The 56,521-nt window shown below is 62.8% G+C and carries 53 protein-coding genes and 1 tRNA gene (2 of these 54 only partly in view); 22 read left to right on the top strand and 32 right to left on the bottom strand.

All coding sequences use genetic code 11. The annotated features are described in order from the left end of the window. Both JJJ17_RS08415 and hemE read right to left on the bottom strand, forming a co-directional pair. Positions 1-316 carry the beginning of a DMT family transporter gene (locus tag JJJ17_RS08415; RefSeq protein ID WP_200685374.1) on the bottom strand. 557 nt of this gene lie to the left of the window's left edge, so only the first 316 of its 873 coding nucleotides appear in the window; the start codon lies at positions 314-316; its stop codon lies beyond the left edge, outside the window. Further along, entirely contained in the window at positions 313-1,341 is a 1,029-nt protein-coding gene (hemE, locus tag JJJ17_RS08410; RefSeq protein ID WP_200685372.1) for a uroporphyrinogen decarboxylase, read from the bottom strand. The genes JJJ17_RS08415 and hemE overlap by 4 nt, the downstream gene beginning before the upstream one ends. Positions 1,342-1,415: 74 nt before the next feature. Here hemE and hemC point away from each other — a divergent pair, with 74 nt between their 5' ends. Next, positions 1,416-2,357, top strand: a complete 942-nt coding sequence (gene hemC / locus JJJ17_RS08405; RefSeq protein WP_200685370.1) for a hydroxymethylbilane synthase — start codon at positions 1,416-1,418, stop codon at positions 2,355-2,357. A gap of 45 nt (positions 2,358-2,402) precedes the next feature. Here hemC and lexA read toward each other — a convergent pair whose 3' ends face one another. The 7 genes from lexA to JJJ17_RS08370 form a co-directional block, all read right to left on the bottom strand. After that, complete coding sequence (gene lexA, locus JJJ17_RS08400) at positions 2,403-3,119, bottom strand: transcriptional repressor LexA (protein ID WP_200685368.1); 717 nt, start codon at positions 3,117-3,119, stop codon at positions 2,403-2,405. 92 nt (positions 3,120-3,211) lie between these two features. Continuing rightward, a complete protein-coding gene (locus JJJ17_RS08395; RefSeq protein ID WP_200685366.1) occupies positions 3,212-4,393 on the bottom strand; it encodes a molybdopterin molybdotransferase MoeA in 1,182 nt (393 codons plus the stop codon). Continuing rightward, the gene (moaC, locus tag JJJ17_RS08390; RefSeq protein WP_200685364.1) at positions 4,390-4,863 is read right to left on the bottom strand and encodes a cyclic pyranopterin monophosphate synthase MoaC; all 474 of its coding nucleotides are present in this window, start codon (positions 4,861-4,863) and stop codon (positions 4,390-4,392) included. The genes JJJ17_RS08395 and moaC overlap by 4 nt, the downstream gene beginning before the upstream one ends. Next, entirely contained in the window at positions 4,860-5,663 is an 804-nt protein-coding gene (trpC, locus tag JJJ17_RS08385; protein WP_200685362.1) for an indole-3-glycerol phosphate synthase TrpC, read from the bottom strand. Before trpC ends, moaC begins: the two co-directional genes overlap by 4 nt. Before the next feature lie 72 nt (positions 5,664-5,735). Beyond that, positions 5,736-6,374 (bottom strand): uracil-DNA glycosylase, encoded by a 639-nt coding sequence (locus JJJ17_RS08380; RefSeq protein ID WP_325168790.1) that lies wholly within the window; start codon positions 6,372-6,374, stop codon positions 5,736-5,738. Next, positions 6,371-7,399 (bottom strand): anthranilate phosphoribosyltransferase, encoded by a 1,029-nt coding sequence (gene trpD, locus JJJ17_RS08375; RefSeq protein ID WP_200685360.1) that lies wholly within the window; start codon positions 7,397-7,399, stop codon positions 6,371-6,373. The genes JJJ17_RS08380 and trpD overlap by 4 nt, the downstream gene beginning before the upstream one ends. Beyond that, positions 7,396-7,986 (bottom strand): anthranilate synthase component II, encoded by a 591-nt coding sequence (locus JJJ17_RS08370; protein ID WP_200685358.1) that lies wholly within the window; start codon positions 7,984-7,986, stop codon positions 7,396-7,398. The genes trpD and JJJ17_RS08370 overlap by 4 nt, the downstream gene beginning before the upstream one ends. A 117-nt stretch (positions 7,987-8,103) precedes the next feature. On the opposite strand from JJJ17_RS08370, the gene JJJ17_RS08365 reads away from it, so the two are divergent. From JJJ17_RS08365 to trpE, 4 genes are all read left to right on the top strand, one after another. Beyond that, positions 8,104-8,994, top strand: a complete 891-nt coding sequence (locus JJJ17_RS08365) for a hypothetical protein (protein ID WP_200685356.1) — start codon at positions 8,104-8,106, stop codon at positions 8,992-8,994. 1 nt (position 8,995) lies between these two features. After that, entirely contained in the window at positions 8,996-10,171 is a 1,176-nt protein-coding gene (locus tag JJJ17_RS08360) for an aminotransferase (protein ID WP_200685354.1), read from the top strand. Between the two features lie 66 nt (positions 10,172-10,237). Continuing rightward, positions 10,238-12,205 carry a peptidylprolyl isomerase gene (locus tag JJJ17_RS08355; protein WP_234463984.1) on the top strand — a complete coding sequence of 656 codons (1,968 nt, stop codon included), beginning with the start codon at positions 10,238-10,240 and terminating at the stop codon, positions 12,203-12,205. Further along, entirely contained in the window at positions 12,205-13,710 is a 1,506-nt protein-coding gene (gene trpE, locus JJJ17_RS08350; RefSeq protein ID WP_200685352.1) for an anthranilate synthase component I, read from the top strand. The genes JJJ17_RS08355 and trpE overlap by 1 nt, the downstream gene beginning before the upstream one ends. 101 nt (positions 13,711-13,811) lie before the next feature. Here the strand turns inward: trpE and JJJ17_RS08345 are convergent, their stop codons facing one another. The 4 genes from JJJ17_RS08345 to fabI form a co-directional block, all read right to left on the bottom strand. Then, positions 13,812-14,573 (bottom strand): PRC-barrel domain-containing protein, encoded by a 762-nt coding sequence (locus JJJ17_RS08345; protein WP_200685350.1) that lies wholly within the window; start codon positions 14,571-14,573, stop codon positions 13,812-13,814. Positions 14,574-14,694: 121 nt separating this feature from the next. Continuing rightward, positions 14,695-15,183: a xanthine phosphoribosyltransferase gene (gpt, locus tag JJJ17_RS08340; RefSeq protein ID WP_200685348.1), complete on the bottom strand. Its 489-nt coding sequence runs from the start codon at positions 15,181-15,183 to the stop codon at positions 14,695-14,697. A gap of 20 nt (positions 15,184-15,203) precedes the next feature. After that, positions 15,204-15,818, bottom strand: coding sequence for a LysE family translocator (locus JJJ17_RS08335; protein WP_234463983.1), 615 nt, complete (start codon positions 15,816-15,818; stop codon positions 15,204-15,206). Positions 15,819-15,839: 21 nt separating this feature from the next. Then, positions 15,840-16,667, bottom strand: a complete 828-nt coding sequence (gene fabI, locus JJJ17_RS08330; RefSeq protein ID WP_200685346.1) for an enoyl-ACP reductase FabI — start codon at positions 16,665-16,667, stop codon at positions 15,840-15,842. An 81-nt stretch (positions 16,668-16,748) separates the two neighbouring features. Between fabI and pdxH the strand changes: the two genes are divergently transcribed. From pdxH to JJJ17_RS08310, 4 genes are all read left to right on the top strand, one after another. Further along, the gene (gene pdxH / locus JJJ17_RS08325; protein WP_200685344.1) at positions 16,749-17,363 is read left to right on the top strand and encodes a pyridoxamine 5'-phosphate oxidase; all 615 of its coding nucleotides are present in this window, start codon (positions 16,749-16,751) and stop codon (positions 17,361-17,363) included. A 149-nt stretch (positions 17,364-17,512) separates the two neighbouring features. Continuing rightward, a complete protein-coding gene (locus tag JJJ17_RS08320) occupies positions 17,513-18,118 on the top strand; it encodes a cold-shock protein (protein WP_200685342.1) in 606 nt (201 codons plus the stop codon). Positions 18,119-18,236: 118 nt separating this feature from the next. Beyond that, complete coding sequence (locus JJJ17_RS20535; protein ID WP_325168788.1) at positions 18,237-18,620, top strand: DUF192 domain-containing protein; 384 nt, start codon at positions 18,237-18,239, stop codon at positions 18,618-18,620. A gap of 90 nt (positions 18,621-18,710) precedes the next feature. Continuing rightward, positions 18,711-19,415 (top strand): class I SAM-dependent methyltransferase, encoded by a 705-nt coding sequence (locus JJJ17_RS08310; protein WP_200685340.1) that lies wholly within the window; start codon positions 18,711-18,713, stop codon positions 19,413-19,415. Here the strand turns inward: JJJ17_RS08310 and tpiA are convergent, their stop codons facing one another. The 3 genes from tpiA to JJJ17_RS08295 form a co-directional block, all read right to left on the bottom strand. Next, on the bottom strand, positions 19,416-20,159 hold the full coding sequence (gene tpiA, locus JJJ17_RS08305; protein WP_200685338.1) for a triose-phosphate isomerase: 744 nt from the start codon (positions 20,157-20,159) through the stop codon (positions 19,416-19,418). A 105-nt stretch (positions 20,160-20,264) separates the two neighbouring features. Further along, positions 20,265-20,633 carry a HesB/IscA family protein gene (locus tag JJJ17_RS08300; RefSeq protein WP_200685336.1) on the bottom strand — a complete coding sequence of 123 codons (369 nt, stop codon included), beginning with the start codon at positions 20,631-20,633 and terminating at the stop codon, positions 20,265-20,267. A 110-nt stretch (positions 20,634-20,743) separates the two neighbouring features. Continuing rightward, positions 20,744-21,097 carry an SUF system Fe-S cluster assembly protein gene (locus JJJ17_RS08295; protein ID WP_200685334.1) on the bottom strand — a complete coding sequence of 118 codons (354 nt, stop codon included), beginning with the start codon at positions 21,095-21,097 and terminating at the stop codon, positions 20,744-20,746. 79 nt (positions 21,098-21,176) lie between these two features. Here JJJ17_RS08295 and JJJ17_RS08290 point away from each other — a divergent pair, with 79 nt between their 5' ends. Together JJJ17_RS08290 and tgt are read left to right on the top strand one after the other, a co-directional pair. Continuing rightward, positions 21,177-21,512, top strand: coding sequence for a DMT family transporter (locus JJJ17_RS08290; protein WP_200685332.1), 336 nt, complete (start codon positions 21,177-21,179; stop codon positions 21,510-21,512). Between the two features lie 78 nt (positions 21,513-21,590). Next, entirely contained in the window at positions 21,591-22,721 is a 1,131-nt protein-coding gene (gene tgt, locus JJJ17_RS08285; RefSeq protein WP_200685330.1) for a tRNA guanosine(34) transglycosylase Tgt, read from the top strand. Between the two features lie 84 nt (positions 22,722-22,805). Here the strand turns inward: tgt and JJJ17_RS08280 are convergent, their stop codons facing one another. Beyond that, positions 22,806-23,414, bottom strand: coding sequence for an outer membrane protein (locus JJJ17_RS08280; RefSeq protein WP_200685328.1), 609 nt, complete (start codon positions 23,412-23,414; stop codon positions 22,806-22,808). 477 nt (positions 23,415-23,891) lie between these two features. Between JJJ17_RS08280 and JJJ17_RS08275 the strand changes: the two genes are divergently transcribed. Then, positions 23,892-26,081 (top strand): TonB-dependent siderophore receptor, encoded by a 2,190-nt coding sequence (locus tag JJJ17_RS08275; protein ID WP_200685326.1) that lies wholly within the window; start codon positions 23,892-23,894, stop codon positions 26,079-26,081. 111 nt (positions 26,082-26,192) lie between these two features. After that, positions 26,193-26,269: transfer RNA gene (locus tag JJJ17_RS08270), tRNA-Pro, on the top strand. Positions 26,270-26,834: 565 nt separating this feature from the next. Here the strand turns inward: JJJ17_RS08270 and JJJ17_RS08265 are convergent. From JJJ17_RS08265 to JJJ17_RS08235, 7 genes are all read right to left on the bottom strand, one after another. Next, on the bottom strand, positions 26,835-29,021 hold the full coding sequence (locus tag JJJ17_RS08265; protein WP_200685324.1) for a 3-hydroxyacyl-CoA dehydrogenase NAD-binding domain-containing protein: 2,187 nt from the start codon (positions 29,019-29,021) through the stop codon (positions 26,835-26,837). Continuing rightward, positions 29,018-29,488, bottom strand: a complete 471-nt coding sequence (locus JJJ17_RS08260) for a cupin domain-containing protein (RefSeq protein WP_200685322.1) — start codon at positions 29,486-29,488, stop codon at positions 29,018-29,020. The genes JJJ17_RS08265 and JJJ17_RS08260 overlap by 4 nt, the downstream gene beginning before the upstream one ends. Further along, on the bottom strand, positions 29,488-30,699 hold the full coding sequence (locus JJJ17_RS08255; RefSeq protein ID WP_200685320.1) for an acetyl-CoA C-acetyltransferase: 1,212 nt from the start codon (positions 30,697-30,699) through the stop codon (positions 29,488-29,490). Before JJJ17_RS08255 ends, JJJ17_RS08260 begins: the two co-directional genes overlap by 1 nt. Further along, positions 30,696-31,337, bottom strand: a complete 642-nt coding sequence (locus JJJ17_RS08250; RefSeq protein ID WP_200685318.1) for a glutathione S-transferase family protein — start codon at positions 31,335-31,337, stop codon at positions 30,696-30,698. Before JJJ17_RS08250 ends, JJJ17_RS08255 begins: the two co-directional genes overlap by 4 nt. Positions 31,338-31,589: 252 nt before the next feature. Beyond that, on the bottom strand, positions 31,590-33,362 hold the full coding sequence (locus tag JJJ17_RS08245; RefSeq protein WP_200685316.1) for an acyl-CoA dehydrogenase C-terminal domain-containing protein: 1,773 nt from the start codon (positions 33,360-33,362) through the stop codon (positions 31,590-31,592). 3 nt (positions 33,363-33,365) lie between these two features. Further along, positions 33,366-33,764 carry a MerR family transcriptional regulator gene (locus JJJ17_RS08240; RefSeq protein ID WP_200685314.1) on the bottom strand — a complete coding sequence of 133 codons (399 nt, stop codon included), beginning with the start codon at positions 33,762-33,764 and terminating at the stop codon, positions 33,366-33,368. Positions 33,765-33,885: 121 nt separating this feature from the next. Then, the gene (locus JJJ17_RS08235) at positions 33,886-34,266 is read right to left on the bottom strand and encodes a MerR family transcriptional regulator (RefSeq protein WP_200685312.1); all 381 of its coding nucleotides are present in this window, start codon (positions 34,264-34,266) and stop codon (positions 33,886-33,888) included. A 186-nt stretch (positions 34,267-34,452) separates the two neighbouring features. Here JJJ17_RS08235 and JJJ17_RS08230 point away from each other — a divergent pair, with 186 nt between their 5' ends. From JJJ17_RS08230 to JJJ17_RS08220, 3 genes are read left to right on the top strand one after another with little or no spacing between them, the layout of a single operon-like run. After that, positions 34,453-34,896 (top strand): PaaI family thioesterase, encoded by a 444-nt coding sequence (locus JJJ17_RS08230; protein WP_200685310.1) that lies wholly within the window; start codon positions 34,453-34,455, stop codon positions 34,894-34,896. 6 nt (positions 34,897-34,902) lie between these two features. Beyond that, positions 34,903-35,409 carry a PaaI family thioesterase gene (locus tag JJJ17_RS08225; RefSeq protein WP_200685308.1) on the top strand — a complete coding sequence of 169 codons (507 nt, stop codon included), beginning with the start codon at positions 34,903-34,905 and terminating at the stop codon, positions 35,407-35,409. A 1-nt stretch (position 35,410) separates the two neighbouring features. Further along, positions 35,411-36,739, top strand: coding sequence for an MATE family efflux transporter (locus JJJ17_RS08220; RefSeq protein ID WP_200685306.1), 1,329 nt, complete (start codon positions 35,411-35,413; stop codon positions 36,737-36,739). Here JJJ17_RS08220 and JJJ17_RS08215 read toward each other — a convergent pair. From JJJ17_RS08215 to JJJ17_RS08200, 4 genes are read right to left on the bottom strand one after another with little or no spacing between them, the layout of a single operon-like run. Continuing rightward, positions 36,736-37,572 carry a metal ABC transporter permease gene (locus JJJ17_RS08215; protein WP_325168787.1) on the bottom strand — a complete coding sequence of 279 codons (837 nt, stop codon included), beginning with the start codon at positions 37,570-37,572 and terminating at the stop codon, positions 36,736-36,738. The two genes, JJJ17_RS08220 and JJJ17_RS08215, sit on opposite strands and share 4 nt — an antisense overlap. After that, positions 37,569-38,432: a metal ABC transporter permease gene (locus JJJ17_RS08210; RefSeq protein ID WP_200685305.1), complete on the bottom strand. Its 864-nt coding sequence runs from the start codon at positions 38,430-38,432 to the stop codon at positions 37,569-37,571. Before JJJ17_RS08210 ends, JJJ17_RS08215 begins: the two co-directional genes overlap by 4 nt. Continuing rightward, entirely contained in the window at positions 38,429-39,331 is a 903-nt protein-coding gene (locus tag JJJ17_RS08205) for a manganese/iron ABC transporter ATP-binding protein (protein ID WP_200685304.1), read from the bottom strand. Before JJJ17_RS08205 ends, JJJ17_RS08210 begins: the two co-directional genes overlap by 4 nt. Positions 39,332-39,343: 12 nt before the next feature. Further along, entirely contained in the window at positions 39,344-40,261 is a 918-nt protein-coding gene (locus JJJ17_RS08200) for a metal ABC transporter substrate-binding protein (protein WP_200685303.1), read from the bottom strand. 687 nt (positions 40,262-40,948) lie between these two features. Here JJJ17_RS08200 and JJJ17_RS08195 point away from each other — a divergent pair. Further along, positions 40,949-41,806 (top strand): Hint domain-containing protein, encoded by an 858-nt coding sequence (locus JJJ17_RS08195; protein WP_200685302.1) that lies wholly within the window; start codon positions 40,949-40,951, stop codon positions 41,804-41,806. A gap of 353 nt (positions 41,807-42,159) precedes the next feature. Here the strand turns inward: JJJ17_RS08195 and JJJ17_RS08190 are convergent, their stop codons facing one another. Further along, positions 42,160-42,915, bottom strand: a complete 756-nt coding sequence (locus JJJ17_RS08190) for an SDR family NAD(P)-dependent oxidoreductase (protein ID WP_200685301.1) — start codon at positions 42,913-42,915, stop codon at positions 42,160-42,162. Between the two features lie 170 nt (positions 42,916-43,085). Between JJJ17_RS08190 and JJJ17_RS08185 the strand changes: the two genes are divergently transcribed. Then, entirely contained in the window at positions 43,086-43,961 is an 876-nt protein-coding gene (locus tag JJJ17_RS08185; RefSeq protein ID WP_200685300.1) for an AraC family transcriptional regulator, read from the top strand. A gap of 107 nt (positions 43,962-44,068) precedes the next feature. Here JJJ17_RS08185 and JJJ17_RS08180 read toward each other — a convergent pair whose 3' ends face one another. Together JJJ17_RS08180 and aceB are read right to left on the bottom strand one after the other, a co-directional pair. After that, the gene (locus JJJ17_RS08180; RefSeq protein ID WP_200685299.1) at positions 44,069-45,679 is read right to left on the bottom strand and encodes an isocitrate lyase; all 1,611 of its coding nucleotides are present in this window, start codon (positions 45,677-45,679) and stop codon (positions 44,069-44,071) included. 85 nt (positions 45,680-45,764) lie between these two features. After that, entirely contained in the window at positions 45,765-47,387 is a 1,623-nt protein-coding gene (aceB, locus tag JJJ17_RS08175) for a malate synthase A (RefSeq protein WP_200685298.1), read from the bottom strand. 166 nt (positions 47,388-47,553) lie between these two features. Between aceB and JJJ17_RS08170 the strand changes: the two genes are divergently transcribed. Then, the gene (locus tag JJJ17_RS08170) at positions 47,554-48,990 is read left to right on the top strand and encodes a helix-turn-helix domain-containing protein (protein ID WP_200685296.1); all 1,437 of its coding nucleotides are present in this window, start codon (positions 47,554-47,556) and stop codon (positions 48,988-48,990) included. Positions 48,991-49,099: 109 nt separating this feature from the next. Here JJJ17_RS08170 and JJJ17_RS20365 read toward each other — a convergent pair whose 3' ends face one another. Then, complete coding sequence (locus JJJ17_RS20365; protein WP_234463982.1) at positions 49,100-52,648, bottom strand: BapA/Bap/LapF family prefix-like domain-containing protein; 3,549 nt, start codon at positions 52,646-52,648, stop codon at positions 49,100-49,102. Positions 52,649-52,838: 190 nt separating this feature from the next. Here JJJ17_RS20365 and JJJ17_RS08160 point away from each other — a divergent pair, with 190 nt between their 5' ends. The 3 genes from JJJ17_RS08160 to JJJ17_RS08150 all read left to right on the top strand — a co-directional run. Next, positions 52,839-54,971: a hybrid sensor histidine kinase/response regulator gene (locus JJJ17_RS08160; protein ID WP_200685294.1), complete on the top strand. Its 2,133-nt coding sequence runs from the start codon at positions 52,839-52,841 to the stop codon at positions 54,969-54,971. 157 nt (positions 54,972-55,128) lie between these two features. Beyond that, entirely contained in the window at positions 55,129-55,794 is a 666-nt protein-coding gene (locus tag JJJ17_RS08155) for a response regulator transcription factor (protein WP_325168786.1), read from the top strand. 48 nt (positions 55,795-55,842) lie between these two features. Further along, positions 55,843-56,521, top strand: the 5' portion of a protein-coding gene (locus JJJ17_RS08150) for a glycosyltransferase (RefSeq protein WP_200685292.1). 545 nt of this gene lie beyond the right edge of the window; 679 of the gene's 1,224 nt are visible here — the first part of the coding sequence; its start codon is at positions 55,843-55,845; the stop codon falls past the right edge of the window.

Raw genomic sequence — 56,521 nt, 5'->3', positions numbered from 1 at the left:
GCGTCACCGGCTCGGTCTTCATCAGCGCGGTGGCGACGCCGAAACTTTGTCCGCGCATAGTGATCAGCATGAAGGCGGTAGCGGCGATCTGCGCCGCTGCGCCGATAGCGGTGTAGCCCAGAACGGTGGCGTCGGGTCGTGGCACCGGCAGCCAGATCGCGGCGATCAGCAGGGTCAGCAGCGCAAAGGGCAGGCCGAAGACGAACCGCACCGCGGTCGCCCCAATGGTGCCGATCCGCGTGGTCAGCCCGGCCTGCGCCGCGTTCCGCGCAGTCTGTGCGGTTGCCGCGATCAGGGTGGCGGCGACCCAGATCATGCGCTGCGCACGGCCTCGATCATGGCGGCGACATTGTCGGGATCTGCGTCGGGGGTGATGCCGTGGCCGAGGTTGAAGATATGCGGACCGCCCCGGAAGGCGCGGGTGATCCGCTGCGCTTCCGCGATCAGCTCGGGGCCGCCGGTCACCATATGCTGTGGCGCAAGATTGCCCTGCACGCAGCCGGTGCTTTGCACATTGGCTGCCGCCCATTCCGCACTGACCGAATTGTCCAGCGCCACGCAATCCGCGCCGGTCGCCTGCGCAAAGCCGATATAGCGGTCGCCCGCCTCACGCGGGAAGGCGATGATAGGGGTGTCCGGGTGGCGCTGTTTCAGGGCGGCGATGATACGGCGGGCGGGGGCGATGGCGAAATCGTCAAAATCCTGACCTTTGAGGCTGCCAGCCCAGCTATCGAACAGCTTCACCACTTCCGCACCCGCCTCGATCTGGGCGGAAAGGTAAAGGATTGTCGCCTCGGTAATGCGATCAATTAGGGTGGTGAAGGCGGCGCGATCCGCGTTCTTCAGCACATGGGCGGGACCTTGGTCGGGGGTGCCGCGACCGGCGATCATATAGGTGGCGACGGTCCAGGGCGCGCCTGCAAAACCGATCAGCGCGGTCTCTGGCGGTAGCTCTTTGGACAGGATTCGGACGGTTTCATAGACCGGAGCCAGCCGGTCATGGATCGCATCCGCCGGACGGAGGGCGGAGAGGTCTTCCGGGCTGGTGATGGTGGAAAGGCGCGGGCCTTCGCCGGTCACGAACCACAGATCGGCGCCAAGCGCCTGAGGGATCAGTAGAATATCGGCAAACAGGATCGCCGCGTCGAAGCCGAAGCGACGGATCGGTTGCAGGGTCACCTCGGCGGCCAGATCCGGGTTGTAGCAAAGCGACAGGAAATCGCCTGCCTTCTCGCGGGTGGCGCGGTATTCGGGCAGATAGCGACCGGCCTGTCGCATCATCCAGATCGGCGGGGTGGGCAGGGTTTCCTGGGCCAACGCGCGCAGCAGCAATTTGGTCATGGCGTCTCCTTGGGTTTCTTCAAGGCGAGGGGCGGGGCGTTGTCAAGCCGCAGCCCTGCGGCTATTCACCAGACATGACCCAGATGCCCGACAAATCCCGCCCGCTGAAGATCGGCACCCGAGGCTCGGCCCTTGCGCTGGCGCAGGCGGATGAGACCCGCGACCGGCTGATGGCGGCGCATAATCTGCCCGCCGATGCGTTCCAGATCGTGCCGATCAAGACGACCGGCGACCGGATCACCGACCGATCCTTGCGCGATGCCGGGGGGAAAGGGCTGTTCACCCGCGAGATCGAGGATGCGCTGGCGGCGGGTGAGATCGACATTGCGGTGCATTCGATGAAGGATATGCCGACGCTGCAGCCGGGCGGTTTGATCATCGATTGCCTTTTGCCGCGAGAGGATGTGCGGGACGCCTTTGTCAGCCCGCATCACACTTCTATAGCGGATCTGCCGGAAGGCGCGGTCGTGGGATCGTCGTCCTTGCGCAGGCGCGCGCAACTGGCGCATCGCCGCCCGGATCTGCAATTGGTCGAGTTTCGTGGCAATGTGCAGACCCGGTTGAAGAAGCTGGAAGACGGGGTGGCCGTCGCGACCTTCCTTGCGATGGCGGGGTTGAGCCGTCTTGATATGCTGCATGTCGCGCGCGGACCGATTGATCCCTCGGATATGCTGCCCGCAGTGGCACAAGGTGCGATTGGCGTCGAGCGGCGCGAAGATGATCCGGTGATCGCCGCCCTGCTGGCATCGATCCATCACGTCGAAACCGGGCAGCGGATCGTGGCGGAGCGTGCCTATCTGGCGCGGTTGGACGGATCTTGCCAGACACCGATTGCCGGACTGGCAGAGATCGTCGATGGCAAGCTGGTCCTGTTGGGCGAAATCCTGCGGCCTGACGGATCGGAAGCCATTCGCGGGCGGCGTGAAGGTGAAATTTCGGACGGTATCGATATGGGCTTCGATCTGGCCGAGGACCTTTTGTCGCAGGCCGGTCCTGACTTCATCCGAACCACCTAAACGTAATGATCGGGTCGCGGTGTTTTCAGCCGCGCTTTATCAATATCAATAGCTGCGGATCAGGCCAACCAGCCGACCCTGCACCCTGACGCTTTCTTCGGGCAGGATACGGGTTTCATAGGCAGGATTGGCTGCCTCAAGCGCGATCATCGCACCACGGCGGCGGTAGCGTTTCAGCGTCGCTTCATGCCCTTCCACCAGCGCCACGATGATATCGCCATTATCTGCGGTATTCTGTTCGCGGATCACCACCACATCGCCATCGTTGATCCCGGCTTCAATCATCGAATCGCCTTTGACCTCAAGCGCATAGTGGGAATCGCGGCCAGACAGCATGCTGCCGGGCACCGCGATATGGTGCGAGATTTCCGAAATCGCCTCGATCGGCACACCGGCGGCGATCCGACCCATAACCGGCAGTTCCACCGCAGCGCTTTCGACCACATCGACCGACGCGCGGGGCCGCGCCGCCGCAGGGCGTTCATTCGAGATCACGCGCGGCTGAAAACCACCCGCCGCGTCCTTGCCGGGCTTTGGATTGGCCAGCGAATCCGGCAGCCGCACGATTTCCAGCGCACGGGCGCGGTGGGGCAGGCGGCGGATAAAGCCGCGTTCCTCAAGCGCCGTGACCAGCCGGTGAATGCCGGATTTCGACCGCAGGTCCAGCGCATCCTTCATCTCGTCAAAGGAAGGGGGAACCCCGTCACGCGCCATGCGGTGTTGGATGAATTCCAATAGCTGAATCTGTTTTCTGGTCAGCATTATCGTCACCCTTGCTTCGGCATGTTCCATGAATGTTCTAACCCAACTGACGAATCACGTCAACAAAAGACCAGAACCATGTGAAGAAGCAGTTAACGGGGCCGCAGCGGCAGGAAATCGACCATCTCGCCAGCCTTTCGGGCCGGATCGTGCGTTGGGCGGATCAGCAGGGCATCGGCCTGCGACATCAGTGCCAGCCGCGCGGAATCTTGATCCGAAAATGGGGTCAGAAGCGGCAGATCGTCACCATCGGCAAGGGTGGCGCGCTGATAATGCTGGCGGTCGCCTTCGGGGCCAAGATCAACCGCCAGACGGGCGCGGCGCGGGTGCAGGCCGGGGGGAAGTCCCTGCATCGCGCGGATCAGGGGTTGCATGAATAAGGTGCCGCAAACAATTGCCGAGACTGGATTTCCCGGCAGTCCAAGCATGGCGGATTTGCCTAGCATACCTGCCATCAACGGCTTGCCCGGACGCATGGCGAGTTTATAGAAAGCGCGCTCCATCCCCAGATCGGCGGCGACCTTGCCGACCAGATCATGATCGCCGACCGAGGCGCCGCCGATGGTCACGATCAGGTCCGCGTTCGACGCCGCCGCAAAGCTGTCGCGCAGGCTTTGTTCGGTGTCGCGGGCGATCGGAAGAATTTGCGGGATGCCACCGGCCTCGGCCACCAAAGCGGCGATGGCGAGATCGTTGGACGAGATGATTTGCCCCTCATTCGGGGTCTGACCGGGCGGAATCAACTCGTCACCGCCTGCCAGAATGGCGACGCGCGGGGCACGGGCAACGGTAATTTCGGGGATATTCATTGCGGCCAACAGCCCGATATCGGCGGCATTCAGGCGACGACCGGGGGTGAGGCTGTCGCCTGCTGCGAAATCATTGCCGCGGGCGCGGATATGAGTGCCGGTTTGCCGCTCGGTCACCGTCAGGATATCGCCGTCGCGGTTGGTGTGTTCCTGCATCACCACGCGGTCATAGCCCGCAGGAACCGGCGCGCCGGTGAAAATGCGGATCGCGGTCAGCGGCTCGGGCGTGCCCTGCCACGGATGACCCGCGGCGGATTCGCCAATAATCCGAAGCGGTTGCGACAGATCGGTATCGCGTAGCGCATAGCCGTCCATCGCCGCCGCATCGAAAGGCGGTTGCGTCAGCCGGGCGATGGCAGGTTCCAGCAGAGCGCGGCCAGCGGCATCGGCCAAGGATACCAGTTCGGGCTGCGGCGGGCTTGCCAGCGCCAGAACGCGGGCCAGCGCCTCATCGACGGAAATCACGCCTGCGCCTCGTAAAGCCCGGACTTGCCGCCTTCCTTGCGCAGAAGGCGTATCCCCTCGATCCGCATGGATTTTTCGGCGGCTTTCAGCATGTCATAGATGGTCAGGCAAGCGGTTGTCACCGCCGTCAGCGCCTCCATCTCGACGCCGGTGCGGCCGGTGGTGCGCACCGTTGCTGTGACGCGGATGCCGGGAAGGGTGGCGTCGGGGGTCAGGTCCAGCGCGACCTTGGCGATGGGCAAAGGATGGCAGAGCGGGATCAGGTCAGAGGTGCGTTTCGCGCCCATGATCCCCGCAAGCCGCGCCACGCCCAACACATCGCCTTTGGCCGTGCCGCCTTGGGCAAGCGCCAGCGTTTCCGGCGACATGATGACCAGACCTTCGGCCACGGCCTCGCGTGCGGTTTCCTGTTTGCCCGACACATCGACCATATGCGCCTGACCGGCGCTGTCGAAATGCGTCAGGCTCATGGCGCGGTTTCCGCAGCCACATCAAGGATTTGGCGCGTCGCCGCCGCTACGTCATCCTGCCGCATCAGGCTTTCGCCGATGAGGAAGCGGCTTGCGCCGACCTTTATCATTGCGGCCAGATCCTGCGGGGTGAAAAGCCCGCTTTCGCAGACCACATCGCGATCCGAAGGAATGCGCGGGGCAAGCTGACGGGTGACATCCAGCGTCACCTCGAACGTTTTCAGGTTGCGGTTGTTGATGCCGATCATCGGCGATTTCAGCCGCAGGGCGCGGTCGAGTTCGTCCGCGTCGTGCACCTCGATCAGCGCGTCCATGCCCCAATGGGTCGCGGCGTCTTCCAACTCGGCCGCCAGCGTATCATCGACCGAGGCCATGATGATCAGGATGCAATCGGCCCCCCATGCCCGAGCCTCGGCCACCTGATAGGTGTCGTAGAGGAAATCCTTGCGCAGGGCGGGCAGGTCGCAGGCATCGCGGGCGGCGGTCAGGAATTCAGGCGCGCCCTGAAAGCTGGGCGCATCGGTCAGCACCGACAGACAGGCGGCACCCCCGGTCTGATAGGCGCGGGCCAAAGCGGGCGGATCAAAATCGGGGCGGATCAGGCCCTTCGAGGGGCTGGCCTTCTTTATCTCGGCGATCAGCGCCGGGCCTTGCGCGGCTTTTGCACTGAGCGCTGCGGCGAAACCGCGCGGGACCGAGGCGACGCGGGCGGCGGCCTCTATATCGGCCAGCGGACGTGCGCGCTTCGCAGCGGCGATTTCGTCCAGCTTATAGGCTTTGATCTTGTCCAGAATATCCATGCGAAGGTTCTAACGCTCTGACGGGCACGAGGGAAGGGGCGTTGCCATTTCGGTATTTGAACAACGAAGAAATCAGGCGGTCCAGTTGATCGGCGCGCGGTGGTTTTCGGTCAGCCAGTCATTGATGCGGCTGAAGGGGCGGCTGCCGAAGAAGCCGCGCCGGGCCGAGAGCGGCGAGGGATGGGCGGTGGCGATGGTCAGGTCGGTCGGACGGGGCAGGCCCGCCATCGCCTTTTGCGCATGTGCGCCCCAGAGGAGGAAGGCGAGAGGGCCGTGCTTTTGGGCTTCCGTGACGGCCTGACGGGCCAACTCGTCCCAACCCCATTTGGCATGAGCGCCCGCAGCCCCCGGCAAGACTGACAGTGATGTGTTCAGCAGCAGCACGCCCTGTTTTGCCCAATGGGTCAGATCGCCGGTGGCGGGGGTGCCGCCCAGATCGTCGTGCAGTTCGGTGAAGATATTCTTCAGCGAGCGGGGCAGGGCGATGTCGGGGTTGACCGAGAAGGCAAGGCCGTTCGCATGGCCCGGCGTCGGGTAGGGGTCTTGGCCCAAAATCACCACGCGGGTGTTTTCGGGCGCGGTCGCTTCAAGCGCGGCGAACAGGCGGTCGGGGCCGGGGAACCATTCGCCCGCCGTCTCCAGCCGCATGCGCAGTTTCGGCCATTGGTTCTGGAAGAAGGGCAGATGCGCCCAAGGCTGCGGAGGTTTCACGCTTCGGGCGGTCCGGTGACTTCGGCCAATGCCGCGAGCTTTGCTCGTGCCGCGCCGCTATCAATCGCGTCGGCCGCCATTGCAGCGCCTTCGCGCAGGTCGGTGACCTTCTCGGCGATCAGCAGCGCCGCAGCCGCGTTCAGCAGCACCGCATCGCGATAGGCGCCGGTTTCGCCATTCAGCAACGCCCGGAAAGCGGCGGCGTTTTCGGAAGGCTCGCCGCCGATGATCGCCTCGAACGGGTGGCGTTGCAGGCCCGCATCTTCGGGCGTGACGATGAATTCGCTGATCTGACCATCCTTCAGCGCCGCGACCGAGGTTTCGCCGGCGATGCTGATTTCGTCGGTGCCGTCATGGCCGTGGACCAGCCATGCCGCGTCCGAGCCAAGGTCGCGCAGAACCTCGGCCATCGGGCGGATCCAGTCGGTGCTGAAGGCGCCGGTCAGTTGACGGCGGGCCGAGGCCGGGTTGGTCAGCGGGCCAAGCAGGTTGAAGACGGTGCGGGTGCCCAATTCGGCGCGGGGCGGGCCGACATGGCGCATGGCCGGGTGGTGCATCGGCGCCATCATGAAGCAGATGCCCGCCTGACGCAGCGCCTGTTGCGCGACCGGCGGGCCGCCCATCACGTTGATCCCCATCTGGGTCAGCGCATCCGCCGCCCCCGATTTCGAGCTGAGATTGCGGTTGCCGTGCTTGGCCACCGGCACGCCAGCCCCCGCCACCACGAAGGCCGTCGCGGTCGAGATGTTCAGCGTGCCCTTGCCGTCGCCGCCGGTGCCGACGATGTCCATCGCCCCGGCAGGCGCCTCGATCCGGTTCATCCGGTTGCGCATCGCACGGGCGGCGGCGGCGATTTCATCGACCGTCTCGCCCCGGACCCGCAACGCCATCAGCAGCCCGCCGATCTGCGCGGGCGTTGCCGCGCCGTCGAACAGGGCCGAGAAGGCGGCCTCGGCCTCGGTTCCGGTCAGCGGGCGGGTGGCGGCGATGCCGATCAGCGGGCGCAGGTCGGTCGGCTGGCTCATGCAGCAGCCTCGTGGCTGGTGCAGCGGGCAAGGAAGGTGCGGATCATGTCATGGCCGTATTCCGAGGCAATCGATTCGGGGTGAAACTGCACACCCTCGATCGGCAATGCCTCGTGGATCAGGCCCATGATGGTGCCGTCATCCGAGGTCGCGGTGACGCGCAGGCTGTTTGGCAGGCTTTCCGGCTCGACCGTCAGCGAATGGTAGCGCGTGGCTTTCAGCGGCGAGGGCAGGCCCGCGAAAACGCCGGTGCCGTCATGATCGATATTATCCACCTTGCCGTGCAGGATGCGGTTGGCGCGGACGATCTTGCCGCCGAACGCCTCGCCGATGGCCTGATGGCCAAGGCAAACGCCCAGCACAGGCAGGCTGCGTTCCGCCGCCGCCCGGATCAGATCGATGCAGATCCCCGCCTGTGCAGGCTCGCAGGGGCCGGGCGAGATCACGATCCCGTCAGGGTTCATTGCCATCGCCTCATCGACGGTCAAAGCATCATTCCGGCGCACGACGACATCCGCGCCTGCCTCGCCCATGTAGTGAACGAGGTTCCAGGTGAAGCTGTCGTAATTGTCGATCAGAAGGATCATTGTCGCGCGCCTTGATTGCTGCCGTGTGATCGGGCGGTTCCCCCGGGGAAACGGGTCCGCTATAGATGGGGCAAAGCGCGCCGGGCGGTCAAGACCGGCAGGGACAAGAAGAGGCATATGGCACGCGGTTTCTTGAAGGGTCTGGTTCATGGTGTGGCGCTGAGCGGCGCCGCTCTGACCGTTGTTTCGCTGGCAGTGCCGCCATCCCGGCAGGATCGCCCGACGGAAGAGCAGGTGACTGCAGCAGAAGCCCCACCCGTGACCGAGGCGCAGGAGCAGAGCCAGCCCGACATCGAGGTCGGGGTCGGGGACGCGCCTGTCGTCGTGATGAGCGAAACTGCCGAACAGGCGGTTGCGGCCCCCGAGACGGAGATGGCTGCATCTTCGCCTGTTGTGGCACCTGTCAGCCCACAGACTGCCGCTGTCTCCGAGCCTTTGGCATCGGCTGTCGATCTTCCCGTCGGCTCCGAATTCGGCCGGGGCGGGGACGTGCTGCCGGTCATGCCCGAGCCGCTGACCCTGCCGGACGCCGCGCGTCGTCAGGCCGAGCCGCAGGCCGTCTGGGCGCCGGTGACGGAACTGGCGCCGACAGCGGTCTCGGCGGAAGGGGCACGGCCCTCTGCACCAGAGAAGGACGCTGAACAGCGGCAGAAGGCCGAGGCCGAGGTTGCATCACAAATCGACCGACCGACCGCGACTGCCACCTTGCGCAGTGATCCGCCCGCAGCCGACGCGCCGAATGCGGTCCGTGATGTGCCCGGACTTGGCCGTGTGGGCGGGCCGGATCTGTTGCCCAACAAGTCGATGGTCCTGTTGCGCGCGGTCGAATCGCAGCCGGTGGCAACGATGATCGACGCTGTGGCCGAAGCCGAGTCAGGCTCGGTCGGTGCGGCGGGAAGATCGGCGCTGCCGGGCACGCCCAGGCTTCCGTCGCCCATGCCCGACCTGTCGCTGCCGCCCGATCTGTCCGAACTGCGCGGCATGGACCCCGCACAAAACGGTGACTGACATGCCCCCATTCAATCCCGCCATTGCCGCCACCTTCGCGCCGCCGGTGATGGAAGCCCGCCGTTGGCTGGACGGGGTCACATTTCCCGCAGACCGCCTGCTGATCAATGTCAGTCAGGCCGCGCCGGTCGATCCGCCGCCCGAGCCGCTGCGCCGCGCCATTGCCGAGGCGGCGTTGAACCTGCCGCAGGCGCATCTTTACGGCCCGGTTCTGGGCAATACCGATCTGCGCGATGCCGTGGCCGAGGAATTCAGCGGGGCCTATGGCGGTCAGGTTTCCGCCGCTCATGTCGCGATCACGCAGGGCTGCAATCAGGCGTTCTGCGCGGCGGTGACGACGCTTGCCGGGCCGGGGGATGAGATCATTCTGCCGACGCCATGGTATTTCAATCACAAGATGTGGCTTGATATGCAGGGCATCACCACGGTGCCGCTGCCCTGTGGCGAGGGGATGTTGCCCGACCCTGATCAGGCCGAGGCGCTGATTTCGGACCGAACCCGCGCCATCGTTCTGGTCACGCCGAACAATCCGACAGGGGCCGAATATCCCGCCGGTCTGGTCGCGGCGTTTCATGATCTGGTCCAGCGCCATGGCCTTGTGCTGATCCTTGACGAGACCTATCGCGACTTCGACAGCCGCAGCGGTGCGCCGCATGATCTGCTGACGCGACCCGACTGGGACCGCTCGTTGATCCAGCTTTACAGCTTCTCGAAGGCTTACCGGCTGACCGGCCACCGTGTCGGTGCGATGATCACCGGAACCGACCGCATGGCCGAGGTCGAGAAGTTTCTGGATACGGTCGCCATCTCGACCTCGCAGCTTGGTCAGATCGGTGCGGTCTGGGGGATGCGGAACCTGCGGCAATGGCTGGCGGGCGAGCGGGATGAAATCCTTGCCCGCCGCGCCGCATGTATTGCTGAACTGGGGGCGCTGCCGGGATGGCGGCTGAAAAGCGCGGGCGCCTATTTCGCGTGGATCGAACACCCGTTTGAGGCTTCATCGGCAGAGCTTGCCCGTCGGCTGGTTCGGGATGCTTCGGTGCTGGCTTTGCCCGGAACGATGTTCGCACCCGAAGGTGATCCGACCGGCGGGCGGCATTTCCGGATCGCCTTTGCCAATGTCGATGCCGCAGGGATCGGTCAACTGGCCGAGAGACTTCGCGACTTCCGGGCCTGAACCCTTGTGGCGCGGGCGCGCGCGCCCTAAAGACGAAGCCGACAAAGGGACAAGGGAAGACCGGGCATGAAGAACCTGCGCACGCATGGAAAATCGACCATCGTCTGGGTGTTGATGGGTCTGATGGTGCTTGGTCTGGGCGGCTTTGGCGTGACCAGCTTTTCCAGCGGCTCAACCGCCATCGGCTCGGTCGGCGATACCAAGGTGACCGCTGACGAATACCTGCGCGCCCTGCGCAACCAGATCAACGCGATCCAGCAGCAGACCGGCCAGCCGGTAACCATGGCGCAGGCGCGCGAAATGGGTGTGCCGCAGGCCGTGCGGGCGCAGCTTTTCACCGGCGCGGCGCTGCAGGATCAGGCGAACCGGATCGGCGTCTCGGTCGGCGATGACCGGGTGCGCGACGCGATCGGCAGCATCTCGGCCTTCCGTGGCCCCAACGGCAATTTCGATCGCACCGCCTACAGCGAGGTTCTGCGGAACCAGCAGATGAGCGAGGCTCAGTTCGAGCGGATGATCCGCGACGAGGAATCGCGGCTTCTGTTGCAACGCGCCGTTGTCGGCGGTGTGGTTGCTCCGAAGCCGATGGTTGATGCCACGGCGCACTGGATCCTTGAGACACGCGATGTGTCATGGCGCGAACTGACGGCGGATCAGTTGACCAACGCGATCACCGAACCTGACGAGGAGAAGCTGAAGGCATGGCACAGCGCCAATGCCGACCGCTTTACCGCGCCCGAGATTCGCAAGATCAGCTATGTCTGGCTGACCCCGGAAATGCTGGCCCCGAAGATCGAGTTGGACGAAGAGGCTTTGCGTCAGGTCTATGAAAGCCAGAGCGACACCTACCGCAAGCCCGAGCGGCGTTTTGTCAGCCGTCTGGTGATGCCCTCGCAGGAGGCCGCAGAAGAGGCCAAGGCGCGCATCGATGCAGGCGAGCTGAGCTTCGAGGATCTGGTGGAGCAGCGCGGGTTGACGCTGGAGGATGCCGAGCTTGGCGAGATGACGGCGGAAGCGCTTGGCAATGCCGGTGAGGCGGTGTTCGCGCTGCAGGACAACGGCGTGACCGAACCGATCCAGACCAATCTTGGCCCGGCCCTGTTCGCTGTCCACGCGATCCTTGCGCCGGTCAATATCCCCTTCGAGGACGCGCGTGACGAGTTGCGCGGCGAAGCGGCGCTGGACCGCGCTGCCCGCCAGTTGCAGGACCTCTCGCATGATTTCGAGGATATGCTGGCAGGCGGTTCAAGCCTTGAGCAGGTCGCGGAAGAAACCGAGATGGAGCTTGGCCAGATCGACTGGGTCGCAGGTGCCGCGCCGGAACAGGGCAGCATCGCGGGCTACGAGGATTTCCGCGAACAGGCCGCCGAAGTGTCCGAGGGCGATTTCCCGACAATTCTGCATCTGGATGATGGCGGTGTCTTTGCCCTGCGCCTTGACGAAATCGTGCCGCCGACCTTGCGCCCCTTCGAAGAGGTGCGTGACGAGGTCGCCGAGGACTGGAAGCGGGGCGAGGTGCACCGGCTGTTGCTGGCGCTTGCCGATGAGCAACGCTTGCAGGACGCGGCAGCAGCGACGGCACAGCTTGCGACGACGCCACCGGCCAGCAATGGAGCGGTTCCGGCACAGTCTCCGGCAGATCTTGGCGATGACGATGCTGCACCAGAGCCTGCGCCCGCCGCAGCGCCGAACGTGATTGCGCGCGACTGGAAAGCCGCTCCGGCGATCAGCCGTGACGGCTGGATCGATACGGTGCCGCAGGATGTTGTCACCCGCGCCTTCAGCATGGGCGATCCCGGCGAAATCGAGATCGTCGATGCCGAGAACCGGGTGTTTCTGGTGCGTCTGGATGCCGTGCATCAGGCCGATCTGGACACGCCCGATGCGGGCCGCATTTCCGGTGCCGTCACCGAGCGGCTGAGCGGCTCGATGCAGGGCGACATCTTCGATTACTATGCCCGTGAGGCGCAGCGTCTGGGCGGGGTCGAGGTCAATCAAAGCTCTATCAACACCGTCGAAACACAGGTTCAGTAATGGAGCTGACACCCGATTTTGCCGCCTTCGAGGCGGGCTGGAAGGCTGGTCGCAACCAGTTGGTGACGATCCGTCTGGCCGCCGATCTGGACACGCCGGTTAGCCTGATGCTGAAACTGGCCGAAGCCGCCCCGATGAGCTTCATGCTGGAATCGGTGACCGGCGGCGAGGTGCGTGGCCGCTATTCCATCGTCGGCATGAAGCCCGATCTGATCTGGGATTGCCGCGATGGCCGCGCCCGGATCAACCGGCAGGCGCGTTTCTCGGACCAGTATCAGGTTCAGGACGGACCGGCGCTGGACAGTCTGCGCGCACTGATCGCCGAAAGCCGGATCGACGAATTGCCCGACGGTGTGCCGCCGGTCGCGGCGGGTCTGTTCGGCTATCTCGGCTATGACATGATCCGGCTGGTTGAACATCTGCCGGATGTGAACCCCGACCCGCTGGACCTGCCCGATGCGATCCTGATGCGGCCTTCGGTCGTGGCGGTTCTGGACGGGGTCAAGGGCGAGGTGACGCTGTGTTCGCCCGCATGGCATGACGGCAGCGGCAGCGCCCGCGCCGCCTATGCACAGGCTGCGGAGCGCGTGATGGATGCCCTGCGGTCGCTGGACCGCCAGCCGTCCGAGCCTCGTGCGCTTGGCGATGAGGCGACCATTGGCGAGCCGGTCTCGAACTTCGCCAAGGCCGATTATCTGGCGGCGGTCGAGAAGGCCAAGGACTATATCCGCGCGGGCGATATCTTTCAGGTGGTGCCGTCGCAGCGCTGGCGGATGGATTTTCCGCTGCCGCCTTTCGCGCTTTATCGCAGCCTGCGCCGCACCAATCCGTCGCCCTTCATGTTCTTCCTGAATATGGGCGGCTTCCAGATCGTCGGTGCCTCTCCCGAAATCCTCGTGCGTCTGCGCGATGGCGAAGTGACGATCCGTCCGATTGCGGGCACCCGTCCGCGCGGGGCAGACGAGGCCGAGGATCGCGCGCTGGAGGCCGATCTGCTGGCCGATCAGAAAGAGCTGGCCGAGCATCTGATGCTGCTGGATCTGGGTCGCAACGATGTCGGCCGCGTCGCCCGACCCGGCACGGTTCGCCCGACCGAGCAGTTCGTGATCGAACGCTACAGCCATGTCATGCATATCGTCTCGAACGTGGTGGGCGAGATCCGCGACGGCGAAGATGCCTTGTCGGCGCTGATGGCGGGGATGCCTGCGGGCACAGTCTCAGGCGCTCCGAAGGTTCGCGCGATGGAGATCATCGACGAATTGGAGCCGGAAAAGCGCGGCGTCTATGGCGGTGCGGTCGGTTATTTCGCGGCGAATGGCGAAATGGATATGTGTATTGCGCTGCGCACCGGGATTATCAAGGATCAGGCGCTTTATATTCAGGCTGGCGGGGGCGTTGTTTATGACAGCGATCCCGAATCTGAATTTGAGGAAACGGTAAATAAAAGCCGCGCCCTTCAGCGCGCTGCCGAAGGTGCGGCCCGATTTATCCGTGGTAATAGCTGAGCCGGAATTATCTATTCGGCGTGATATGAAAAAGCGGCCCTGAATGGGCCGCTTTTCCTTTCGTCAGCGTGAATGTCCAACTGGTGACCGAAATGTCCGGTTCAGTTGGCAGCCGGTGCCTCGCCTTCAGGCGCGGGTTCGGCCATCGGATCGGCTGCCGGGTCAGTGGCAGGCTCTGCCATCGGGTCTGCAGCAGGGTCAGCCGGTTCCATCGCCGGGTCCGCAGGCGCCGCATCTGCCGGGGCCGCGTCCATTGCCGGATCAGCCGGGGCGGGCGCTGCTGCCGGATCGGCGGGTGCCGCTGCCGGGTCCGCCGGAGCGGTGCCGCCATCAGCCGAAGCCGCTGCGTCAGGACCGGGATCGCGGTCGCGGAACACATATTCCGGGGCCGCATCGGCCTCTTCCTTGGTCAGGTCGCTGGTGACTTCCTGCGCGTCATAATTGACCGTAAGCTGTTCCCAAGGAACGGCAATCTGCTTCTGGCCAATGCCAAGGAAGCCACCCACACCGATGATCGCCGCGATCATCTGGCCGTTTTCGCCGTCCACGATCAGATCGTTGATTTCACCAATCGAGGTGCCGTCGGGTGCGGTGACGGTCGCATCGGTGATCCATTCAAGACGCAGCTCGTTCGGGGCCTGCTGATCGACCACTTTGCCGCTGGCGGCAAGCTCGGCCGCTGCCGCTTCTGCCGCAGCTTCCTCGGCGGCCGGATCGGCTGCATCAGCGGCTGCCGGATCGGTGCCCATCGGTTCGGTCGCAGCCGGATCGTCTGCAGCAGGTGCTGACGGATCTTCCTGCGCAAAAGCCGTTCCCATCGAGAGGGGCAGAATAACTGCTGTGGTCAAAAGAAACTTACGCATGTCTTTCCTCCTTCGGTAGGCCGCACGCCGTTTCCGGTGCGCGATTGAAAAGACAAGTCTTAACCGCCCTATGAGGTTCCAAACTTTTGCGTTTTAGCGAATTCCATCGGCATGTCGCCGCTTAATCTTCTCCGCGATAGGGCTGGACATATTGCAGCGCCATATCCCATGGGAAGAATATCCACGTATCCTGACTGACCTCGGTCACATAGGTCTGAACCATCGGTTTTCCCTTCGGCTTCGCATAGACCGTGCCGAAATGCGCTTTGGGATACATTTCGCGGATCAGTTCCAGCGTGCGACCGGAATCGACCAGATCGTCGATGACCAGAATCCCGTCGCCATCGCCCATCAGTTCGGGGTCGGGACGTTTCAGAACCTTCAGCCCGCCCTGTTCCTGCTTACTGTAGGATTTGATGCTGATCGTATCGATGGTGCGAATGTCCAGTTCGCGGGCCACGATCATCGCCGGGACCAGCCCGCCGCGCGTCACCGCCACCACGGCCCGCCAGTCATTGCCGTCCAGCCGCCATGCCAATGCCCGCGCGTCGCGATGCAACTGATCCCAACTGACGTGAAACCCTTTCTCGTGCGGAAGGCGGTCCATCATTGTCTTTCTAGCTCCCTTTTTCAGTAGCGCAGGATCAATGTCAGCCCCAGCAGGCCAATGGCCAGCCCGGCCAGCCGGTCGATCCAGAATTTCGACGCATAATAGCGGCGTCTTGGCCAAGGCAAAGCCATCAGAAAAGCTAGGGCGGTGTAAAAGCCCAGCTCAACCGAAAGTGCCGTGGCGTAAATCGCGGCTTTGTCCATCACCGTCAGCGCCGCCGGGAAAATCGCCAGCAGGACCGAGGAATAGAAAAGCGCAGGTTTCGGGTTCGACAGGTTCAGCGCGATCCCGGCCCAGAAGCTAAGCCCTCGATGCGATTCCGCCGGATCGGGCAGCGGATCAGGCGCGTGTTTCCACATCTTCCACGCCACCCAGATCAGATAGATGCCGCCCGCCACCTTCAGCACCGTGTAGGTCCATGGGAGGACGCGGAAAATCACCGTCAGGCCCAGTAGCGCAAAGACCGACCACAGCGAGGCGCCGACCGCCAGACCCCATGCATAGGGCAGGGTGCGCTGTCGCCCAAGCGCGAAGGCGCTTTGGCTGACGGCGATCACGGCAGGGCCGGGCGACAGGATCGCGATGGACAGGGTACTGATGAACAGCATCACCTGTTGAAGCGTGATCGAGATCATCCCGGCCTTATCCGTTCAGTGTCAGTCTTTCTTGACCACCGCGATATCGGGCGCATCAACGGCCTTCATGCCGACGACATGGTAGCCCGCATCGACGTGATGCGTTTCACCCGTCACGCCTGCGCCCAGATCGGACAGCAGGTAAAGCGCTGAATTTCCGACATCTTCCTGCGTCACGTTGCGGCGCAGCGGCGAATTCAGCTCGTTCCACTTCATGATATAGCGGAAATCGCCGATGCCGCTGGCGGCCAATGTCTTGATCGGCCCGGCGCTGATCGAGTTCACGCGGATGCCGTCCTTGCCCAAGTCCTCGGCCAGATAGCGGACGCTGGCTTCCAGCGCCGCCTTGGCAACGCCCATGACGTTGTAATGCGGCATGACGCGCTCGGCCCCGTAATAGGTCAGCGTCAACAGACTGCCGCCATCGGGCATGATCGCCGCGGCGCGTTTGGCGACCGCTGTGAACGAGAATACCGAAATATCCATCGTCATCAGGAAGTTGTCGCGCGTCGTATCGGCATAGCGCCCGCGAAGCTGATCCTTGTCGGAAAAGCCGATTGCATGGACCACAAAGTCCAGCTTGCCCCATTCCTGCTCCAGCGCGTCGAACAATGCGGCGACGGAAGCCTCGTCACTGACATCGCAGGGCAGCACCAGCGTCGAGCCAAGCTGCTCGGCCAACGGATCGACCCGTTTCTTCAGCGCTTCGCCCTGATAGGAGAATGCAAGCTCGGCACCCTGGGCCGCGACGGCGCGCGCAATGCCCCAGGCGATTGACTTGTCATTCGCCAATCCCATGATCAGACCGCGCTTGCCGGCCATCAGGCCATTCTTTTGCTCGCTTGACATGCTCTGCCCCTCGCGCTTTCAACCAATTGTGAAATTTGCTTAGGGCAAAGGTCAGGCGGCATCAAGCGCGAGGAAATCAGAATGGCGGATCGAAGCGGAATCTTTGCGGGCGACGACCCCTTCGAAATCGCGCGCCGCTGGCTGGCCGAGGCCGAAGCGGTCGAACCCAACGATCCGAACGCGATTGCGCTGGCGACGGTGGATGCAGAGGGGCTTCCCGATGTCAGGATGGTCTTGCTGAAAGAGATCGAGGGGCAGGGGACCGACGGCGCTTTTGTCTTTTATACCAATTATGATAGCGCCAAAGGTCGGCAAATTTCCGCCACAGGCAAGGCGGCCTTCGTCATGCACTGGAAATCCCTGCGTCGTCAGATCCGCGTGCGCGGCGTAGTCGAGCGGGAAAACGGGCCGCTGGCCGACGAATATTACCGCAGTCGCGCCCTGCAAAGCAGGCTTGGCGCATGGGCTTCGAAACAGTCACAGCCCCTGTCGAGCCGGGGAAATCTGGTAGCGGAAACAGCCAAGATGGGGCTGACACACGGGACCGATCCAAAACGGCCACCGAACTGGGGCGGGTTCAGGATTCATCCACAGCAAATTGAGTTCTGGGCAGACGGCGCGTTTCGCTTGCATGACAGGTTCAGGTGGGACATACAGTCAAATAACTACTGGTTGGTGCAACGATTGTATCCTTAGACGCTTGACGTCTCGTGTGAGATGCCGGACGATATTTTCGAACATCGGCGTATCTTTGTCCACGGGACTGATATGATTCGTTGAAGCGGTCTGGGGCAGCCGGACGGGGATGTAAGGCAAGTTATGCACCAGATGTGCGACGCGGTGAAATGATGACGGATGAAAGCAAGCTGAAACTAGTCCATGGTGTGGTCAAATGGTTTGACCCGGCCAAAGGCTATGGTTTCATCCTGAATTCCGAAGGCGGTGCGGATATACTTCTGCATGCCAATGTTCTGAGAAATTTTGGCCGTGGTTCCGTTGCCGATCAGTCGCGCGTGACGGTCTGGATGCAGCCGACCGATCGCGGCCTTCAGGCGACCGAGGTTGTCTCGATCGAGCCTCCGGTCTCTGATGGCACCGCGCCCATTGCCGATCTTGAAAACGGTATCATTGAGCATCTGGACGCGCTGCCCTTGCGGCCCGCGCGGGTGAAGTGGTTCGACAAGGCCAAGGGTTTCGGCTTTGCCAATATCTTCGGCCACCCCGATGACGTCTTCCTGCATGTCGAAGTGCTGCGCCATTCCGGTTTTGCCGATCTGACGATTGGTGAGGCAATCGGTCTGCGCGTGGTCGAAGGTCCGCGCGGTCTGATGGCGGCGCAGATCACAAGCTGGGATTACGGCACCCGTCAAAGCGACAGCCTGTTCGGCACCGCCTCGTCGGAAGATGATCTGGACCAAGAGGATGAATTCCTGGCCCATGTGGCGGAATAAACTTGCCGTCACGGCAGTCCTTCTAAGCCTTTCCGTTCTGCCTGACCCGATCCGGGCTGAGACTCGGGATGCGATTTCGTGTCGCGTCGACCAGGCGCATTTCCTGACCGGCGCCGGTGTGAAAAGCTTCGATGTCGAAATCGCCGATACCGACGAGTTGCGCGCGCGCGGTCTGATGTATCGCCGCGAACTGGCGGATGATGCCGGGATGTTGTTCATCTATGATCGCCCGCGCGAGGTCAGCTTCTGGATGCGCAACACCTATCTTCCGCTGGATCTGCTGTTCATGGACGACCACGGCGTGATCCGCCACATCCATCGCAACGCGCGGCCCTTCGATGAGACATCGATCCCCGGTGCGGCCATTGGCGATCCCAATCCCGAACGGCAGATGATCCTTGAGATCGCGGCGGGCGAGGCGGATCGTCATGGGCTACGTCCCGGCATGGCGATGGCCCATCCGCGTCTGGATCAACGCATTGCGGAACTGCCCTGCCGATAGGCCGTGATTGCCGGTGCCGGGCATCATCGCTTGCCGGTTGCCCGCCGCTTCCTTATACGCGCCTTCCCGAATGCGACGCGGAGGCAGGCGATGGATGACGACAATGGCTGGAGCACCTCTGCCAGGGCGTGGATTGCGGATATGGGCGAGGTCGGCGATTTCGCCCGGCAGCATGTGATTGACCGGCCAGTTGAGGCGCTGATCCAGGCGGGCGGTTTCCGGCATGCGCTGGATCTGGGCTGCGGCGAGGGCAGGTTGTGCCGCAAGATGCGCGATATGGGGATCAAGGTGGTCGGAGTCGAGCCGACTGCCGAACTGCGCGAGGCTGCGGAAGCGCGCGATCCGGCGGGCCGTTATGTCGATGCGCGGGCCGAGAGCCTGCCATTCGCGGATGCCAGCTTTGATCTGGTCGTCGCCTGCCTGACGCTGATCGACATCGACGGGATCGAGGCGGCGATTCCCGAGGCGGCACGGGTGCTGCAACCGGGCGGCGCGCTGATCATCGTCAACCTGAACAGTTTCGCGACGGCGGGCGGGTGGCAGCATCAGCCTGATGGCAGCCGCCTTTTCGTCATCAACGATTACATGCAAGCCCGGTCGGAATGGGTCGGCTGGCGCGGCATTCATATCCGCAACTGGCACCGGCCGATGAGCTTATATATGCAGCTTTTGCTGGGGCAGGGGCTGCGGCTGACCCATTATGACGAACCGCTGCCCGAGAGTGGCGATCCCGACGTGGCGGGACGCTATCACCGCGTCCCGTATTTTCACATCATGGAATGGCGCAAGCCCTGATCAGGCGGCATCCAGCGCGGTGATGATGGCGCCGAAGTCGCTGGCCTTCAGGCTGGCACCGCCGACCAGCGCGCCATCGACATCGGCAATCGCAAAGATCTCGGCGGCGTTCGAGGGTTTCACGCTGCCGCCATAAAGCAGGCGCGTCCCGGCGGCATCGGCGATCGCGCCTTCAAGCTTCTGGCGCATCAGGGCGTGAACCTCGGCGATCTGGTCATTGGTAGGGGTGCGGCCGGTGCCGATGGCCCAGACCGGCTCGTAAGCGATCACCGTATTGGCGGCGGTGGCACCTGCGGGGATCGAGCCAGCCAGTTGCGTGGCGATCACGTTCAGCGTCTCGCCCGCGTCGCGCTGTGCCTCGGTCTCGCCGACGCAGATGACGGCGATCAGGCCAGCCGCATGGGCCGCCTGCGCCTTGGCGTTCACATCGGCATCGGTTTCACCGTGATCGGCGCGGCGCTCGGAATGGCCAAGGATGACGTGGGTTGCCCCCGCATCGCGCAACTGGGTGGCCGCGATGTCGCCGGTATGCGCGCCCGCGCTTTTCGCATGGCAATCCTGTCCGCCGATGGCAACCACGCCACCCGCCACGGCCTGAGCCGGATGGATCAGTACAGCGGGCGGGCAGATCAGGATGTCACAGCCCGCACCGGCATGGTTCTTGGCCAGCGTCTCGATCTCGGCCAAGGCGGCCAGATCGCCGTTCATCTTCCAATTGCCTGCTGCCAGCTTGCGCGGTGCCATTCTGAAATCCTCCACAAATCTTTTGCGAAGGGCTTAGGCAGATGCGGCACGAGGCGCAATCATATTAGCGCCATCAGTTTCGGGTTTTGCAATGGTGCGCGGCGGTCAGCCTGCGCGGCTGCCTTCCAGCGGCTCGAACCGCACCGATTCACCGCAGCCACAGGCATCGGTGACATTCGGGTTGCGGAATTTGAACCCGGATTCCAGCAGATCGGTGACATAATCGATCTCGGTTCCGAACAGATACATCTGCGCCATCGGGGCGATCAGGACGCGGGCCGCGCCCTGTTCGATCACCTCTTCATTGGCATTCGGGGCTTCGACCAGATCCATCGTGTATTCCATGCCCGCACAACCGCCCTTCTTCAGCCCGATGCGCAGGCCAAAGGCGTTCTTGCCGGTCATCAGCCGGGCAATCTGCCGCTCGGCAGCGGGGGTGATGGTCACGGGCGAGGTGCCGGGGATGGCGAACATGGAGGAACCTTCCTGTCTTGCATCCTCAAGATAAGGGTTCTGGGCCGATCTCTCAAGATGGCAGGTCTCTGAGGGCGAAGCTGCAGCGCCCGCCCTCAGCATCCAAAGGCTTACATGAAGCCCAGTTCCAGCCGCGCCTCATCGGACATCATGTCCATGCCCCATTGCGGCTGGAAGGTCATTTCGACATCCACCTGTTTCACGCCGGGGATCGGCTCGACCGCGTCGGCGACCCAACCGGGCATCTCGCCTGCGACGGGGCAACCGGGGGCGGTCAGGGTCATCACCACGCGAACCTCGTTTCCGGGGTTGATATCGATCGTGTAGATCAGCCCCAGATCAAAGATATTCACCGGAATTTCCGGATCATAGACCGTCTTGCATGCTTCGACGATCTGATCGTAGAGCGGGTGGTCAGTGGTGGAGGGCGCGATCAGGGGCGCGCCTTCGGGCAAATCGGTCATGGCGGGTTCCTGTCAATTCCGAGAGTTTATATAGGGACAGAGACCCTCGCGGTCCAGATCCTGTGCGGGAGGGAATGTCATGACCAAGCACTATCTGATCTTGGCGGCAGCGATTGTCGCCGAAGTGATCGCCACGACCGCGCTGGCGCGTTCCGACGGCTTCAACAGACTTTGGCCCAGTGTGATCGTCGTTCTGGGCTATGGCGTGGCGTTCTGGCTGCTGTCGATAACGCTGAGGGTGATGCCGACCGGCATCGTCTATGCGATCTGGTCCGGCATGGGGATCGTGCTGATCACCGCCGTTGCGTGGATCTGGTATCAACAAAGGCTGGACTGGGCGGCGGTGGCGGGCCTTGGCCTGATCCTTGCAGGGGTGATCGTCATCAACGTGTTCTCGACCTCTGTCGGGCACTAGGCCGTCGCATGATTGCGGCCAGACCTTCGAGCGGTTAGATACGCACGGTTCCCCCTTAGGCATCCGATCAGGCACCCCATGAGCGACCGTTTCCAGTTCACCCTTAGCGCGACCGACGGCAAGGCGCGGACCGGCGTGATCAGCACGCCGCGCGGTGAGATCCGCACCCCCGCCTTCATGCCGGTCGGCACCGCCGCCACGGTCAAGGCGATGTTGCCGGAATCGGTCCGCGCCACCGGGGCCGATATTCTGCTGGGCAATACCTATCACCTGATGCTGCGCCCCGGCGCAGAACGGGTGGCGCGGATGGGCGGGCTGCACAAATTCATGAACTGGGATCGCCCGATCCTGACCGACTCGGGCGGATTTCAGGTGATGAGCCTTGCCGGATTGCGCAAGCTGACCGAAGAAGGCGTCACCTTTTCGTCCCATATCGATGGCAGCAAACACATGCTGTCGCCGGAAACCAGCATGGAGATCCAGCGGCTTCTGGGCAGCGACATCGTCATGGCCTTCGACGAATGCCCCGCACTTCCTGCGACCGAAGAAGATGTCGCCAAGTCCATGCGTCTGTCGATGCGGTGGGCGCAGCGTTCCCGCGACGCATTCGGCGACCGGCCGGGTCATGCGCTGTTCGGCATCATGCAGGGCGGCGTCACCCGCGATCTTCGCGAAGAATCGGCCGAGGCGCTGAAAGCCATCGATTTCGAAGGCTACGCCGTCGGCGGTCTTGCCGTGGGCGAGGGACAAGAGGCGATGTTCGGCGTTCTCGACTACGCGCCGGGTTTCCTCCCCCAGGACAAACCGCGCTATCTGATGGGCGTCGGCAAGCCGGACGATATCGTCGGCGCGGTCCAGCGCGGCATCGACATGATGGATTGCGTGCTGCCGTCGCGTTCGGGCAGGACCGGGCAGGCCTGGACGCGGCGCGGTCAGGTCAACGTCAAGAATGCCCGCCATGCCGACGATCCGCGACCGCTGGACGAGAATTGCACTTGCCCGGCTTGCACCGGTTATTCGCGGGCCTATCTGCACCATGTCTTCCGCGCCGGAGAGATGATCTCGGGCATGCTGCTGACATGGCATAACCTGCATTATTTTCAGGAACTGATGCAGGGGCTGCGCGATGCGATTGCAGGCGGGCGGCTGGACGCCTTCGTGGCCGATTTCCACGCGCAGCGGGCAGAAGGAGATATCGAGCCGATCTGATCCGGCGCATCAGGCAGTCCTGACCTTCAGATACGAAAAAAGCGCGGCCCGATGGACCGCGCTTTGATCTTCGCCTATTCCGGCTCAGAACCGGTAGGAGGCGCGGACCTGCACCAGATCGGAATCCAGATCCAGACCGTCGCCGACGCGATCCTCGAGCACGTCCGAGAAATCGTTGCGGGTATATTCCAGCCCGACCGAGAATTTCTCCGTCACCAGATATTCGGCACCGACGCCATAAGTGATGCCGGTCTCGGACAGATCGGCGCCCTGATAGTCGGTCGAAACGCGGGCAGCGCCCAGCGTCACATAGGGCAGGAAGCGGCCCATGTCATAGCCTGCACGGGCACGCAGCCGGGTCAGGTCACCGTCATCGTCGGCATTGTCAAAGTCGAGCTTGTTGTAATCCAGCTCGCCGCCAAGGATGAATTTGCCGAAGGCGTGGTTATAGCCCGCATGCAGACCATAGGCATCCGCATCGCCCAGATCGAGCGATTCACCGAAGCCTTCCAGATCGGCGCTGCCCTGGCCATATTGCAGACCGGCATAGAAGCCCTGCCAGTTCGACGCTTCCACGATCGGCGATGCGACGACCGGCACTTCCGGTGCAGGTGCGACCGGGGCGACATAGCCGCCTGCAATGGCGCCGGTGGCTGCGATGCTTGCGATGCTTGCCAAGATGAATTTTTTCATGGCTCTTTCTCCTTCAATCATGCTGCAGACCTAATCTTTGGACGGCGGGGCGGAAGAGGCGCGCCCGGTGGAGCAGCGCTGGCGTGTCGCGGCGGGCACAATCACGCCATTGCGACAAAGCGTGACGGCATTCCCTGTAAAACCTCGTGGAATTGCGGTGAAACAGCCTGCGTGACCGATCATCCAGCCGTGAAGATCGCTCACAACTTGCGTCGTGCAGCGCCGTGACGACCGCCGCGCGGCGTCCCGACGTGGTGAAAGCAGCAGCCGCCGCCTTGACAAGCAGAAGCCACGGACAGGGAAGGAAAACCTTTCATCAAGGTGCCATGATACCCTTCCGCGTTGCAGGATTGCCGCAGCGTTAACCAACGTTACCCGGGCGCCTTGCGAACAGCGAAAGAGGGGCGGATAGCCGACGAACAGCCAGCGCCCTCCCTCGTGCAAGCCAAGCAACATCCCTCCCGAAAGGTTTGCACCATGGCTTTGCACTATCCCGCATCTCTGAAGGCGCGCGCGCGTCTGACCACTGCGCTTGTCGGCGCTGGCATGCTGGCGCTATCCGGTCCTGCCATGGCGCAGGTGGCAGAGATCGTCGCGAGCGATCCAGAGACAGTCGTTCTGAACACGATCACCCTGACCGCCGCGCCGGGCACCACCACCGAGGGCACCGATAGCTGGACCTCGGAATGGATGCGCTCTGCCACCGGGCTGGTGCTGAGCCAGAAAGAGACGCCGCAATCGACCAGCGTCATCACCGATGCGCAAATGAAGGACCGCAACATCACCACCGTCGCCGAGACGATGGAGGCCGCCACCGGCATCACCGTGCAGGCCTATGAAAGCGACCGGATCAACTATTACTCGCGCGGCTTCCCGATCGACGCCTATCAATATGACGGCGTGCCGGTCCCGCGCGACGGCGTCTGGCAGTTCGGTGACAACAATGCCGATATGGCGCTGTATGATCATATCGAGATCGTCCGCGGGGCGACCGGGTTGATGCAGGGCGCGGGTGAACCGGGCGCCTCGATCAACTATATCCGCAAACGCCCGACCGAGGATTTCCAGAATATCGCATCCGTCTCGCTGGCCTATCCGAAAGGGGCGCGGATCGAATCCGATGTCTCCGGGCCGCTGAATGCAGATGGCACCATCCGCGGGCGGCTGGTCAGCGTGGTCGATAGCCGCGACGGGGTCTTGGATGGCTACACCAAGGACCGCTACGTCTTCTTCGGCGCCTTGGAAGCCGATCTGACCGAGAACACCTTGCTGAGCGCAGGTATCAGCTACCAGAAAACCAAGGCTGACGGCGTAACATGGGGCGGGCTGCCGCCGTTCTTCACCGATGGTGGCCTGATCGACTGGGAACGCGGTGCCAGCATCGGAACCGACTGGACCTATGTTGATACAGAGCGGACCGAGGCTTACGCCTCGCTGGAACAGGTCTTCCAGAACGGCTGGACGGGCCGTGTCGTGTTGACCCACGTGAAGAACGACATGGATTCGACGCTTGCCTGGATTTCAGGTCGGCCTGATCGCGAGACCGGCGATGGCATGACGGGCTATGGCACCCGTTATGATGGCGGATACCGGCAGACCAACCTGAACGCTGTTCTGAACGGTGATTTTCAGGCGTTCGGTCGCGAACATCAATTCGTGCTGGGCGCAATGGCCTCGAAGGGCGAGGGCACCTATTACGGCTATGGCAGCGGTGCCACTTTCCCGGTCAATATCTACCGGCTGAACGGCAACTATCCCGCGCCTGACCTGCTGGATGATCCCAATTACACTTCGGAAAGCAAATCGCGGCAATTCGCGATCTACGGCACCAGCAAATTCAACCTCAGCGACGATCTGTCGGTCCTTGCCGGGGCGCGGATCAACTGGTGGGATGGCGAGGAAGGTTCGGGCGGAGCACCGACGGCGGACTACAAATTCTCGGGTGAGGTCACGCCCTATCTTGGTGTCACCTATAACATCACGCCGACCTATACCGCCTATGGCAGCGTCACCAGCATCTACAAACCGCTGCTGCTCCAGGACCGCGACCGGCAATACCTGCCGCCAACCTATGGCTGGAACTATGAACTGGGGGTGAAGGCCGATCTTCTGGGCGGCGCGCTTACCACATCGGCCGCAGTCTTCCAGACCGATCAGCGCGATGTGGCGCAATATGTGGAATATATCGAAGAAGAATTCCGCAGCGTCTATGAAAGCATCGACGGCACCAAAACCCGTGGCTTCGAGCTTGAAGCTGCGGGCGCGATCAATGAGCGCTGGAATGTTTCGGGCGGCTATACCTTCCGCATCTCGAAGGACCGCGACGGTACCGAACTCTTCACCGACCAACCGCGCCACACGCTGAAGATCGCCACCGATTACCGCGTCCCCAACCTGTTTGACGACAAGCTGACGGTCGGTGGGGCGATGCGCTGGCAAAGCGACACGATCAGCATGCCTTGGGACGGCGGTTCAATCGCCGTGCGTCAGGGTTCCTATGCGATCTATGACCTGAACGCCTCGTACGAGATCAGCGACAAGGCCGAACTGACGCTGAGCGTGAACAACATCTTCAACAAGAAATACTACGCCACGACCGGCTTTTACGACACCGTCGTCTATGGCGACAATCGCACGGCAGAGCTGACCTTGCGCACACGCTTCTGACGAAATCCGACGGCCCGCCCTAAAGGCGGGCCGTCTCATATACGAATCTCTCACAGTTTGGCGCTGCCGGGTCTTTCCACCGCCCCATCGATCCGCTAGAAGCCCTTTCGTCGGGGCGTAGCGCAGCCTGGTAGCGCGACGGTTTTGGGTACCGTAGGTCGGAAGTTCGAATCTTCTCGCCCCGACCAGCAAAAATCCAAAAAAATTCAAGTGTTTTGCCGAGAGCGCAAATCGCTGACAATTTGCGCAGTTTACAGGTCGTTTTACATTTTTCGGGCGATTCCTCCGCCGTGGGAGCCGCGTCCTCCAATGGGTCGGCTATACCATTACCGAGGACGAGACCGGCTATTACGCCATGTACGATGTCGGGCCTGTTGGTGAGGTTGAAACGCTGGCTGACCGGAACAGAGCCGGTGCTGGTCCAAGATATACGCCAGACGGACCATGTCCTGCTTCTTGCTAAGACAGGCGCACTGCTTCACGTCGAAACTCCGGCATCGGCCTGTTCCCATAGAACAGCTCCTACCCCCTTAGTTGAGGATTTCCACTCCTAAGGGGCAAGTCTAAACAAATTTTCCCCGGAAGTGAGATCGAGCGGTGCGGTTGGTCCTCGACAACGAAGGTCATCATGGATCGCGCCGACATTCGACTGCTCCTTCAAGGTAGCAACAACCCTATACGGGCCGAAGCAACGCATGGGGGCAGAACCTATAAACGAAAAAGGGGGACCGCGGCGCGATCCCCCTTTGCCAGTCAGGCGGCCTGTTTCTGCTGGCCAAAGCGGCCATAGAAGCTTTCGCCTTTCTGGGCCATTTCGCGCAACAGTTTCGGCGTTTCGAACCTTGCGCCGTGGCGTTCGGTCAACCCGTCCGAGATCTCTGCCGCGCGACCTGCGCCCAGCATGTCCAGCCAACTGAACGGACCACCCGACCAGGGTGCAAAGCCCCAGCCAAGGATCGCGCCGACATCACCTTCGCGGATGTCTTCCAGCACGCCTTCCTCCAGCGCCCGCACGGCTTCCAGCGTCTGTGCGAACATCAGACGGTGCTGCACTTCGGTCAGGTCGGGTTGTTCGTCGGCAATCGGATATTTGGCCTCAAGGCCTTCCCACAGGCCCAGCCGCTTGCCCGCGTCGTCATAGGCGTAAAAGCCCGAATTCGACTTGCGACCCAGACGGCCTTCATCGGCCAGCCAGAACAGCACCTCATCGACGGCGCTGTCGGGATAGGCGTCGCCCATCGCGGCGCGGGTGGCCTTGGCGATCTTCACGCCCAGATCGATTGAGGTCTCATCGACCAGTTGCAGCGGACCAAGCGGCATGCCCATCAGCTTCGCCGCATTCTCGATCAGGACCGGGTTGACGCCCTCGGCCACCATGCGGACACCCTCGTTGATATAGGGGATGATGCAGCGGTTGGCGTAGAAGAAGCGGGCGTCGTTCACCACGATCGGGGTCTTGCGGATCTGGCGGACGAAATCCAGCGCCTTGGCGACGGCGACCGGGCCGGTCTTGGCGCCCTTGATGATCTCGACCAGCAGCATCTTGTCCACCGGGCTGAAGAAGTGGATGCCGATGAACTGCTCGGGGCGGGCGCTGGCCTTGGCCAATTCGCTGATCGGCAGGGTCGAGGTGTTGGTGGCGAAGATCGCATCGGCGGGGATCACCGCTTCGGCTTTCTTGGTCACCTCGGCCTTGACGCCGGTATCTTCGAACACCGCCTCAACGATCAGATCACAGCCCGACAGCGCGGCATAATCGGTGGTCGCGGTGATGAGGCCCAGCACTTCGGCCTTCTTCTCTTCGGTCGATTTCTTGCGGCTGATCGCCTTGTCCAGCAGAGCCGTGGAATAGGATTTGCCCTTGTCTGCCGCCTCTTGCTTGGCGTCGATCAGCACGACCTCGATCCCGGCCATTGCGCTGACATAGGCGATGCCTGCACCCATCATGCCCGCGCCCAGCACGCCGACCTTCTTCACCGTCTGATCGGGCGCATCGGGGCGGTTCGCGCCTTTCTCAAGCGCTTCTTTGTTGATGAACAGGCTGCGGATCATCGCGCCAGACGAGGGGTTCATCAGCACATTGGTGAACCAGCGCGCCTCGATCTTCAGCGCCTGATCAAAGGGCACCATCGCGCCTTCATAAACCGCCGACAGCAAAGCCTTGGCCGCCGGATAGACGCCCATGGTCTTGCCATGCACCATGGCCGAGGCACCGACAAAGGTCATGAAACCCGCCGGATGGAACGGCTCTCCGCCCGGCATCTTGTAGCCCTTTTGATCCCAGGGCTTGACCAGATCGGCTTCCTTGGCGTTCAGCACCCAGTCACGGGCCGCGGCCACCGGATCTTCGGCAACTTCATCGATGATGCCGGCGGCCTTGGCCTTTTTCGGATCGGACAGCTTGCCCTCCAGCAGGAAGGGCGCGGCCATCATTGCGCCCAGCTTGCGGGTCAGGCGGGTGGTGCCGCCTGCGCCGGGGAAAATGCCGACCATGATTTCCGGCAGGCCGATTTTGGCCTTCAGATTGTCGGCCGCAAAGATGCGATGCGTCGACAGCGGCAGTTCCAGCCCGATGCCAAGCGCGGTGCCGGGCAGGGCGGCGGCGATGGGCTTGCCGCCTTTCAACGTCTTCGGGTCCATCCCCGCCCGCTCGATCTTGCGCAGCAGGTGGTGCAGCGTCATCACGCCGTCAAAGACGCCCTGCGCGCCGCCATTGTTCTTCATCCCGGCGATGACGTTCAGATCCATCCCCCCGGCGAAATCTTTCTTGCCGCTGGTGATGACGATGCCCTTGACCGCCTCATCGGCCAAAGCCTCGTCGATCAGCCGGTTCAACTCGGCCGCGCCGTCCAGAGACAGCACGTTCATCGATTTGTTCGGCACGTCCCAGGTGATGATCGCGGCGCCATCGGCACCCTTTTCCATCGTGAAATCGGTCATTCTCTCTCTCCCTGTTTCGGGTAGGGGCTTCCGTCCAGATGCGTGAACCCCGAGGGCGTCGCCATAAGGTCGAGGCCCGGATAATGTGTGATGTTTTCAGGCTTGCGGCTGCCCGCGATCAGGTAGGTGACGGGCCGGTCCGAGTGGTTGCGCAAGGTATGCGCCACCGGATCGCCCGCCTTCCAGCAACAGGCATCGCCCGGATGGATCAGCGTCTCGACCCCATCCTCGACCACGGTTAATTCGCCGTCGAGCAGGTAAAGAAACTCATCCTCATGCTGTTCCCAATGCGGCTGGCTGCTTTGCTTGCCGGGCTGAAGCGTCTCCAGCGCAAGGCCGAATTGCGTCAGCCCGCCCGCCTCGGTCAGATGGCGATAGGACAGAAAGCCGCGCCCGAGGTTCCAGGGCTCGGGATAACCCGAAACCCCCTCGGTCAACGGCACGCTGTCCTTGCGCAGGATCGCCATCAGACCCGCTCGATGATCGTCGCAGCACCCATGCCCGAGGCGATGCAAAGCGTGGCAAGGCCGACCTGCTTGTCCTGACGCTCAAGCTCATCCAGCAGGGTGCCGATGATGATCGCGCCGGTCGCGCCAAGCGGGTGGCCAAGTGCGATGGCGCCGCCATTGACGTTGACCTTGCCCGGATCGACCTGAAACGCCTGCATGAAGCGCAGGACGACCGATGCGAAGGCCTCGTTCACCTCGAACAGGTCGATGTCATTGATCGACATGCCGCTGTCGCGCAGGATCTTTTCGGTCACCGGGACCGGGCCGGTCAGCATGATGGTGGGATCGGTGCCGATCTTGGCGGTGGCGCGGATGCGGGCGCGGGGCTTCAGGCCGTAAGCCTCGCCGAATTCCTTGTTGCCCAAGAGGACAGCGGCGGCGCCATCGACGATACCGGAAGAGTTCCCGGCATGGTGAATGTGATCGATATGGTCGAGATGCGGGTATTTCAGCATCGCGACCTTGTCGAAGCCGGGCATTGCCTCGCCCATCTCCTTGAAGGCGGGTTTCAGCTTGGCCAGATCCTCCATCGCGGTGCCGGGACGCATATATTCGTCGCGGTCAAGGATGGTCAGGCCGTTCTGGTCCAGAACCGGCACGATGGATTTGGCAAAGCGGTTGTCCTTCCACGCCTCGGCGGCGCGGCGCTGGCTTTCCAGTGCCAGCTTGTCGGCATCCTCGCGCGAGAAGCCGAATTCGGTGGCGATGATATCGGCGCTGATCCCCTGCGGGACGAAATAGGTCTTCATCGCAAGGCTGGGATCGACGGCGATCGCCGCCCCGTCGCTGCCCATGGCAACCCGGCCCATCATCTCGACCCCGCCGGCGATATAGGCCTGACCCGCGCCGCCCTTGATCTGGTTGGCGGCAAGGTTCACCGCCTCCATCCCGGATGCGCAGAAACGGTTAATCGACAGGCCCGGGATCGATTCATCAAGGTCCGAGGCCAGCACGGCAGAGCGGGCCAGACAGCCGCCCTGTTCCTTCACTTGGGTGACGTTGCCCCAGATCACATCCTCGACCGCATGGCCTTCCAGATTGTTGCGTTCCTTGACGGCGTTCAGCAGGCGGGCGGAAAGCGCCAGCGAGGTGACCTCGTGCAGGCTGCCATCGGGGCGGCCCTTGCCGCGCGGCGTGCGGGCGGCGTCGTAGATATAGGCTTCGGTCATGTGTCCTCCTTCACGGCCCGGTCAGACGGATTGCCGGGCATCAGATCATAGGGATGTTTCCAACCGGGCAGGGCGGCAAGCGCTTCCAGCCAGCGGTCGATATGGGGCCATTCGGCGCGGTCGAAGCCGAAGGGTTCGGGGTAATAAAGATAGCCGCAGCAGGCGAAATCGGCGATGTTCGGACCCTTGCCCGCAACCCAGTCCCGGCTGGCCAGATGCCCGTCCAGAACCTTGTAGGCGACATGCAACCGGCCCTGCTGAAACTCGATCACCTGTTGGGGGCGCTTTGCCGGGGACAGGAAGTTCATCAGAAATCTGGTCGCCCCTGCCTGACCGGACAGTTTGTGATTGTCCCACATCAGCCAGCGCATCACCTCGGCCCGATCCTCGCCCCAGAATTTGCCGCTGCGATCGGCGATATGCATCTGGATGACGGCGGACTGGGTCAGGCTCAGATCGCCCTCGCGGAAAACCGGCACCTCACCCATTTCGTTGATGCTGCGAAATTCGGGACTGCGCGCCTCGCCATTGAAGAAATCGACATAGACGGGCTGCCAGTCGTAACCGGCCAACTCCATCGTCAGCGCCGCCTTGTAGGCATTGCCGCTTTCGCCGAAGCACCACAATTGAGCCGTCATTTTGCCTCCTCGCAAACGGGGGGCTTCGCGCCCCCCGGACCCCCGCGGGATATTTTCATGAAGAAGAGGTGGATTGATTCACGCTTCTTCAACCTTTGCCGTCTAGATCTGACGCTGCGGTACAGGCTGGGAAGCCGATGACCGCTGAAGGAGAAGTTCCCGGCTCACGACTTTGATGCCGATGGCCGCGCGTGGGCCGGGAATGTCTTCTTCTTCACTTCAATATCCCCGCCGGAGGCATTCCGACCTTGATCAGAACGATTCCGCCGCCAGTTCCATGACGGGTTTCGATCCTGACTGGATCCGGGCCAGATGCGTTGCCGTCATCGGCAATTGCCGCGCCATGTAATAGCGCCCGGTGGCGAGCTTCGTGTTCAGGAAATCCTTGTCGCCTTCGCCCGCATCCAGCATCGCCTGCGCCGCGACCGCCATCTTGGCCCACATCAGGCCCAGCGTGACATGGCCGAACAGGTGCATGAAATCATAGGACCCGGCCAGCGCGTCATTGGGGTTCTTCATCCCGCGTTCCATGAAGAACATGGCAGCGGTCTGCAGATCCTTCGAGGCGGCTTTCAGCGGTGCGATGAAATCGGCAACGGCTGCGTTTTCGGCGTTTTCCTTGAGGAAGGCTTTCACCATCTCGAAGAAGGCCATTACATGCTTGCCGCCGTCTTGCGCCAGCTTGCGGCCGACCAGATCCAGTGCCTGCACGCCGTTCGCGCCTTCGTAGATCATGGTGATCCGGGCATCGCGGACGAACTGGGACATGCCCTGTTCCTCGATATAGCCGTGGCCGCCATAGATCTGCTGCGCCAGAACCGCGCTGTCGAAGCCTTTGTCGGTCAGGAAGCCCTTGATGACCGGCGTCAGCAGCGAGATCAGCCCCTCGGCTGCCGCATCGCCCTGATGCGCCTTGTCGATCTGATGCGCGCCCCAGACGACCAGCATCCGTGCGCCTTCGAGGAAGGATTTCTGATCCATCAGCGAGCGGCGGATATCCGGGTGAACGATCAGCGGATCGGCGGGGCCGGATTTGTTTTCCGCGCCGGTGACCGCGCGGCCTTGCAGGCGGTCCTTGGCGTATTCGACCGCGTTCTGATAGGCGGGCACTGCGGCGGCATAGCCTTGCAGACCCACGCCCATCCGCGCCTCGTTCATCATGGTGAACATGGCCCGCATGCCCTTGTGCAGATCGCCCAGCAGCCAGCCCTTGGCGCCGTCATAATTCATGACGCAGGTGGCATTGCCGTGGATGCCCATCTTCTCTTCGAGATTGCCGACCGAGACGCCATTGCGTTCGCCAAGCGAGCCATCCTCATTGACCAGAAACTTCGGCACGATGAACAGCGAGATGCCCTTGGTGCTTTCGCCGCCGCCCGGAGCCTTTGCCAGAACCAGATGGATGACGTTTTCCGACAGGTCGTGATCGCCGGCCGAGATGAAGATTTTCTGCCCGGTGATCAGGTAGCTGCCATCGTCCTGCGGTTCCGCCTTGGTGCGCAGCATGCCCAGATCGGTGCCGGCATGCGGCTCGGTCAGGTTCATGGTGCCGGTCCATTCGCAGGACACCATCTTCGGCAGATAGGTCTGTTTCTGCGCATCGGTGCCGTGGGCGTGGATCGCCGAATAGGCGCCGTGGGTCAGGCCTTGATACATATTGAACGCCATGTTGGCCGAGACGAACATCTCGCCCGTCGCCACGCCCAGAACATAGGGCATGCCCTGACCGCCATATTCAGGATCGCAGTCCAGCGCGGTCCAGCCGCCTTCCTTCATCGCCTCGAACGCCTTGCCAAAGCCTTCCGGGGTCCGCACCACGCCGTTTTCCAGCTTGCATCCCTGCTGATCGCCCACTGCGTTCAGCGGCGCCAGCACTTCCGAGGCAAGCTTGCCTGCAGCATCCAGCACGGCTTCGGTAAAGTCGCGGTCCAGTTCGTCATGGCCGGGCAGGCCGGTTTCGGACAGCTTCAGAACGTCGTGCATCGCGAATTGCAGGTCGCGGACGGGGGGCGAATAGATAGGCATGGCTTATCCTTTTGTCGTGTCTGAGGACATGGCGGCTAGACGAGCCTCGGCGTCGGTGAGCTGTAGTTTCAGATCCTCGATCGCGATGCGAAGTTCCGCATATTGCTGTTCCATGTCCGAAAGGCGCTGCCGCCCGACATCGATGGTTGCGGCAATCTGCGTGCGGTTGGTCCCGCCGGGCTCGTACAGTTCGAGCAACTGGCGGATCTCCTCGAGGCTGAACCCGAAGCGCTTGCCGCGCAGGATCAGCGTCAGACGCGCACGGTCCCTTCGGTCATAAAGCCGGTGCTGGCCACGACGTTCGGGGAAAATCAGTTCCCTGGCCTCATAGAAGCGCAAGGTGCGGGGGGTGACATCGAACGCATCGCACATCTGGCGAATCGTCAACAGCTCATCGGACATGGGTAGCGGTTCCTCCTAGTTCCCGTCTGCCGTCCTTGATTGCCGATATAGTCACAAGTTGACGCGAACGTAAGCGAAACGCGGCGTCACGATGTGAACCGCCATTGTCGCGACTGTCTGGTCAACTCATCCCGGTCAATGCTTTGGCGGCAGTTTCACGCAGCGCTTCAAGATCGGCGCGCGCCGTTTGCAATTCTGAAATCTGTTGGTCCAGCACGCCAAGTTGTCGGTCTGCCATCTCAAGCCAGACCTCGTATTGTTCGCGCGAACCTTTCTGTTCGTAAATGAGCAACCACTGACGAATGTCTTCCAGCGAAAAGCCGAACCTCCGGCCGCGCAGGATCAGGGTCATCCTGGCGATCTCGCGCGGGCCATAGAAACGCGCTCGGCCTTCCTTAAACGGACGTAACAACTCGATATATTCGTAGTACCGCAAGGTGCGGGGGGTCACGTCGAAACGTGCGCACATGTCTTTGAAGCTGATCAACTGCTCGTCGGACATACACTTTTCCTCCACTGCGTCATCCGGCAAGCTATCCGTAGAATCTTCACTTCTCAACCTTCACGGATAACGTGACGTCATCGAGCAGGGATCAGGGGTGAACGTGGCCCCTCTGTCACGGATAAGCCTTGTCTGGCAGGCTTTCCCAAGGCATCCCTGAAGAACCCCTGCAAGGAGAAACACCGGATGCCCGAGGATCGTTCCGACCTAAGCCCCGAAGATCGCGTCCGAATCGCCCAGCAGTTCATCGAGGCGATTCCCCATGCCCGTGCCCTTGGCATGAGGGTCGATCATCTGGGGGCGGGAAGCGCCCAGATCAGCATGCCCTGGTCTGAACATCTGGTCGGCGATCCCCGCACCGGCGTCATTCACGGCGGTGTCGTCTCGGCGCTGATGGATACCTGCTGCGGGGCGGCGGTGATGTCCCATCCTACCGAGCCGCGCTCGACCGCGACGATCGATCTACGGATCGACTATATGCGCTCGGCCGCGCCGGGGCAGCGGATCACGGCGAAGGCCGAATGCTATCACGTCACCCGCAGCGTGGCCTTTCTTCGGGCGGTGGCGCTGGATGAGGATGGCGAAAATCCGGTGGCCGCGGCGACCGGCGCGTTCACGGTGGAAAGGTAGGCAGTCATGGTCGGAGATCGCAACGAGCCGCTGAACCAGATCAAGCAGCGCCGGGATTCCGCGCTGAAGGCCTTGGTTTCGGGCGTGCCCTATATGAACTGGCTGGGCATAAACTTTGACCGGCGCGGGGATGAGCTGACCGCCGTGATGCCCTATGATGAGAAGCTGATCGGCAATCCGCGCCTGCCCGCGCTGCATGGCGGGGTGACGGCGGCGTTCCTTGAGGTGACGGCGATCATCGAGCTGTCATGGACCGCGATGTGGGAAGATATGGAATCGGGCCGCATTGCCCCTGATGCCGACGTGCCGGACAGTTTGCCGCGTCTGCCGAAAACCATCGATTTCACCGTCGATTATCTGCGCAGCGGCCTGCCGCGCGACGCCTATGCGCGGGCGAAGGTGGTCCGCTCGGGTCGGCGCTACGCCTCGGTTCAGGTCGAGGCATGGCAGGACAACCGGTCCCGGCTGATCGCGCAGGCGACCGGGCATTTCCTTATGCCGCAGGGCGGATAAGGTGACTGCCCGCGCCGATGTCGGGCCTTTGACCAATCGGCGTGTGCTGAACATCGCCGTTCCGATCGTGCTGTCGAATGCCACGATCCCGCTTCTGGGGCTGGTCGATACGGCCGTGGTCGGGCGGCTGGGCGAGGCTGCACCCATCGGCGCGGTGGGGCTTGGCGCGGTGGTGCTGACCTCGATCTACTGGATCTTCGGTTTTCTGCGCATGGGCACGACGGGCCTCATCGCGCAAAGCCACGGCACCGGCGACGATGCTGAAAGCGGGGCGCATCTGTTGCGCGCGCTGTTCATCGCCTTCGTCGCGGGGCTGAGCTTCGTCATCCTGCAACTGCCGATCTTCTGGGCGGCGTTCCAGCTCGCGCCTGCGTCAGACGCGGTCGAGACTCTGGCGCGGGATTATCTGGGCATCCGCATCTGGGGCGCGCCCGCGACCATCGGGCTATATGCCGTCACCGGCTGGCTGATCGCCATCGAGCGGACGCGGGCCGTGCTGATCCTGCAATTATGGCAGAACGGGATCAACGTGATCCTCAGCATCTGGCTGGGGCTGCAACTGGGCTTCGGCGTCACCGGCGTCGCATGGGCCACGCTGATCGCGGAATGGAGCGGGCTCTTGTTCGGTCTGTGGCTGGCGCGGCACGTGTTGCGGGCGGCAATCGTTGCGGCGCGGAGTATGGCGGTGCTGTTTGCGCGGGACAAGCTGAACCGGCTGATGCGGGTGAACGGCGATATCATGATCCGCTCGGTCCTGTTGCAGGTCAGCTTTACGTCTTTCTTGTTTCTGGGCGCGGCGCAGGGCGATGTGACGCTGGCCGCCAATCAGGTCTTGCTGCAGTTTCTGGCAATCACCGCCTATTCGCTGGACGGCTTCGCCTTCGCCGCCGAAAGCCTTGTCGGGCAGGCGGTCGGTGCCAAGCGGCCACAGGCGGTGCGGCGGGCCTCGATCCTGACATCGCAATGGGGCGTGGTGGGGGCGGTCGCGCTTGGGCTGGTCTTCTGGTTCGGCGGTGGCGCGATCATCGACATGCTGACCACCTCGCCCGAGGTCCGGGCCGAGGCGCGGGTCTATCTGGGCTGGATGGGCTTCGCGCCGCTGATCGGGGTGGCAAGCTGGATGCTGGACGGCATCTTCATCGGCGCGACGCTGACGCGGGACATGCGGATCGCCATGCTGCAATCGGCGCTGGTCTATCTGGTCGCGGTCCTGATGCTGCCGCCGCTGTTCGGGAACCACGGGTTGTGGATGGCGCTGATGCTGCTGAACGCGGCGCGCGGGCTGACCATGTGGCTGCGCTATCCCAAGGCCGAGGCGGCGGCGGCCTAGCCCTGCGTCTGCACGGCCCGGCGGTTCTGGGTGGTGCGATACAGAAACGCCCCGATGAAGATCACGATCAGCAACAGGATGATCGTCGCGGCGGGCGAGCTGTCGAGGAAGAAGCTGAGATAGGTCCCGCCCAGCATCGCCACCAGACAGACCAGTACCGCCACGGCCAGCATCCGCCCAAAGCTGCGCACGATCAGGAACGCAATCGCCCCCGGCGCGATCAGCAGCCCGACGGCAAGGATCAGCCCGGTCGCCGTCAGCGTCGCCACGATGGTCAGCGACAGGATCGTCAGCAGCCCGTAATGCAACAGCCCGACCGGCAGCCCCGAGGCTCGCGCCTGACCCGGATCGAAGGTGAACAGCATCAGATCCTTCCAGAAGGCCAGCAGCAGGATCGACACGATGATCGAGATCGCCCCGCTAAGCTGCAGATCCGCTAGCTGCACCCCCAGCATGTTGCCGAACAGGATGTGATCCAGATGGATGGAAGGCGCGATGGCGACATAGATGACGATGCCCAGCCCGAACATGCCGGAAAAGACCACGCCCATGACGGTGTCCTGTTTCACGCGGCTGTTCTCGGCCAGATAGCCGGTGGCGATGGCGGTGAACATGCCGGCGGCGAAGGCTCCGACGACCAGCGGGAAGCCAAAGACATAGGCCAGCACGATCCCCGGCAGCACCGCATGGCTGACCGCATCGCCCATCAGCGCCCAGCCTTTCAGCACCAGATAGCAGGAGAGCAGCGCCGTCGGCACCGCAACAAGGGCCGAGATCGCGAAGGCGTTCAGCATGAACGGGAAGTGGAAGGGAAGCAGCAGGGTCTCGATCACGGCGTCACCTCGTCACGCAGCGCGGCGCGGGCCTTGGCGCGGGCGGCCAGAAGGCCGTGTTTCGGGGCGAAGACGAAGACCAGCAAGAAGATCAGCGTTTGCAGGCAGACGATGACGCCCCCGGTCGCGCCGTCGAGGAAATAGCTGATATAGGCGCCGAAAAAGCTGGTCAGCGTGCCGATGGCGACCGACAGGGCAATGAGGCGCGGAAAGCGGTCGCAAAGCAGATAGGCCGTAGCGCCGGGCGTCACCACCATGGCGATGACCAGAAACGCCCCGACGGTCTGCATCGCCGCCACCACGCTGGCCGAGAGCAGCGCAAAGAAGATACCTTTCAGCAGGCCGGGCCGCAGCCCGATCGACCGGGCGTGGTTTTCATCGAAGAACACCACCATCAGGTCTTTCCATTTCAGCAGCAGCACCACCAGTGACACGCAGCCGATGATCGCCAGTTGCAGCGTATCCTCGGGGGTGATGGCAAGGATATTGCCCATGGTGATCGTCTGGACCGATATGGCGATCGGGTTGATTGAGATCATGAACAGGCCCAGGCCGAAAAAGCCCGAGAAGATCAACCCGATCACCACATCGACCTTCAGCCCGGAACGTTCCGACAGAAACAGCATCGCCGCTGCGGCAAGGCCGCCTGACAGGAACGCGCCAAGCGCGAAGGGCAATCCCAGCATGTAGGCCCCGGCGACGCCCGGCACGACAGAATGGGACAAAGCGTCCCCGATCAGCGACCAGCCGCGCAGCATCAGATAGGCCGACAGGAACGCGCAGACCCCGCCCACAAGGGCAGAAACCCACATCGCGTTCATCATGTACATATAGTTGAACGGCTCCAGCAGCAGGGTCATTCCTTCTGCTCCGAAACGCTGCTCAGATGGGTGCGGTCGCCGTAATGGACCAGCGGGCGTTCGTCGTCGGTCAGGATCGAGACCGCGCGCGGATCGTCATCATCATGCAGATCGCCGCCGCCAAGCGTGACATGGCGCAGCACGCCGCCAAAGGCTTTCTCAAGGTTCTCGCGCGTGAAGGTGGTCTCGGTCGGGCCATAGGCCAGCACGGTGCCCTTGACCAGCACCACCCGGTCGCAGAATTCCGGCACCGAGCCAAGGTTATGGGTCGAAACCAGCATCACCCGGCCTTCATCGCGAAGCTCGCCCAGCAGTTTGATGATCTGCTCTTCGGTCTTCACATCGACGCCGGTGAACGGCTCGTCCAGCAGGATCACCTGACCGTCCTGCGCCAGCGCGCGGGCCAGAAACACCCGCTTTTTCTGCCCGCCCGACAGTTCGCCGATCTGGCGGTGGCGATATTCCTGCATGTTGACCCGGCTGAGGGCGGAATCGACCGCCTGATGATCGGCGGGCGAGGGGCGGCGCAGGAACCCCATTTTCCCATAGCGCCCCATCATCACCACATCCTCGACCAGCACCGGGAAGGACCAGTCCACCTCTTCCGATTGCGGGACATAGGCGACCAGATTGCGGCGCAGGACTTCCTTGACGGTCATCCCTAACAGCCTGATTTGACCGCCGGACACACCGACAAAGCCCATGATCGCCTTGAACAGCGTCGATTTGCCCGCGCCGTTCACCCCGACCAGCGCCGTGACGGTGCCGCGCGGGATTTGAAAGCTGGCATGGCGCAAAGCGGTGTGACCGTTACGATAGGTAACGGTCACGTCCTTGGCGATGATCCCGTCGCCCGAACCGGGTTCGTCCGAGGGCAGGGGGCGGGCGGCATGGATCATGATCGGCTCACTTCATTCGGTTTTGCTGGCGGTAGTTCCGGCTTGCAGACCTTCGGCCACGGTTTGCGAGGTGACGGTCAGCAGGTCCAGATAGGTCGGCACCGGGCCATCGGGTTCGGACAGGCTGTCCACGTAAAGAACGCCGCCATAATGCGCGCCGGTTTCGCGGGCGACCTGTTCAGCCGGTGCGGTGTTGACGGTGCTTTCGCAGAAGACGACCGGGATTTCATGTTCGCGCACGCCGTCGATCACTTCGCGGACCTGACGGGGGGTGCCCATCTGATCGGCGTTCATCGGCCACAGATACAGCTCTTTCAGGCCGAAATCGCGGGCGAGATAGCTGAAGGCCCCTTCGCAGGTGACCAGCCAGCGCTGATCCTCGGGGATTTCGGCGATCTGTTCGCGCAGCGGCTCGATCGTGCTGCGAAGCTGGTTTTTATAGGCTTCGGCATTCGCGGCATAGCTTTCGGCATTCGCCGGATCATGCTCGGCAAAGGCCTTTTCGATATTGTCGATATAGATCAGCGCATTGTCGAGGCCCATCCAGGCATGGGGATTGGGCTTGCCGTCATATGATCCGCCCGAGATCGCAATAGGATCGATCCCGTCCGTCAGCGTGACCGAGGGCACATCTTTCAGATTGGCAAGAAACTGTTCGAACCACAGCTCAAGGTTCATGCCGTTCCACAGCAGCAGATCGGCATCCTGCGCGCGCACCAGATCCTGCGGGGTCGGCTCGTATCCATGAATCTCGGCACCGGGTTTGGTGACAGACACCACCTCTGCCGCATCGCCGGCGACGTTTTGCGCCATATCGGCAAGCACGGTGAAGGTGGTCACGACCTTCATCTTGTCTTCGGCCCAAGCCGTCCCCGCGGTCAGCATCGCAGCCATCGCCGTTCCAGCCCAAAGCACCCTGTTCAGTCGCATCCGTTCCGTCTCCTGCATTCGTTCATCTTCTCTCTAAATGCGAACCATTTGCAAGAGTCAAGCCTGTTGAGATTAATTCTCAACTGGAATCGAAAGATCGGTGGCCGCCCGGAACGGACTGGGGCATCTGCCCTGACCGGGCGCGGTGTTCGGATTGTGCTGCGGCTTGCGATTGCGACGCGCGAATCTGTTCGCCTTGTGATTGCGGATCGCGATTCCGCGAGCAGCGGGTGAGGACTGCTGACATAAAGGCCAATCCGGCGGACCAAAAATCGGAAAAAGTATATATATATTCTAATCGTTTCAGCGGTTGTAAAGGATTGTTAATTTTTGGTTGAGTTTGGTGTTAATTCACGCCATCATTATCAAGTCAGGCCAAACTTCACGAATGTTCCGTCGTCTCCGGTGAATATTTTATTCGTCCGGTGTCATTTTTGTCCGGCAGTCATCAGTTGCAGATTCTCCAATCACTGCCCCGTTTCCCGGTGAAATCACATGAATTTTCTGTCCCAAGGCGCCGTTATGCAACGGTTGGCCTCTCCCATCACTGTTGACTTCGATTCAAATGGCCGCCAGCGGGTGGATCAGGTTTCGAATGATCGCCATTTGTTTTTAGAAGCGGAAACTTACGAGAATAATCGTCAGGACGGAATTGAAAGAGCGCCTGCCGGTCAGGCCGATCCTGATATGCCGTTCGAGTCCGATGCCGAGGATGCGGACCGTGGGCGACTGCTTGCGGCGGGCTATCTGGATGCCAGGATCGCGGGTGTTCAGGTGCGCTATCCGGTGATCCTGGTCGGTGCGGATGATCAACAGTTTCTGGTCTATCCCGATGCGCCGGAAGATATCCTCTCGGTGCTGCCCGAGGCGAAACAGACGCATCTGCACCTTTTCGAAAATGCGCAATACGACCCGCAGAATGACAGCGTTCCATGCTTCTGTTCAGGCACCCTGATCGGGACGATCAACGGTGATATGCCGATTGAGACGCTGAAGCCCGGCGACATGGTCGCGACCCGCGATCACGGATATCAGCCGATCCGCTGGATCGGATCAAAGCATCTGTCGCAGGCGCGCCTGAACAGGAACCCCGACCTGCTTCCGATCAGAATACGGGCTGGTGCATTGGGACGGAACCTTCCCGCCTCCGATCTGCTGATCTCGCCCAAACACCGGGTTCTGGTTCGCTCTGTCATCGCGCAGCGGATGTTCGGAGCCTTTGAAATCCTTGTGGCGGCAAGGCAGTTGCTGTCCATCGAGGGTATCGCCATCGCAGACGATCTGACCGAGGTTACGTATTTCCACATTCTCTTCGACCAGCATGAAGTGGTCGTTTCAAACGGTGCCGAGACCGAGTCGCTTTTTACCGGACCCGACGCGATGAAATCCGTTGGTCTTGCGGCCCAGACCGAGATCTTCGCTATCCTCCCCGAACTTGCGAAGAAGAGTTACCGACCTTCGCCGTCCCGTCCGATCCCCACGGGCCGGATGGCGGACCAGTTGGCGGCGCGGCACCTCATGCACCAACGACCGCTTTTTTCATGACGGAAATCTTCATGGAAAGAATGCCTTTGTAGTCTCGAATTTCAGATTTGATAGAAGGGTGTGACTATGGTGGCGCGGATCCCGATCCCCGCCACCATTTTTTTGCCCGCAAATTCCGTCCTCGCCGAAATCGGGAGCCGAAAAAGAAATAGCCCCGCTCAACGAAGAGCGGGGCTTTGAGTTGTCCATCCAGTTCACTTGAAGAGAACCTTGGGACGATGAACTAGGTTGGTTCTAAGATGTCTCATGACAATAGCATTTTTTTTGACGCGGACATATCGGTGAAATTGCCCATTTACGCAAGGTCAACCAGAGGGTTACGGGAAATGTCCTGCACGCCTGATTGATGCGGTTCAGATCGTCTGCCCGCCCGAAACCTCGATCCGTTGCGCGGTGACCCAACGGTTCGCATCGTCCAGAAGATTTGCGATCATCGGCCCGATATCATCTGGCAATCCAACCCGCCCAAGCGCCGTCATTGCCGCGAATTGTGCGTTCGCCTCGGCATTGTCGCGGACCATGCCGCCGCCGAAATCGGTCTCGATCGCGCCCGGCGCGACGGTGTTCACGGTGATCCCGCGCCCGCCCAGTTCGCGCGCCATATAGGTGGTCAGGGTTTCGACCGCACCCTTCGCCGCCGCATAGGCCGAGAAGCCGGGATAGGAAATCCGCGTCAGCCCGGACGAGAAATTCACGATCCGCCCGCCATCGGCGATCAGCGGCAGCAGCGCCTGAACCAGAAAGAACACGCCTTTGACATGCACGTCGAAAAGCCCGTCGAACTGGGCTTCGGTGGTGGCCTCGATCATCGCATATTCGCCGTGACCGGCATTGTTGATCAGGTGGTCGAAACTGTCGCGGCCCCAATTCTCTTGCAGGGCGACCCGAAGCCTTTGGGTGAAATCGGGGAAGCTCGCGACCTCTGCCATGTCCAGTTGCAGCGCGACAGCTTTCCGGCCAAGTGCGCGGATTTCCGTGACCACTTCTTCCGCCTGCGCGGTATTGCCGCGATAGGCCACGATCACGTCGCCGCCGTGGCGGGCGATGGACAAAGCGGTGTTGCGGCCAAGGCCACGATTGGCGCCGGTAACGATTGCGATCTTGCTCATCTTTATTTCCTTCGTGCAGATGCGATGCAGGCAACATGGGGTGAAAATCGCGATCCGTGTTGCCTGTTCCTCGCCGCTTCTTGCCCGTTTCTCTGAAATGGCACGCAAGGTCTTGCCGAACGGGCCGGTTTCTTGCCTGATACCGTGAAGCCATTGCCCGGATCGCCAAGATGAACCGATCACTTCTGGACCATGTCCGCCGTCACGCTGATGCCCATGCCGACCGTTTCGGCGCGGCAATCACGCCGGTCGCGGGGCTGACCGCGGTGCGGGTCATGTATCCCGGCGAATTGCAGGTCGCCGTCAACAAGCCGCTGGTCGCGATGCTGTTGCAGGGGCGAAAGCGGGTGACGATGGGGGCCGACAGTTTCGATTTCGGTCCGGGCGAGGCGTTGCTGATCTCGGCCGATGTGCCGACGGTCAGCCAGATCATCGAGGCCAGCCCCGCCGCGCCCTATTACTCGCTGGTGCTGGAGCTTGATCCGGCGATGCTGCGCGAATTGTCGGTCGCGGCCCCGCATCTGCCGGATCCCGCCCCGATCCGGGTCGAGCCGACCGATCCCGATGTGGCCGAGGCGGCTTTGCGGCTGATGCGCCTTCTGGACCGGCCCGAGGCGCTGCCGGTTCTGCGCGACGGTCTTCTGCGCGAGATGCATTATTGGTTGCTGAACGGGCGTCACGGCGCGGCGATCCGCAGGCTTGGCGTCACCGACAGCCACGCCGGGCGCATCGCCCGCGCGGTCGAGGCAATCCGGCAGGATTATCAACGCCCGATCCGGGTCGAGCATCTGGCGGTGCTGGCAGGGATGAGCGAATCGTCATTCCATCAGCATTTCCGCAGCATCACCACGCTGTCGCCGCTGCAATTCCAGAAGCAGCTAAGGCTGATCGAGGCGCGGCGGCGGATGTTGGCAGAGGGGGCAGGGATCGCCACCGCCGCCCATGCCGTCGGCTATGAAAGCGTGCCGCAATTCACCCGTGAATATCGCCGGTTATTCGGTGCGCCGCCCGGTCAGGATATGCGGCAGGCGCAGGTCGGGGGCTGATCCGAGGGCGGGAACAAAAACGCCGCCCCGGTGAGGGGGCGGCGTGCTACCGTCAGAAGCGAAAACCCACGCCAACGGGCTCTGACGGCAGATCGGTTAGGGCCGGATCACTCGGCGGCGAACTGGTTCATGGTGTTGGCATGACCGCCCGCTTTCAAGGCGCGCTCGCCTCCGACCATTTCCTTGAACGTATCGCCCAGATCCGAGCCGACCTCGTGCTGGTGCTTCACCGCGCTGATGCCGCGACGGATTTCCTGACGCTGGACGGTTTTGACATAGGCCAGCATCTTGTCGTCGCCGAAATAACCGTGGCTCAGCTCGTCCATCGACTTCGCGGTCAGGTGGAAGGTCGGCAGCGTGATCAGGTTGTGGAACACGCCGGCGCGGGCCGAGATGTCGGTCTGGAAGCGTTGCAGGCGCTGATCCGCCTCGCGGCCCAGATCGGTATCGTCGTAATCCGCCTTCATCAGCTCGTTGCCATCCGGGTAGTCGCTTTCGCTGATCTTGCCCTCGGCCAGCCATTGGCTGCGGACCTGTTTGCGCAGGTTCAGCGTCCAGTTGAAGCTGGGCGAGTTGTTATAGGTCAGCTTCGCATTCGGCACTTCCTTGCGGATCTCGGCAACCATGCCTGCAATCTCATCGACATTCGGGGTATCGGTTTCGATCCACAGCAGATCCGCACCGCCATCTTTCAGCGAGGCGACGCAATCCTCGATCACCCGCGCCCGGCCGGTATTTTCGCGGAACGGGAACAGGCCATTCGCCAGACGAACCGGCTTCACGAATTCGCCGCCCTGATACAGCGCCAGTTCGCCCTCGCGGATCGGGTTTTCTTCGGTGATCTGTTCGGTCTTCAGCCATTTGATATACTGGCTGGCAAGATCGCCCGGCTGCTGGCTGACCGGAACCTTCTGGGTCAGACCAGCGCCAAGGCTGTCGGTGCGGGCCACAATCACACCGTCATCAACGCCCAGTTCCTCGAAGGCCAGACGGCAGGCGCGCAGTTTCTCGATAAAGTCCTCGCGCGGGACGGTGACCTTGCCGTCCTGGTGACCGCATTGCTTGGCGTCCGAGACCTGATTTTCGATCTGCAGACAGCAGGCACCCGCCTTGATCAGCTCTTTCGCCAGCAGATAGGTGGCGTGTTCGTTGCCGAAGCCCGCATCGATATCGGCGATGATCGGAACGACATGGCTTTCGAAATTGTCGATCGCCTCGATCGCCTGCGCACGCTCGGCTTCCGTGGTCGCGGCTTTCAGTGTCTTGAACAGATCGTTCAGCGCAACCTCATCCGCCTGACGCAGCGAGACATAGATCTCGTGGATCAGATCGGCGACGGCAGTTTTTTCGTGCATCGACTGATCGGGCAGGTGGCCCCAACGGTTGCGCAGCCCGGCGACCATCCAGCCGGACAGATAGACATAGGTGCCCTTGGCGGTGCCGCGCAGGCGCTTCACGGATTTGATCATCTGCTGGGCGTGAAAGCCCGACCAGCAGCCCAGCGATTGGGTGAATTTCGACGGATCGGCATCATAGGCCGCCATATCGCCGCGCATCACCGTTGCCATGTCGCGGGCAACGTCCAGATGGGTGTCATAGGTGTTTTGCAGCTTAAGCTGAACGATGTCATCCACCGAGACGCCGCTGCTCGTGTGGCCCGACGGATAGCGGGCGGCGACATCCTGGCGCAGTTCGGCGTAAGATTTACGGTTGGCCATGTTCGTTCCTTTCGTCATGGTCAGAGACGGAAGGGCCGTCAAAGGCCCTTCCAAGGGAGAGATTGTTGCGGGGTTTGGACCGGACTTAATCGAGCGCGTTCAGCACCTGATAGGCCGGCGTGGTGATGAAATCGGGCAGAGCCTCTGCCGTTGCCGCGTCCAGCAGCAGGCGGCAGGCCGAGGCGTAATGCCCGCGATGGAAGCCGTTCGGGCCAAGCCGTTCCAGCAGACGCCCGATCTCGCCCTGAACCAGTTGGCCCAGCCAGTCGGCGCTAAGGTTCCGCTCGCTGCCGTCCTCCATCTCGACCGGGGCGCGGTGGCGGATCCATTGCCACAATTGCGCGCGGCTGATTTCGGCGGTGGCGGCGTCTTCCATCAGGTTGTTGATCGGCACCGCGCCGCGGCCTTGCAGCCATTGCGCCAGATATTCGATCGCGATCGAGACATTGGCGCGGACACCTGCCTCGGTGATCTGGCCCTGATGCGGCTTCAGCAGCATCGCCGGTTCGATCCGAAACTCCTGACGCGGGCGGTTGATCTGGTTCGGGCCGGGCATGGCGGCGTCAAAGACCTGCAATGCGACCGGAACCAGATCGGGATGCGCGACCCAGGTGCCGTCATGGCCCATCTCGACCTCGCGCTGTTTGTCGGCGCGGACCTTGGCAAAGGCGGTCTCGTTGGCGGCATCGTCATCCTTGACCGGGATTTGCGCGGCCATCCCGCCCATCGCGTGAACGCCGCGACGGTGGCAGACCTTGACCAGACGGGCCGCATAGGTGGCCAGAAAGGCGCGGTCCATGGTGACCTCTGCCCGGTCGGGCAGGACATAGGCCGGATGATTGCGCAAGGTCTTGATGTAGCTGAAGATATAATCCCAACGGCCACAGTTCAGCCCGGCGATATGTTCGCGCAGTTCCCAGATGATCTCATCCATCTCGAAGGCGGCGGGCAGGGTCTCGATCAGGACGGTCGCCTTGATCGTGCCTTGCGCCAGACCCGTCCGTTCCTGTGCGAAGAGGAAGACATCGTTCCAGAACCGCGCCTCGCGGTGGCTTTCCAGCTTTGGCAGGTAATAGAACGGCCCGCGACCCGAGGCGGCCAAGGCGCGGCCGTTATGGAAGATGTTCAGACCGAAATCGAACAGCGCGGCTGAGACCGGCTGACCGCCGATCAGGACATTCGCTTCCGACATATGCAGCCCGCGCGGGCGGACGATCATCAGGGCCGGAACGGCGCCGACACGATAGGATTTGCCGGTTTTCGGATCGTCGAAATCCAGCGTCCCGTCACGGTAGTCCAGCATATTCGCATGACCGGCGATGATATTGGCGAAGCCGGGCGAGGTCGCATCCTCGAAATCGGCCATGAAGACCTTGGCCCCGGAATTCAGCGCGTTGATCATCATCTTGCGATCAACCGGGCCGGTGATCTCGACGCGGCGGTCCTGCAATGCTTCGGGCAGCGGCGCGGCTTGCCAGATGCCTTTGCGGATCTCGGTGGTTTCGGGCAGATAATCGGGCAATTCGCCACGGTCGATCCGCTCTTGCCGACGCTGACGGGCGACCATCAGCGCGTGAAGACGCAGGCCGAAGCGGGCCTGAAGCTCGGCCACGAAGTTCAGTGCTTCCGCGGTCAGGACAAGCTCGGCCCCCGGCGCGGTGCGCAGGACAAGGGGCGGCGACAGGGTCGGGACACGATCAAGCGGCATTTCATGACTCCAAGCGTTGGCGTTAGCTTTGTAAAGTAACTGTAGTAATGTCATGCTGCATGTGCATCATATACTTGTAATAAAGAGGTTTTCTTGTAAGTTATGTCGTGACGCTTCCTGAAAATTTGTAATGTTTGTCACTTTAAGGCACCCCGGAGGGCACCAAATGGCAGAGCGCGGAGAGAAGCTGATCATCGGCCAGAGGCTGAAGGTTCTGCGCAATTCGCTGGGCCTGACGCAGGCGCAGATGGCGGCAGAGCTAGGGATTTCCGCGAGTTACATCACCCTGATCGAGGCGGATCAGCGTCCGGCCTCGGCCCGGCTCTTGATGAAACTGGCCGAGGTTTATGACCTGAACATCTCGGAGCTTGCCCCCTCGACCGATACCCAGCTTGCCGCGGATTTCGCGGCGGCTTTGAAAGATCCGGCGATTGGCGGTCACATGACACGCACCGAGGTCGAGGCGGTGTTGCAGGCTTCCCCCCGGATTGCGCAGGCTTTCGTGCGGCTGCACGACCAGTATCGCGAATCGCTGCTGCGCGGTCAGGACGACACCAATCCGCTGACCGACCGCGACAAGGTCGAGGTGCTGGTGGACCATTCCCGCCCGGTCGAAAGCGTGCGCGGCTGGTTCTATTCGAACCGCAACCATTTCGACCCGCTGGACCGGGCTGCCGAAGCTTTGGCCGAGCAACTGGGCCTGCATCGCCGTGAACCGCATATCGCGCTGAGCGAACGTCTGGCGACGCATGGTCTCAACGTGCGGATTCTGCCCGCAGCGGTCATGGCCGACCAGCTTCGCCGTTTCGATCCGCATCGGCGCGAATTGCTGCTGTCGGAACTGCTGGGTCAGTCAAGCCGCCGGTTCCAGATCGGTGTCCTTCTGGGCCAGCTTGAACAGCGAGACCTGACCGAGCAACTGGTGTCCGAGGCAGGCCTGAACGATCCGGCGGCGCTGTCGCTGATGCGCGTCAGCCTGTCGAACTACTTTGCGGCGGCGCTGCTGATGCCCTATTCGCGGTTTCTCTCGGCCTGTGAATCGACGCGCTATGATGTCGAATTGCTGTCGCACCGCTTCGGCACCAGTTTCGAACAGACCGCCCATCGCATGTCCACGCTGCAACGGTCCGATGCGCGGGGGATTCCGTTCTATTTCGTCCGCGTCGATCAGGCGGGCAATATCTCGAAACGTTTCAGCGCCGGGCGTTTCCCGTTCTCGCGCTTCGGCGGCACCTGTCCGTTGTGGAATATCCATTCCAGCTTCGAGACGCCCGAGAGGGTTCAGACCCAGGTGATCCGCATGCCGGAAGGGGTCAGCTATTTCTCGGTCGCGCGGACGGTGACGCGGGCAGGGGGCAGTCATGGCGCGCCCGCGCAAAGGCTGGCCATCGGGCTGGGCTGCGATGTCGCCTATGCGCCGCGTCTGGTCTATGCCGACGGCATCGATCTGGACCGCACCAAGCCGGTCGATATCGGGCTGAACTGCTATCTGTGCGAACGCCCCGATTGCTCGGCCCGCGCCCATGCGCCGATCAACCGCAAACTTGAAGTGAATGAGCGTGAACGCAGTCTGGCGATCTTCCGCTTTCAGGGAGAGCCGTGATCCGGCTGTAATCCGGGGCAGGGCTCCGGGACAGGGCATTCTGCAAAATGATCGGGACGCCCTTAATTGGGCGCCCCGTTGGGTCGTGCGGTTGGATTGCGAGACGATGTCAGGCCGTGACGTCGTCGCTTGATCCGCCGAGGTCTGAGAGCAGGTTGCCAGTGCTCAGCAGATCCTCGGAGCTGTCAGTGAGGCCACCCAGGAGAGAGCCGTCACCCAGCAGACCGCCGACCGTATCCGTGATACCAGCCAGCAAACCACCGTCATCATCGCCGCCCAGAAGGCCGTCGATGGTTTCGGTCACACCGGCCAGCAGGCCGTCGTCACCATCGCCACCCAGCAGCCCGCCGATCGTGTCGGTCACGCCGCCGAGAAGGCCACCGGCACCACCGCCGAGCAAGCCGCCCAGCAGATCGCCGTCACCGTCGCCACCCAGCAGGCCACCAACCGTGTCGGTCACGCCGCCGATGAGGCCACCGGCACCGCCGCCAAGCAGACCACCCAGCAGGTCGCCGTCACCGTCGCCACCCAGCAGGCCACCGACCGTGTCGGTCACACCACCGATGAGGCCACCGGCACCGCCACCGAGCAAGCCGCCCAGCAGATCGCCGTCACCGTCGCCTCCGAGCAGGCCACCAACCGTGTCGGTCACACCACCGAGAAGGCCACCAGCACCGCCGCCGAGCAGACCACCCAGCAGATCGCCGTCACCATCGCCACCCAGCAGGCCGCCAACCGTGTCGGTTACGCCGCCGAGAAGGCCACCGGCACCACCACCGAGCAAGCCGCCCAGCAGATCACCGTCACCATCGCCACCCAGCAGGCCACCAACCGTGTCGGTCACTCCACCGAGAAGGCCACCGGCTCCGCCGCCGAGCAGACCGCCCAGCAGATCGCCGTCACCGTCGCCTCCGAGCAGGCCACCAACCGTGTCGGTCACGCCGCCGAGAAGGCCACCGGCTCCGCCACCGAGCAAGCCGCCCAGCAGATCGCCGTCACCATCGCCGCCCAGCAGGCCACCAACCGTGTCGGTCACTCCGCCGAGAAGGCCACCGGCTCCGCCGCCGAGCAGACCGCCCAGCAGATCGCCGTCACCGTCGCCACCCAGCAGGCCACCGATCGTGCCGGTCACACCGCCAAGCAGGCCACCAGCGCCGCCTCCGAGCAAGCCACCCAGCAGGCCACCGCCTTCGCCTCCATCGCCCAGCAATCCGGTGCCGGTCAGTTCTCCGACCAGTCCGTTCGTGCCGGTGACCGAGGCCAGAAGGCCGTGATCGCCGATGACATCACCCAGAAGGCCTTCGTTGCCAGTCACATCCCCGAGCAGCCCGTCATTGCCCGTGATATCTCCCAGCAATCCGCCATCCGCGATGATCGGATCAAGCAGGCCCTGATCTCCGTCGATGCCCAGCAGGCCACCGATGGTCCCGGTCACGCCGCCGACAAGGCCGCCAGCGCTGCCCAGCAGACCACCAGCCGTGTCGGTGATGCCGCCCAGCAGATCGCCCGCTCCGGCGCCGTCCAGCAGGCCGCCGATCGTGCCGGTCACACCACCGACCAGATCGCCGACACCAGCCGGGATGAGACCGCCGATCAGGCCGCCACTACCTTCGCCGCCATCGCCCAGAAGACCAGAGCCGGTCAGATCGCCGACCAGACCATTCGCCCCGGTGATCGAGCCAAGCAGCCCGGTATCGCCGATGACATCACCCAGAAGGCCGTCATTGCCAGTCACATCCCCGAGCAGCCCGTCATTGCCCGTGATATCTCCCAGCAATCCGCCATCCGCAATGATCGGGTCCAGCAGGCCCTGATCGCCGTCGATGCCCAAGAGGCCGCCGACCACTCCGGTCACTCCGCCGACAAGGCCACCGGCCCCGCCCAGCAGATCGCCTGCGGTATCGGTCACGCCGTCCAGAAGACCGCCTTCGCCGCCAAGCACCCCGTCAAGGATACCGCCCAGCAGCCCGTCGCCTCCGTTGCCGTCACCGCTGCCACCCAGCAGGCCGGTTCCGGTCAGATCGCCGACCAGACCACCGTTTCCGGTGAGGTCGCCCAGAAGGCCGTCATTGCCGATCAGATCGCCGACGACGCCGTTCGAGCCGGTCACATCGCCCAGGAGGCCACCGTTTCCGGTAATGTCGCCCAAGAGACCACCATCGCCGACAAGCGGGTCAAGGATGCCCTGCGAGCCATCGCCCACACCGTCACCCAGGATCGGCACGCCGATCAGACCCGAGGCAAGATCGCCCAGAGGCCCATCTTCGCCCAGCAATCCGCCCAGCAGCCCATCAGAGCCGGTCACATCGCCCAGCAGACCGTCATTTCCGGTGATGTCACCAAGCAGGCCGCCATCCCCGAGGATCGGATCGAGCAGACCTTGAACATCATCGGTCCCATCGGTCGGATCGGTGCCGTCAGTCGGGTCAGTTCCGTCGGTCGGGTCGGTTCCGTCGGTCGGGTCAGTCCCGTCAGTCGGATCGGTTCCGTCGGTCGGGTCAGTGCCGTCGGTCGGATCGGTGCCGTCAGTCGGATCGGTCCCATCGGTCGGATCGGTGCCGTCAGTCGGATCGGTGCCGTCGGTCGGATCGGTGCCGTCGGTCGGATCGGTCCCATCAGTCGGATCGGTTCCGTCGGTCGGGTCAGTGCCGTCGGTCGGATCGGTCCCATCAGTCGGGTCAGTTCCGTCGGTCGGGTCGGTTCCGTCGGTCGGGTCCGTCCCGTCAGTCGGATCGGTGCCGTCGGTCGGGTCCGTCCCGTCAGTCGGATCGGTTCCATCAGTGGGGTCGGTCCCGTCGGTCGGGTCGGTTCCATCAGTGGGGTCGGTTCCGTCGGTCGGATCGGTTCCGTCGGTCGGATCGGTTCCGTCAGTCGGATCGGTTCCGTCAGTCGGATCGGTCCCATCGGTCGGATCGGTGCCGTCAGTCGGATCGGTGCCGTCAGTCGGGTCGGTCCCGTCAGTTGGGTCGGTCCCGTCAGTTGGGTCGGTCCCATCGGTCGGGTCGGTTCCGTCGGTCGGGTCAGTCCCGTCAGTCGGATCGGTTCCGTCGGTAGGGTCAGTGCCGTCGGTCGGGTCAGTCCCGTCAGTCGGATCGGTTCCATCCGTCGGGTCAGTCCCGTCGGTCGGATCGGTTCCGTCAGTCGGATCGGTTCCGTCAGTCGGATCGGTTCCGTCAGTCGGATCGGTTCCGTCAGTCGGATCGGTCCCATCGGTCGGATCGGTGCCGTCAGTCGGATCGGTGCCGTCAGTCGGGTCGGTCCCGTCGGTCGGGTCAGTCCCGTCGGTCGGGTCAGTTCCGTCAGTCGGATCGGTGCCGCCACCGCCACCACCACCGCTCGCACCCATTGCGGCTGCCAGACCTGCTGCGCCCAGAGCTGCGATGCCGGCGGCGCCGTCGTCAGCGAACATGCCGGCCCCAAGGCCGGCCTCTTCTTCGCCATTCTCGTCAAGCTGAATGATCGTGCCATCGCCCAGAACGATCTGATGCGCGGTGCCGTCCTCGGTCGGGATGAAAAATCCTTGGACCAGAATCTCGTCGCCGCTCGCAAGCTGGATGACAAGATCGTCGCCGGTTTTCACATAGCCATTGATGTCAGCCCGAAGAGCCGAAATCGATACATCGGCAATCGTGCCGGCCTGGATGATGCTCTGAGCCATTTGGCTGTCCTCTCTGATGCAGGTCCCCCTGGACCGGACACTGAGTAGAAAGGCGACATGAAAAAGAATCGATCCGTTGGTATGTATTCTTGACCCATACTAAAGTTATGTCAACATAACTATTGCGATCCATACGTTTCTTTCTGGCTGTATTTCTGGATCGCTTCTCTTGCTGGATGCAGAGGTCGTCGTGGGAAGGCTTGTCGTGCCGGAAACCTTTGTCCAAGATCATGAAAACTGGCTGGGCCAGCTTGCGCGACAGGTCTGCGACCAGCCGTCGGCATGGCCCGAATTGGGGCCGGGAATCGGGTCGCGGGCGATGAGGGGCGAAAGGGTGCAGCAGCAGGAGAATGGCGAGGAAACCGGGCGCGAGGATGCGACCGACGCGGCAGAGCGGCGCGACAAGGCGGCGTTGGCCCGCCCGGTGTTGCAGGCTCTGGCCCGCCTCATCGCCACCGATCGGCGCGCGGTCGTGCTGGCCAATCTGCGCGGCGATATCCTTCTGACCAACGGCCCGGCACAGCGACTGGGCCTTGACGGTCCGGCCCTGACCGAGCGGCTGGATTGGCCGGGCCTCTGTCGCAGGGCGCAGCGGGCGGGCAGCGTGGCGCTGAACTGGCAGGATCAGGGGCAGGATTATCAGGGAGAGCTGGTTCAGATCCCGCTTGGGCCTGCTTCGGGTTTTCTGCTGCGCCTGTCGGAAAGCGATCAAGAGGCCGCGCTGCTGCGCAACCGCGCGCGCTCGGCCACGCTGATGCGGGTTGCGCATGATCTGCGCACGCCGATCCAGTCGCTTCTTGCCACTGCCGAGGCCCTGCTGGACCCGCAACCCGAAGCGGGCGACCGCGCCGCCGTAACCAATCGCCTGCGCCGCGCCGCCGAACTGGCGCTGGATCATGTCAGCAATGTTCTGGGCGTGATCCGGGGCGAGCGAAGCGTTGCGGGCACGCAGCCGGATGAGGATTTCCGCATTGCCGAGGAACTGCGCAGCCTGATCGCGCTGGTCGAGCCTATCGCCGCCGCCCGCGCGACCGAGGTGACGCTGACCGTGGACGCGCCCGAGGATCTGCTGCTGCACGGTCCGCTGCGCTTTGTCCGGGCGCTGTGCCAGAACATGATCGACAACTCGGTCAATCACGGCGGCGGTCGGGTTCAGGTGCTGCTGTCCTGCAAGCCGCTGCATCCGACGGTGCTGGACGACGATCAGGACGAAATCTGGGCGATCCGGGTCGAGGTGCGGGACGAAGGCGGCGGTCTGCCCCCGGCGCAGCGCGCGCGGTTGAGCGAGGCTTTGGGACTGCCGATGGGCGATCTGCCTGCGCCTGCCGAAACGACGGGCAAGCGTCCCTCGGCCGGGCTGAACGTCCTGGCCCATGCGCTGAAACAGTTGGGCGGTCAGATCACCGTCGCAGACCGTGGCCCGGATGGCGAACCTATTGCGCCGGATGTTCAGGCGCGGGTGGTGGGCACGGTTCTGGCCGCCAGCTTCAGCCTGCCGCGCGCGCCGGAACTGCCGGACCTGCCGCGTCTTTCGGTGGCTGCCGATGCGCCGCTGGTCGGACGCAGCATCGTGTTGGTCGAGGATAGCCCGGCCAGCCGCGACTGGCTGAGCCAGATCGTCGAAAGTTTCGGGGCCGAGGTGCTGGCGGTCGGCAGCGGTCCCGAGGCGCTGGCGCTGCTGGCCCGTAAAGAGGTGGCAAGCCGGGTGGAGCTGGTGCTGACCGACGTGACCCTGCCGCGGATGAGCGGGATCGAACTGGCGCGGGTGTTGCGGGCGGGCGATCCTTCGGCCTCGGTTCCGTGGCGGGGCAGGGTGGTCGGGCTGACCGCCCATGTCGATCCGCAGATCCGCGCCGCCTGTCTTGAGGCGGGGATGCTGCGGGTGCTGGAAAAACCGATCCGCCCGCAAGAGCTTTCCGCAGCTTTGGTCGAGGCTCTGGCCGATGCGCCGATCCGCGACAGCGGGGCCGAGGCCGCCGCTGCGGCGCGGCTGGCGCGGCAGACCGTGCTGGACGAAGAGATCGCCGCCGATCTGATCGAACGTCTGGGCCAAGGCCCGGCACGCGACTTCATGAACCGGGCGCTGGCCGAGGCGCGGACGGTGCTGGAAGGGCTGAAGCAGGAAGGCATCGGACCGGACACGCCAAGGCAATTGCATGCCGCCACCGGGGCCAGCGGGTTGACCGGGCTGGTTCTGGTCGAAAAGCGGCTGAGAGCCATCGAACTGGCCGTGGCCGAAGATCCGGTAACGATTTCAGACCTTTTCGCACCGCTGGAAGAGGCTTTGGAAGAGACCCGCAAGATGACCGAAAAACTGTCATGAGCGGAAAGCTGACGATTCAGTCAACTTGTAGCCTTCGCAGAGAAGGATATATCGCAAACCATACTAAAGAATAGTATATGATAGTCATGGTAACCAGGACCCGCCAGCCCGCCGCTCATACTCTCTTTCCGGTTTCGAGAGGCAGGGGAAGCGTTAGATGGCGATGAAGCCGGGGGCAGAGCAGATGAACGAACATACGCCGAAAACCCTGAATGTGTTGATCGCGGACGACCACGCGATGATCCTTGAAATGTTTGAACTGTATCTGGCGGGGGTGCCGGATATCGATGTCAGGACCGTGCCCGATCTTCCGGCGGCGCTGGATGCGATTGACGGACATGGGCCGTTCGATCTGGTGCTGGTCGATCTGGACATGCCGGGCATGGACGGGCTGACCGGGTTGGGCAAGGCGCTGCAGCGCAACGGTAAGAAGCCGGTCGGCATCCTGACCAGCAACCCCGCTTCGCGGGTGGTGGATGAGGTGATGTCGCTGGGCGGCGCGGGGATCGTCCTGAAGACCGCCTCGCTGAAGAACCTTGCCAACGAGATCCGTTTTATGGCGGGGGGCGGGCGTTATCTGCCAATAGAGCTGGTCGAAAAACGCAGCGGTCGCAGCAGCGACGATTCCGAGGCGACGCTGTCGAAACGCGAATTCACCGTGCTGGAGCTTCTGGCCGAGGGCAAGCTGAACCGGGAGATCGGGGCGGCGCTGAGCCTTGCCGAGCCGACGGTGAAAATGCATGTGAAATCGATCTGCAAAAAGCTGGGCGCGACCAACCGCACGCAGGCTGTGGTGGTGGCACGCGACCGCAAACTGATCTGACAACATCCGAGTCACACCGATATCGGCAACCGGACGAAGGGGGTGCCCATGTCGAAACCAGTGATCGTTTTCGTGGGCGCCGTCTATCCCGGCCAGTTCGGAGCCCTTTGTGACCATCTCCGCCGGACCGGACAGGCCGAGGCCTATTTTCTGACGACGCCCGGTCATCGTCAGAAACATGCCGATCGTGGCCCGCATATTCTGGCGTTTCAGCCGGACGGTCCCATCGTGGGTGATCCGAATTACTACTATACGGCCAAGTTGGAACGCTCGGCCCGGATCGGGCGGGGCGTCTTGCTGGCGCTGCGCGAGTTTCAGAAAACCAAGCCCATCGATGTGGTCGTCGCCCATTCGCTATGGGGCGCGCCGCATTTTCTTTATGACGAGATCGACGCGGCCATCGTCAGCTATGTCGAATTTCCCAGCTATCGCGCCCATGGCTGGGATCCGTCCTATCCGCCCGATCTGGCCCAGCGGATGAGCGACAAGAATATCGAGATGCTGCATTTCCATCAGGCCCTGCGCAGCGATCTGGTGATCTGCCCCAGCCATCACGCCAAGCGCATGTTCCCGCCCGCACTTCAGGGCAATATCGAGGTTCAGCTTGAAGGGCTGGAGATCGAGGAGGCCGCGCCCGAAACCGCGTCTGACCATCGCTTCACCATCGGCTTCTCGGCCCGCGATCTGTCCAGCTCGAAGGGGTTTGATACCTATATGCGGCTGGTGG

This window comes from Paracoccus caeni (assembly GCF_016629665.1).
GTDB classification, from domain to species: domain Bacteria; phylum Pseudomonadota; class Alphaproteobacteria; order Rhodobacterales; family Rhodobacteraceae; genus Paracoccus; species Paracoccus caeni.
This window is presented reverse-complemented; position numbering and strand designations above follow the sequence as displayed.

Bases quoted from the DNA above. Each gene is read 5' to 3' on its own strand.
- hemE (WP_200685372.1), bottom strand. From the start codon at position 1,341: ATGACCAAATTGCTGCTGCGCGCGTTGGCCCAGGAAACCCTGCCCACC.
- hemC (WP_200685370.1), top strand. From the start codon at position 1,416: ATGACCCAGATGCCCGACAAATCCCGCCCGCTGAAGATCGGCACCCGA.
- lexA (WP_200685368.1), bottom strand. From the start codon at position 3,119: ATGCTGACCAGAAAACAGATTCAGCTATTGGAATTCATCCAACACCGC.
- moaC (WP_200685364.1), bottom strand. From the start codon at position 4,863: ATGAGCCTGACGCATTTCGACAGCGCCGGTCAGGCGCATATGGTCGAT.
- trpC (WP_200685362.1), bottom strand. From the start codon at position 5,663: ATGGATATTCTGGACAAGATCAAAGCCTATAAGCTGGACGAAATCGCC.
- trpD (WP_200685360.1), bottom strand. From the start codon at position 7,399: ATGAGCCAGCCGACCGACCTGCGCCCGCTGATCGGCATCGCCGCCACC.
- JJJ17_RS08370 (WP_200685358.1), bottom strand. From the start codon at position 7,986: ATGATCCTTCTGATCGACAATTACGACAGCTTCACCTGGAACCTCGTT.
- JJJ17_RS08365 (WP_200685356.1), top strand. From the start codon at position 8,104: ATGGCACGCGGTTTCTTGAAGGGTCTGGTTCATGGTGTGGCGCTGAGC.
- JJJ17_RS08360 (WP_200685354.1), top strand. From the start codon at position 8,996: ATGCCCCCATTCAATCCCGCCATTGCCGCCACCTTCGCGCCGCCGGTG.
- JJJ17_RS08355 (WP_234463984.1), top strand. From the start codon at position 10,238: ATGAAGAACCTGCGCACGCATGGAAAATCGACCATCGTCTGGGTGTTG.
- trpE (WP_200685352.1), top strand. From the start codon at position 12,205: ATGGAGCTGACACCCGATTTTGCCGCCTTCGAGGCGGGCTGGAAGGCT.
- JJJ17_RS08345 (WP_200685350.1), bottom strand. From the start codon at position 14,573: ATGCGTAAGTTTCTTTTGACCACAGCAGTTATTCTGCCCCTCTCGATG.
- gpt (WP_200685348.1), bottom strand. From the start codon at position 15,183: ATGATGGACCGCCTTCCGCACGAGAAAGGGTTTCACGTCAGTTGGGAT.
- JJJ17_RS08335 (WP_234463983.1), bottom strand. From the start codon at position 15,818: ATGATCTCGATCACGCTTCAACAGGTGATGCTGTTCATCAGTACCCTG.
- fabI (WP_200685346.1), bottom strand. From the start codon at position 16,667: ATGTCAAGCGAGCAAAAGAATGGCCTGATGGCCGGCAAGCGCGGTCTG.
- pdxH (WP_200685344.1), top strand. From the start codon at position 16,749: ATGGCGGATCGAAGCGGAATCTTTGCGGGCGACGACCCCTTCGAAATC.
- JJJ17_RS08320 (WP_200685342.1), top strand. From the start codon at position 17,513: ATGATGACGGATGAAAGCAAGCTGAAACTAGTCCATGGTGTGGTCAAA.
- JJJ17_RS08310 (WP_200685340.1), top strand. From the start codon at position 18,711: ATGGATGACGACAATGGCTGGAGCACCTCTGCCAGGGCGTGGATTGCG.
- tpiA (WP_200685338.1), bottom strand. From the start codon at position 20,159: ATGGCACCGCGCAAGCTGGCAGCAGGCAATTGGAAGATGAACGGCGAT.
- JJJ17_RS08300 (WP_200685336.1), bottom strand. From the start codon at position 20,633: ATGTTCGCCATCCCCGGCACCTCGCCCGTGACCATCACCCCCGCTGCC.
- JJJ17_RS08295 (WP_200685334.1), bottom strand. From the start codon at position 21,097: ATGACCGATTTGCCCGAAGGCGCGCCCCTGATCGCGCCCTCCACCACT.
- JJJ17_RS08290 (WP_200685332.1), top strand. From the start codon at position 21,177: ATGACCAAGCACTATCTGATCTTGGCGGCAGCGATTGTCGCCGAAGTG.
- tgt (WP_200685330.1), top strand. From the start codon at position 21,591: ATGAGCGACCGTTTCCAGTTCACCCTTAGCGCGACCGACGGCAAGGCG.
- JJJ17_RS08280 (WP_200685328.1), bottom strand. From the start codon at position 23,414: ATGAAAAAATTCATCTTGGCAAGCATCGCAAGCATCGCAGCCACCGGC.
- JJJ17_RS08275 (WP_200685326.1), top strand. From the start codon at position 23,892: ATGGCTTTGCACTATCCCGCATCTCTGAAGGCGCGCGCGCGTCTGACC.
- JJJ17_RS08265 (WP_200685324.1), bottom strand. From the start codon at position 29,021: ATGACCGATTTCACGATGGAAAAGGGTGCCGATGGCGCCGCGATCATC.
- JJJ17_RS08260 (WP_200685322.1), bottom strand. From the start codon at position 29,488: ATGGCGATCCTGCGCAAGGACAGCGTGCCGTTGACCGAGGGGGTTTCG.
- JJJ17_RS08255 (WP_200685320.1), bottom strand. From the start codon at position 30,699: ATGACCGAAGCCTATATCTACGACGCCGCCCGCACGCCGCGCGGCAAG.
- JJJ17_RS08250 (WP_200685318.1), bottom strand. From the start codon at position 31,337: ATGACGGCTCAATTGTGGTGCTTCGGCGAAAGCGGCAATGCCTACAAG.
- JJJ17_RS08245 (WP_200685316.1), bottom strand. From the start codon at position 33,362: ATGCCTATCTATTCGCCCCCCGTCCGCGACCTGCAATTCGCGATGCAC.
- JJJ17_RS08240 (WP_200685314.1), bottom strand. From the start codon at position 33,764: ATGTCCGATGAGCTGTTGACGATTCGCCAGATGTGCGATGCGTTCGAT.
- JJJ17_RS08235 (WP_200685312.1), bottom strand. From the start codon at position 34,266: ATGTCCGACGAGCAGTTGATCAGCTTCAAAGACATGTGCGCACGTTTC.
- JJJ17_RS08230 (WP_200685310.1), top strand. From the start codon at position 34,453: ATGCCCGAGGATCGTTCCGACCTAAGCCCCGAAGATCGCGTCCGAATC.
- JJJ17_RS08225 (WP_200685308.1), top strand. From the start codon at position 34,903: ATGGTCGGAGATCGCAACGAGCCGCTGAACCAGATCAAGCAGCGCCGG.
- JJJ17_RS08210 (WP_200685305.1), bottom strand. From the start codon at position 38,432: ATGACCCTGCTGCTGGAGCCGTTCAACTATATGTACATGATGAACGCG.
- JJJ17_RS08205 (WP_200685304.1), bottom strand. From the start codon at position 39,331: ATGATCCATGCCGCCCGCCCCCTGCCCTCGGACGAACCCGGTTCGGGC.
- JJJ17_RS08200 (WP_200685303.1), bottom strand. From the start codon at position 40,261: ATGCGACTGAACAGGGTGCTTTGGGCTGGAACGGCGATGGCTGCGATG.
- JJJ17_RS08195 (WP_200685302.1), top strand. From the start codon at position 40,949: ATGCCGTTCGAGTCCGATGCCGAGGATGCGGACCGTGGGCGACTGCTT.
- JJJ17_RS08190 (WP_200685301.1), bottom strand. From the start codon at position 42,915: ATGAGCAAGATCGCAATCGTTACCGGCGCCAATCGTGGCCTTGGCCGC.
- JJJ17_RS08185 (WP_200685300.1), top strand. From the start codon at position 43,086: ATGAACCGATCACTTCTGGACCATGTCCGCCGTCACGCTGATGCCCAT.
- JJJ17_RS08180 (WP_200685299.1), bottom strand. From the start codon at position 45,679: ATGGCCAACCGTAAATCTTACGCCGAACTGCGCCAGGATGTCGCCGCC.
- aceB (WP_200685298.1), bottom strand. From the start codon at position 47,387: ATGCCGCTTGATCGTGTCCCGACCCTGTCGCCGCCCCTTGTCCTGCGC.
- JJJ17_RS08170 (WP_200685296.1), top strand. From the start codon at position 47,554: ATGGCAGAGCGCGGAGAGAAGCTGATCATCGGCCAGAGGCTGAAGGTT.
- JJJ17_RS20365 (WP_234463982.1), bottom strand. From the start codon at position 52,648: ATGGCTCAGAGCATCATCCAGGCCGGCACGATTGCCGATGTATCGATT.
- JJJ17_RS08155 (WP_325168786.1), top strand. From the start codon at position 55,129: ATGGCGATGAAGCCGGGGGCAGAGCAGATGAACGAACATACGCCGAAA.